Origin of the sequence: Acinetobacter sp. V91_7 (assembly GCF_031799075.1) — a bacterium.
In the GTDB taxonomy this organism is placed as follows: domain Bacteria; phylum Pseudomonadota; class Gammaproteobacteria; order Pseudomonadales; family Moraxellaceae; genus Acinetobacter; species Acinetobacter calcoaceticus.
This window is the reverse complement of sequence record NZ_JAVQNT010000043.1, coordinates 346,028-403,698: the sequence shown is the minus strand read 5'-3', so window position 1 is coordinate 403,698 and position 57,671 is coordinate 346,028. Positions and strand designations below refer to the sequence as shown.

55 protein-coding genes (2 of these 55 running past the window's edge) are annotated in these 57,671 nt (G+C 37.5%); 32 read left to right on the top strand and 23 right to left on the bottom strand.

All coding sequences use genetic code 11. From position 1 onward, the window contains the following. From RMB03_RS16790 to RMB03_RS16760, 7 genes are all read left to right on the top strand, one after another. On the top strand, nt 1-623 hold the 3' portion of the coding sequence (locus RMB03_RS16790) for an ABC transporter substrate-binding protein (protein ID WP_005041044.1). It extends 1,156 nt beyond the left edge of the window; only the last 623 of its 1,779 coding nucleotides appear in the window; its start codon lies beyond the left edge, outside the window; its stop codon occupies nt 621-623. Nucleotides 624-638: 15 nt separating this feature from the next. After that, nucleotides 639-2,462 carry an ABC transporter substrate-binding protein gene (locus tag RMB03_RS16785; protein ID WP_311077166.1) on the top strand — a complete coding sequence of 608 codons (1,824 nt, stop codon included), beginning with the start codon at nt 639-641 and terminating at the stop codon, nt 2,460-2,462. A gap of 20 nt (nt 2,463-2,482) precedes the next feature. Beyond that, a complete protein-coding gene (locus RMB03_RS16780) occupies nt 2,483-4,495 on the top strand; it encodes a M3 family metallopeptidase (protein ID WP_311077165.1) in 2,013 nt (670 codons plus the stop codon). Between the two features lie 12 nt (nt 4,496-4,507). Further along, complete coding sequence (locus RMB03_RS16775; protein ID WP_311076987.1) at nt 4,508-5,446, top strand: ABC transporter permease; 939 nt, start codon at nt 4,508-4,510, stop codon at nt 5,444-5,446. Between the two features lie 7 nt (nt 5,447-5,453). Further along, a complete protein-coding gene (locus tag RMB03_RS16770) occupies nt 5,454-6,596 on the top strand; it encodes an ABC transporter permease (RefSeq protein ID WP_311076986.1) in 1,143 nt (380 codons plus the stop codon). Between the two features lie 13 nt (nt 6,597-6,609). Next, nucleotides 6,610-8,343 carry an ABC transporter ATP-binding protein gene (locus RMB03_RS16765; protein WP_311076985.1) on the top strand — a complete coding sequence of 578 codons (1,734 nt, stop codon included), beginning with the start codon at nt 6,610-6,612 and terminating at the stop codon, nt 8,341-8,343. A gap of 106 nt (nt 8,344-8,449) precedes the next feature. Beyond that, the gene (locus RMB03_RS16760) at nt 8,450-9,109 is read left to right on the top strand and encodes an SOS response-associated peptidase family protein (RefSeq protein ID WP_045432669.1); all 660 of its coding nucleotides are present in this window, start codon (nt 8,450-8,452) and stop codon (nt 9,107-9,109) included. A gap of 59 nt (nt 9,110-9,168) precedes the next feature. Here RMB03_RS16760 and RMB03_RS16755 read toward each other — a convergent pair whose 3' ends face one another. Then, a complete protein-coding gene (locus RMB03_RS16755; RefSeq protein WP_003651529.1) occupies nt 9,169-9,537 on the bottom strand; it encodes a hypothetical protein in 369 nt (122 codons plus the stop codon). Between the two features lie 298 nt (nt 9,538-9,835). Here RMB03_RS16755 and RMB03_RS16750 point away from each other — a divergent pair, with 298 nt between their 5' ends. Together RMB03_RS16750 and RMB03_RS16745 are read left to right on the top strand one after the other, a co-directional pair. After that, nucleotides 9,836-10,693 (top strand): 3'(2'),5'-bisphosphate nucleotidase CysQ, encoded by an 858-nt coding sequence (locus tag RMB03_RS16750; RefSeq protein ID WP_080026964.1) that lies wholly within the window; start codon nt 9,836-9,838, stop codon nt 10,691-10,693. Nucleotides 10,694-10,750: 57 nt separating this feature from the next. Continuing rightward, a complete protein-coding gene (locus RMB03_RS16745; protein ID WP_281833536.1) occupies nt 10,751-11,485 on the top strand; it encodes a histidine phosphatase family protein in 735 nt (244 codons plus the stop codon). Nucleotides 11,486-11,542: 57 nt separating this feature from the next. Here the strand turns inward: RMB03_RS16745 and rpsT are convergent, their stop codons facing one another. Beyond that, a complete protein-coding gene (rpsT, locus tag RMB03_RS16740) occupies nt 11,543-11,809 on the bottom strand; it encodes a 30S ribosomal protein S20 (RefSeq protein ID WP_003651535.1) in 267 nt (88 codons plus the stop codon). 212 nt (nt 11,810-12,021) lie between these two features. Between rpsT and RMB03_RS16735 the strand changes: the two genes are divergently transcribed. From RMB03_RS16735 to RMB03_RS16700, 8 genes are all read left to right on the top strand, one after another. Then, nucleotides 12,022-12,687 carry a nucleoside-diphosphate sugar epimerase gene (locus RMB03_RS16735; RefSeq protein WP_311076984.1) on the top strand — a complete coding sequence of 222 codons (666 nt, stop codon included), beginning with the start codon at nt 12,022-12,024 and terminating at the stop codon, nt 12,685-12,687. Between the two features lie 12 nt (nt 12,688-12,699). Beyond that, nucleotides 12,700-13,206 carry a ribonuclease E activity regulator RraA gene (gene rraA, locus RMB03_RS16730; RefSeq protein WP_045432975.1) on the top strand — a complete coding sequence of 169 codons (507 nt, stop codon included), beginning with the start codon at nt 12,700-12,702 and terminating at the stop codon, nt 13,204-13,206. A 21-nt stretch (nt 13,207-13,227) separates the two neighbouring features. Further along, nucleotides 13,228-14,010, top strand: a complete 783-nt coding sequence (locus tag RMB03_RS16725) for a glutathione S-transferase N-terminal domain-containing protein (protein ID WP_311076983.1) — start codon at nt 13,228-13,230, stop codon at nt 14,008-14,010. A gap of 134 nt (nt 14,011-14,144) precedes the next feature. Further along, the gene (locus tag RMB03_RS16720) at nt 14,145-15,077 is read left to right on the top strand and encodes a Dyp-type peroxidase (protein WP_026057206.1); all 933 of its coding nucleotides are present in this window, start codon (nt 14,145-14,147) and stop codon (nt 15,075-15,077) included. 82 nt (nt 15,078-15,159) lie between these two features. Beyond that, a complete protein-coding gene (locus RMB03_RS16715) occupies nt 15,160-15,516 on the top strand; it encodes a hypothetical protein (RefSeq protein WP_311076982.1) in 357 nt (118 codons plus the stop codon). 134 nt (nt 15,517-15,650) lie between these two features. Beyond that, nucleotides 15,651-19,112, top strand: coding sequence for a transcription-repair coupling factor (gene mfd / locus RMB03_RS16710; protein WP_311076981.1), 3,462 nt, complete (start codon nt 15,651-15,653; stop codon nt 19,110-19,112). A 201-nt stretch (nt 19,113-19,313) separates the two neighbouring features. Continuing rightward, nucleotides 19,314-19,748, top strand: coding sequence for an HIT domain-containing protein (locus RMB03_RS16705; protein WP_002117900.1), 435 nt, complete (start codon nt 19,314-19,316; stop codon nt 19,746-19,748). Nucleotides 19,749-19,804: 56 nt separating this feature from the next. After that, nucleotides 19,805-21,271 (top strand): adenylate/guanylate cyclase domain-containing protein, encoded by a 1,467-nt coding sequence (locus RMB03_RS16700; RefSeq protein WP_080026969.1) that lies wholly within the window; start codon nt 19,805-19,807, stop codon nt 21,269-21,271. Nucleotides 21,272-21,316: 45 nt separating this feature from the next. Here RMB03_RS16700 and fdx read toward each other — a convergent pair whose 3' ends face one another. From fdx to RMB03_RS16660, 8 genes are all read right to left on the bottom strand, one after another. Further along, entirely contained in the window at nt 21,317-21,655 is a 339-nt protein-coding gene (fdx, locus tag RMB03_RS16695; protein ID WP_003651552.1) for an ISC system 2Fe-2S type ferredoxin, read from the bottom strand. 17 nt (nt 21,656-21,672) lie between these two features. Next, nucleotides 21,673-23,532, bottom strand: coding sequence for a Fe-S protein assembly chaperone HscA (gene hscA, locus RMB03_RS16690; RefSeq protein ID WP_311076980.1), 1,860 nt, complete (start codon nt 23,530-23,532; stop codon nt 21,673-21,675). Between the two features lie 38 nt (nt 23,533-23,570). Beyond that, complete coding sequence (gene hscB, locus RMB03_RS16685; RefSeq protein WP_003651556.1) at nt 23,571-24,089, bottom strand: Fe-S protein assembly co-chaperone HscB; 519 nt, start codon at nt 24,087-24,089, stop codon at nt 23,571-23,573. A gap of 84 nt (nt 24,090-24,173) precedes the next feature. Further along, the gene (gene iscA / locus RMB03_RS16680) at nt 24,174-24,494 is read right to left on the bottom strand and encodes an iron-sulfur cluster assembly protein IscA (RefSeq protein ID WP_003651558.1); all 321 of its coding nucleotides are present in this window, start codon (nt 24,492-24,494) and stop codon (nt 24,174-24,176) included. Nucleotides 24,495-24,524: 30 nt separating this feature from the next. Next, nucleotides 24,525-24,911 carry a Fe-S cluster assembly scaffold IscU gene (gene iscU / locus RMB03_RS16675; protein ID WP_003651560.1) on the bottom strand — a complete coding sequence of 129 codons (387 nt, stop codon included), beginning with the start codon at nt 24,909-24,911 and terminating at the stop codon, nt 24,525-24,527. Between the two features lie 67 nt (nt 24,912-24,978). Then, complete coding sequence (locus RMB03_RS16670) at nt 24,979-26,196, bottom strand: IscS subfamily cysteine desulfurase (RefSeq protein ID WP_311076979.1); 1,218 nt, start codon at nt 26,194-26,196, stop codon at nt 24,979-24,981. Nucleotide 26,197: 1 nt separating this feature from the next. Further along, nucleotides 26,198-26,671 (bottom strand): Rrf2 family transcriptional regulator, encoded by a 474-nt coding sequence (locus RMB03_RS16665; RefSeq protein WP_003651563.1) that lies wholly within the window; start codon nt 26,669-26,671, stop codon nt 26,198-26,200. 109 nt (nt 26,672-26,780) lie between these two features. Continuing rightward, nucleotides 26,781-27,428, bottom strand: a complete 648-nt coding sequence (locus RMB03_RS16660; protein ID WP_005041007.1) for a hypothetical protein — start codon at nt 27,426-27,428, stop codon at nt 26,781-26,783. Nucleotides 27,429-27,636: 208 nt separating this feature from the next. Here RMB03_RS16660 and RMB03_RS16655 point away from each other — a divergent pair, with 208 nt between their 5' ends. The 3 genes from RMB03_RS16655 to RMB03_RS16645 all read left to right on the top strand — a co-directional run bounded on the left by RMB03_RS16655 (nt 27,637) and on the right by RMB03_RS16645 (nt 30,530). Continuing rightward, nucleotides 27,637-28,092 carry a phasin family protein gene (locus tag RMB03_RS16655; protein ID WP_045432641.1) on the top strand — a complete coding sequence of 152 codons (456 nt, stop codon included), beginning with the start codon at nt 27,637-27,639 and terminating at the stop codon, nt 28,090-28,092. 168 nt (nt 28,093-28,260) lie between these two features. Continuing rightward, nucleotides 28,261-28,533 (top strand): HU family DNA-binding protein, encoded by a 273-nt coding sequence (locus tag RMB03_RS16650; RefSeq protein ID WP_001043034.1) that lies wholly within the window; start codon nt 28,261-28,263, stop codon nt 28,531-28,533. Between the two features lie 131 nt (nt 28,534-28,664). Then, the gene (locus tag RMB03_RS16645) at nt 28,665-30,530 is read left to right on the top strand and encodes a SurA N-terminal domain-containing protein (RefSeq protein ID WP_311076978.1); all 1,866 of its coding nucleotides are present in this window, start codon (nt 28,665-28,667) and stop codon (nt 30,528-30,530) included. 48 nt (nt 30,531-30,578) lie between these two features. On the opposite strand, the gene RMB03_RS16640 is transcribed toward RMB03_RS16645, so the two are convergent. Next, nucleotides 30,579-31,541: an AraC family transcriptional regulator gene (locus tag RMB03_RS16640; RefSeq protein WP_005041003.1), complete on the bottom strand. Its 963-nt coding sequence runs from the start codon at nt 31,539-31,541 to the stop codon at nt 30,579-30,581. 171 nt (nt 31,542-31,712) lie between these two features. On the opposite strand from RMB03_RS16640, the gene RMB03_RS16635 reads away from it, so the two are divergent. Next, on the top strand, nt 31,713-32,936 hold the full coding sequence (locus tag RMB03_RS16635; RefSeq protein ID WP_005041001.1) for an alkane 1-monooxygenase: 1,224 nt from the start codon (nt 31,713-31,715) through the stop codon (nt 32,934-32,936). A gap of 109 nt (nt 32,937-33,045) precedes the next feature. Here the strand turns inward: RMB03_RS16635 and RMB03_RS16630 are convergent, their stop codons facing one another. The 4 genes from RMB03_RS16630 to RMB03_RS16615 form a co-directional block, all read right to left on the bottom strand. Then, complete coding sequence (locus tag RMB03_RS16630) at nt 33,046-34,248, bottom strand: acyl-CoA dehydrogenase family protein (RefSeq protein WP_005047405.1); 1,203 nt, start codon at nt 34,246-34,248, stop codon at nt 33,046-33,048. 22 nt (nt 34,249-34,270) lie between these two features. Further along, on the bottom strand, nt 34,271-35,554 hold the full coding sequence (locus RMB03_RS16625; RefSeq protein WP_311077164.1) for an acyl-CoA dehydrogenase family protein: 1,284 nt from the start codon (nt 35,552-35,554) through the stop codon (nt 34,271-34,273). A 229-nt stretch (nt 35,555-35,783) separates the two neighbouring features. Next, a complete protein-coding gene (locus tag RMB03_RS16620) occupies nt 35,784-37,157 on the bottom strand; it encodes an AarF/ABC1/UbiB kinase family protein (RefSeq protein ID WP_311076977.1) in 1,374 nt (457 codons plus the stop codon). Between the two features lie 232 nt (nt 37,158-37,389). Continuing rightward, entirely contained in the window at nt 37,390-37,692 is a 303-nt protein-coding gene (locus RMB03_RS16615) for a hypothetical protein (protein ID WP_004792622.1), read from the bottom strand. Nucleotides 37,693-37,882: 190 nt separating this feature from the next. Between RMB03_RS16615 and ybaK the strand changes: the two genes are divergently transcribed. From ybaK to RMB03_RS16575, 8 genes are all read left to right on the top strand, one after another. Then, on the top strand, nt 37,883-38,350 hold the full coding sequence (ybaK, locus tag RMB03_RS16610) for a Cys-tRNA(Pro) deacylase (RefSeq protein ID WP_270902583.1): 468 nt from the start codon (nt 37,883-37,885) through the stop codon (nt 38,348-38,350). A gap of 649 nt (nt 38,351-38,999) precedes the next feature. Beyond that, complete coding sequence (mtlD, locus tag RMB03_RS16605) at nt 39,000-41,147, top strand: bifunctional mannitol-1-phosphate dehydrogenase/phosphatase (RefSeq protein WP_311076976.1); 2,148 nt, start codon at nt 39,000-39,002, stop codon at nt 41,145-41,147. A gap of 105 nt (nt 41,148-41,252) precedes the next feature. Beyond that, nucleotides 41,253-41,879: a 2'-5' RNA ligase family protein gene (locus RMB03_RS16600; protein WP_311076975.1), complete on the top strand. Its 627-nt coding sequence runs from the start codon at nt 41,253-41,255 to the stop codon at nt 41,877-41,879. Next, nucleotides 41,867-42,385: a bifunctional adenosylcobinamide kinase/adenosylcobinamide-phosphate guanylyltransferase gene (gene cobU / locus RMB03_RS16595; protein ID WP_311076974.1), complete on the top strand. Its 519-nt coding sequence runs from the start codon at nt 41,867-41,869 to the stop codon at nt 42,383-42,385. Before RMB03_RS16600 ends, cobU begins: the two co-directional genes overlap by 13 nt. 1 nt (nt 42,386) lies before the next feature. Then, complete coding sequence (gene cobT / locus RMB03_RS16590) at nt 42,387-43,442, top strand: nicotinate-nucleotide--dimethylbenzimidazole phosphoribosyltransferase (RefSeq protein ID WP_311076973.1); 1,056 nt, start codon at nt 42,387-42,389, stop codon at nt 43,440-43,442. After that, entirely contained in the window at nt 43,435-44,034 is a 600-nt protein-coding gene (locus RMB03_RS16585) for a histidine phosphatase family protein (protein ID WP_311076972.1), read from the top strand. The genes cobT and RMB03_RS16585 overlap by 8 nt, the downstream gene beginning before the upstream one ends. A 124-nt stretch (nt 44,035-44,158) precedes the next feature. Next, on the top strand, nt 44,159-45,730 hold the full coding sequence (locus RMB03_RS16580) for a histidine-type phosphatase (RefSeq protein WP_311076971.1): 1,572 nt from the start codon (nt 44,159-44,161) through the stop codon (nt 45,728-45,730). Nucleotides 45,731-45,838: 108 nt separating this feature from the next. Beyond that, the gene (locus tag RMB03_RS16575; RefSeq protein ID WP_311076970.1) at nt 45,839-46,579 is read left to right on the top strand and encodes an adenosylcobinamide-GDP ribazoletransferase; all 741 of its coding nucleotides are present in this window, start codon (nt 45,839-45,841) and stop codon (nt 46,577-46,579) included. 102 nt (nt 46,580-46,681) lie between these two features. Here the strand turns inward: RMB03_RS16575 and RMB03_RS16570 are convergent, their stop codons facing one another. The 6 genes from RMB03_RS16570 to RMB03_RS16545 form a co-directional block, all read right to left on the bottom strand. Beyond that, complete coding sequence (locus RMB03_RS16570; RefSeq protein ID WP_045432956.1) at nt 46,682-47,770, bottom strand: 3-deoxy-7-phosphoheptulonate synthase; 1,089 nt, start codon at nt 47,768-47,770, stop codon at nt 46,682-46,684. A gap of 117 nt (nt 47,771-47,887) precedes the next feature. Next, complete coding sequence (locus RMB03_RS16565) at nt 47,888-48,775, bottom strand: sulfite exporter TauE/SafE family protein (protein ID WP_198495894.1); 888 nt, start codon at nt 48,773-48,775, stop codon at nt 47,888-47,890. Between the two features lie 153 nt (nt 48,776-48,928). Further along, nucleotides 48,929-49,210, bottom strand: a complete 282-nt coding sequence (locus tag RMB03_RS16560) for a hypothetical protein (protein ID WP_003651588.1) — start codon at nt 49,208-49,210, stop codon at nt 48,929-48,931. Then, the gene (locus RMB03_RS16555) at nt 49,207-50,763 is read right to left on the bottom strand and encodes a PepSY-associated TM helix domain-containing protein (protein ID WP_311076969.1); all 1,557 of its coding nucleotides are present in this window, start codon (nt 50,761-50,763) and stop codon (nt 49,207-49,209) included. Before RMB03_RS16555 ends, RMB03_RS16560 begins: the two co-directional genes overlap by 4 nt. Continuing rightward, on the bottom strand, nt 50,756-51,055 hold the full coding sequence (locus RMB03_RS16550; RefSeq protein ID WP_311076968.1) for a hypothetical protein: 300 nt from the start codon (nt 51,053-51,055) through the stop codon (nt 50,756-50,758). The genes RMB03_RS16555 and RMB03_RS16550 overlap by 8 nt, the downstream gene beginning before the upstream one ends. Before the next feature lie 66 nt (nt 51,056-51,121). After that, the gene (locus RMB03_RS16545; protein WP_205469327.1) at nt 51,122-53,260 is read right to left on the bottom strand and encodes a TonB-dependent siderophore receptor; all 2,139 of its coding nucleotides are present in this window, start codon (nt 53,258-53,260) and stop codon (nt 51,122-51,124) included. Nucleotides 53,261-53,481: 221 nt separating this feature from the next. Here RMB03_RS16545 and lpxB point away from each other — a divergent pair, with 221 nt between their 5' ends. Further along, complete coding sequence (lpxB, locus tag RMB03_RS16540; protein WP_311076967.1) at nt 53,482-54,657, top strand: lipid-A-disaccharide synthase; 1,176 nt, start codon at nt 53,482-53,484, stop codon at nt 54,655-54,657. Between the two features lie 43 nt (nt 54,658-54,700). Here lpxB and RMB03_RS16535 read toward each other — a convergent pair whose 3' ends face one another. Then, nucleotides 54,701-55,570 carry a DUF2797 domain-containing protein gene (locus tag RMB03_RS16535; RefSeq protein ID WP_005040959.1) on the bottom strand — a complete coding sequence of 290 codons (870 nt, stop codon included), beginning with the start codon at nt 55,568-55,570 and terminating at the stop codon, nt 54,701-54,703. Between the two features lie 39 nt (nt 55,571-55,609). On the opposite strand from RMB03_RS16535, the gene RMB03_RS16530 reads away from it, so the two are divergent. Together RMB03_RS16530 and RMB03_RS16525 are read left to right on the top strand one after the other, a co-directional pair. After that, the gene (locus RMB03_RS16530) at nt 55,610-56,071 is read left to right on the top strand and encodes a DUF6231 family protein (protein ID WP_311076966.1); all 462 of its coding nucleotides are present in this window, start codon (nt 55,610-55,612) and stop codon (nt 56,069-56,071) included. A 99-nt stretch (nt 56,072-56,170) separates the two neighbouring features. Continuing rightward, on the top strand, nt 56,171-56,761 hold the full coding sequence (locus RMB03_RS16525) for a YidB family protein (protein WP_003651596.1): 591 nt from the start codon (nt 56,171-56,173) through the stop codon (nt 56,759-56,761). 120 nt (nt 56,762-56,881) lie between these two features. On the opposite strand, the gene RMB03_RS16520 is transcribed toward RMB03_RS16525, so the two are convergent. Beyond that, on the bottom strand, nt 56,882-57,671 hold the 3' portion of the coding sequence (locus RMB03_RS16520) for a porin (protein WP_281833634.1). The gene runs 317 nt beyond the window's last position; only the last 790 of its 1,107 coding nucleotides appear in the window; the start codon falls outside the window, past its right edge; its stop codon occupies nt 56,882-56,884.

The following is a 57,671-nucleotide window of genomic DNA, read 5'->3' as shown; positions in this document are numbered from 1 at the left end:
TACCTGAAGGTGTAAATGGATATAACCCGAAGTACAGAAGTAGCGTAGGATACAATCCGCTATTAGCCAATAAACTACTTGATCATTATGGTTATAAAAAAGGGGCTGATGGTTACCGAAACTTACCAAACGGGAAGCCTTTGGTTTTAAAAATTAATAATGAAAATAGCTCGGCTTCAGTTATTCATTCTGAACTCTGGAAAAAAAATCTGGATGCCATTGGCATTCGCGCTGACTTCAAGGTGAGTAATTTTGCGGATAATTTAAAAGCTGCAACTCAATGTAAATATATGATTTGGAGTGGAGCATGGATTGCTGACTATCCTGAAGGAGATAATTTTGCACAATTACTTTATGGTCCAAACGCGGGGCAAGGAAACCATGCTTGTTACCAGTCTAAAACTTATGATGCCCTTTATAATCAAGTCACTCATTTGCCACCCCAACAACGTCTACCATATTATGAAAAGCTTAACCGCCAGATTGAAGCTGACAATCCGTGGATTATTCATGTAACTCGACTTCGTAACTGGTTGATACAGCCGCAAGTTCAGGGATTTAAACCTCATCCAATAATGAATACGAACTGGCAATATCTTGATATTACTCCTGTTAAAAAATAATTTTAGATAAAGATAATTATGACTGAAAATTTAATAAAACAGCTCAAGCATTGTAGTGTCAGCCTATTATTTGCCAGTATGGCATTAACTGGGTCTACAAGTATTTTTGCGAAAAGTCCCGCCGATCCAAATAAAGTTTTACGTTATGTATTCCCGACAGCTGAAACAGGTTTCGACCCAGCTTATATCCATGATTTGTATTCGGCGCATGTAACCACTTCAATATTTGAAACTTTATATACGTATGACTATTTAGCAAGGCCCGCAAAATTAGTTCCTCATATTGCTACAACTATGCCACAAGTCAGTGCAGATGGTCTGACTTATACCATTCACATTAAAAAAGGCATTTATTTTACGCCGGACCCTGTTTTTAAAGGGAAGTCTAGAGAGTTAACGGCCAATGATTATGCGTATTCTTTTAAACGCTTATTGGATCCGAATTTACGTTCTCCAAATAGCTGGTTGTTAGAGAACAAAATTGAAGGTATGGATGCATTAATAAAAGCAGCCAATAAAACCGGAAAATTTAACTATGACCAAAAGGTAAATGGTTTACAAACACCTGATAAGTACACTTTGGTGATTCGATTAGTTAAACCAGATTATAACTTTCCTTTATTACTGGCACATGACCCGACAGGTGCTGTGGCGCGTGAAGTCATCGAAAAGTATAAAGACAAAGCTGGTTTTGTCATGGGACATCCTGTAGGTACAGGCCCTTATGTACTGAGCAAGTGGGTGCCTGCTTCGCGTATTGTTTTAAAATCTAATCCAGATTTTCGTGGTTTTACTTGGAACTTTGCAGCCAGTAGCCCTGAGGATGGGGCAATTGTAAAGCGCCTGAAAGGCAAGCAAATGCCGCAAATAGGCACAATTTATATTCAGGTTATGGAAGAAAACCAATCACGATGGCTGGCATTTCAGCGTGGTGAGATTGATATATTTCAGCTTGAAGGGCAATTGGTTGCGAAGGCGATTAAAGACGGTAAATTAAGACCTGAACTTGCCAAAGAGGGTGTGCATTTATCTCGTATTGTTGATCCTGAAATTAGCTATATTTATTGGAACCTTAAAAACCCGGTTGTTGGGGGAATGAGTAAAGAAAAAATTGCTTTACGCCGTGCAATTGCAATGTCTCGGTCACTAGATCAAGAAATTAAATTAGTAAGAAATGATGATGCCGAGCGTCTACATTTTCCAGTGCCACCCGGTGTAGTGGGATATGACCCTCAGTATAGAACCAGTACGCCATATTCGGTGAAAGCAGCAAATTTACTATTAGATAGATATCACTATAAAAAAGATGCATCAGGTTGGCGCACTCAACCAAATGGGAAGCCCCTTGTCATTGAATATATGGCTCGCAGTGACAGTATTGGTCAGCAAAGTGCTGAACTTTGGAAAAAAAACTTTGATAGTTTGAATATTCGAATGGTGTTTAAACCAATGCTTTTTGCAGATCTAATTCGAGCACAAAAACAATGTGAAGGTATGTTTGGTGCTTCTGCATGGATTGCTGATTATCCTGATGGCGATAATTTTATGCAGAATTTTTATGGTCCCAATACGCATATGACGAACTGGTCTTGTGGTCCGATTCCAGAGTTTGACCAGTTGTATCGCCAAACCCAACAAATGAAAGCTGGCTCTGAACGAGATGCACTTTATCGAAAAATGACGCGTTTGTTAGAAGTCTATATGCCTGTGCAGATGTCCTATGCCCGCTACCGAAATATGTTGGCCCAGCCGCGTGTCATTGGCTATAAAAAGCATCCAATTTTACATGCTGAGTGGATGTACTTTGATATTGATACAAATACTAAATCTAATCATTAAATGAAAAATCTGGAGATATGATGAAGAATAAAACACTAAAAATGACAACGTTATGTATGTTGGCTATAGGTATAAACCAATATGCTTCAGCTGAAACAACTCGTAGTACATTGCCACTACTTAAAGCAAAGCAGCTTCCAACATGGTGTGACTCTAATTTAAAAAAAATTCAGCAACAGATTACAGACTTTGAGAAAACACCTGTTAATACTAACGCGGCAGCGGCACCTATTTTGGCAAAATGGGATAAAATTTTTGCTCATTTTGAAGATTTTTCAGGTCCGATAAGCTTATATAGCAACGTAGACCCAGATGCAAAGTTACGTAAGGCAGCCGAAGATTGTGAAATCAAAATTAATCAATTTCACACTGATATGTTTCAAAATCCCAAGCTATATAACTTAATTAAAAATACGCAAGCAACGGACGCAGTTGATAAAAAATATCGTCAAGATATTTTGAGCCAATTTGAAGATACAGGTGTTCAACTTGAACCTGCAAAACGCGTAAGAATGAAAGCTATTCTGGACGAATTGACTAAATTAGAACAAGAATATGCCCGTAACGTTCGTGATAACCCTGAAAAACTTGAGTTTACTCCTGAAGAGATGAAGGGTTTACCAGAAAGTTATATTTCAGGTTTGAAAAAGAATGTGAAAGGAAATTATTTGGTTGGTTTTGAATATCCAGAATATCGGCCATTTATGGAGTTGGCAGACAACGATGATGCCCGAAAAAGATATCAGATTGCTTTTACAAGACGTGGTACTGAGCAAAATTTAAAACTACTCAAGCAGGCAGTAGATTTACGTTATGAGTTGGCACAATTGTTTGGAAAAGCAAGTTATGCGGATTGGGTTTTAAAAGATCGTATGGCTAAAACCCCTGATGCTGTAAACCAGTTTTTAGCAGACGTAAAAAAAACAGTAGCCCCCCTTGAACGTAAAGAAGTCGAAGAACTCCGAGCATTTAAAGCGCAAACTTTAAAAACGCCATTAGATAAAACCGAGATAACACGTTGGAGTGAAGCTTACTGGAGTGAAAAACTTCGTAAGAGTAAATATCAGATTGATCAGGAAAAACTTCGTGATTATTTCCCAACTTTAGCTGCTCAAAAGTGGTTGTTTGCCATTTCATCTGACCTTTACGGTATTGACTTTAAACCTGTCAAAGTTAAAGCATGGCAGGATGAAGTTGAATATTACGATGTAGTTGATAAAAAGACAGGAAAGCTTTTGGGCGGCCTATATATGGATAAATTTCCTCGTGAGGGGAAATATGGTCATGCCGCGGTTTGGGGAGTATACGGTGGTAGCACTTTAACCAACCGCTTACCAGTTTCAGCATTGGTCACCAATTTTAACCGCAAAGGTTTAAATAGTGATGAGCTAGAAACTTTTGTTCATGAGTTCGGTCATGCCTTGCATGGCATTTTATCAAATACACGTTATGCCAGTCAGTCAGGAACATCCGTAGAGCGTGATTTTGTAGAAGCGCCATCTCAAATGTATGAAGAGTGGGCACGCCGTAAAGAGACTTTATCTAAAGTAGCTGATTACTGTGATCCAGCATGTCCACGTGTTGATGACGAATTAATTGCCCGTTTAAAAGCGGTACATAACTATGGACGTGGTTTGCGTTATGCACGTCAGACACTCTATGCCCAGTACGATATGGCCCTTCATAGCGCTGATGCCTTAAAAGTAAAACCTTTGGAAACTTGGCAAAAAATGGAAGCCGCTACAGCCTTGGGTTATGTGCCAACAACAGAGTTTCCAGGTCAGTTTGGGCATTTGATGGGCGGGTATCAAGCAGGTTATTACGGCTATATGTGGTCTGAAGTTTTGGCTTTAGACATGCTTTCTGCTTATGGAGATAACCTCAATAATCCGCAAGTAGGACAACGTTACCGTCAAACGATTTTATCGCAAGGTAGCCAAAAACCAGCAGCTGAACTAGTGAAAGATTTTCTTGGTCGTGAACCTGACAATAAAGCGTTCTTTAATGAAATTACCGGACAACGGGTTAAATAAGGAATTATCACTATGCTGGCATATGTTATTCGGCGTTTATGGCAGATGATTCCAACCATGTTGGGGGTCGTCTTACTTATTTTTATTCTTTTTAACTGGGTCGGTGGAGATCCTGCCTATATTTTAGCAGGCAAGATGTCTAATCCTGAGCAAATCGAAAACATTCGTAAACAGCTAGGTGTCGATCAGCCGTATTACGTTCAACTCTGGATTTTCATTAAGCAGATTCTGACTTTTGACTATGGTGCGAGTTGGAGTACTGGCGAACCTGTTTCCCAAATTATTTTAACCCGATTAGGGCCGTCGCTCACGCTTTTAATTCCGCTCACTATTTTACAAACCGTTATTTCAATTATTTTGGCATTGGCTGTTGCAGCGGTACGAGGTTCTCTAACCGACCGTATGGTCATGATGCTATGTACCATTGCTATGTCAATTAGTATTTTAGTTTATATTATTGTTTTTCAATATGTTTTAGCTTATCAGCTCAGTTGGTTTCCTGTACAAGGGTGGAGTGATACCTTTACCGAGAATTTATTTAAATTTTCCTTACTTCCAATTTTAATCATGTTGGTTGTGAGTATTGCACCAACCTTACGTTTGTATCGTAGTTTTGTGCTTGATGAAATTAATCAGGACTATGTTAGAACAGCACGTGCTAAAGGTGTAGGTGAAAGCCGAATTTTAGGTGTACATGTACTGCGTAATGCTTCAATTCCTATTATTACCGATGTGATGTCAACTTTACCGGCGTTACTCATAGGCGCATTTTTAATTGAACGTTTTTTTGGTATTCCCGGTATTGGTCGAGAGGTCATTATTGCAGTTGAACGAAGTGATTTCCCTGTTATTAAGGCAATTACAGTATACATCGCAGCTGCAACCATGATTTTTAACCTGATTGCCGATTTGGTCTACAAAGTGGTTGATCCACGTGTACAGTTGAAGTAGGTGGGCTATGCTGAGCGTTTTATCAAAAAGAAAAGAACAAACAAAAGCCGAAACTCATTCATCTGGCCTGTGGAAACTTGCCATGCGACGTCTTCGGGCTGACAAAATTGCGATGTCATCACTAGCGATTGTATTGCTTTATTTTATTATCTTGATTCTATCAATGACGGGTGTGATTGCATCTGATTGGAATAAAGAAGTTGCAGTGAGCTACGCACCTCCCACATTTATAGGTGCAGATAAGACAACAGATGCTGGACAAAATGCAGCGGCGGTTGACGAGGAATTACCAGAAAATCCAGTCGATCCATTAAAAGATGTTATCAAAAAACTGAATGAGCAGATTAAGCAAAGCAAGAGTTCTGGGGACGCGATTGATTATTATGGTGTAGTTGACCCATTAGCTGATGATATGAAAGCGATCGATCAGCAACTTGGCGGACATTTATTAGACCAGCAAGCAGAGCTTAAAAGCACACTTGTGTTTGGCGCTGATAAGTGGGGACAAGACGTTTTAAAGAAAACAATTAAAGGGGCTGAAACTTCAATTATTGTTGGGGTGATATCTGCTTTACTTGCGGTAGGTATTGGTACACTTTTAGGTGCAATTTCAGGATATTTTGGCGGTTGGGTGGATGATATTCTCAACTGGTTTTACAACATTTTCACCTCAATTCCATATTTATTATTAGTGCTTGCTATTGCTGCCGTGCTTCAACAAAAAGGCATTTTATCTATTGTTCTGATTTTAGGTTTAACGGGTTGGACAGGCGTTTATCGCTTAATTCGTGCTGAATATATGAAACATACTGCACGTGAATACGTTCTTGCAGCTAAAGCAATTGGCGTTGGACATTTCCGCCGTATGTTCATTCATATTTTTCCTAATGTGAGCCATATCGCTTTAGTCCAAATGTCGATTTTGGTGGTTTCTTTTATTAAATCTGAAGTCATTTTGAGTTTCTTAGGTTTCGGTGTACCAGTAGGTGTGGTGTCTTGGGGGAGCATGTTAAATGAAGCGCAAAGTGAACTTCTTTTAGGTAAATGGTGGCAGCTAGTCGCAGCCTCTGTCGCAATGGCTGTTTTGGTTACGGCATTCTCAATGTTTACTGATGCACTTCGTGATGCATTAGACCCAAAGCTAAAATAAGAGGAAGGTCCAAATGATAGAACAAGAATATAAGAATGCGCCGTTGCTTCATGTTAAAAATTTACGAGTAAGTTTTAAAGGTGAAGATAAGCAATATATTGAAACCGTAAAAGGAATTTCTTTTGATATTCCAGCAAATACCACAGTTGCTTTAGTCGGTGAATCGGGTAGTGGTAAATCGGTAACTTCTTTGGCAACTATGGGATTACTGCCTGTAGGGCAAAGCAAAATTGATGATCAAAGTAAAATTATATTTGAAGGCAAAGACTTACTCAGTTTGTCTCGTAAAGATATGCGGAAAATCTGTGGTAAAGATATTGCCATGATTTTTCAGGAGCCGATGTCATCATTAAATCCTGTTTTTACGGTTGGCAATCAAATTGCAGAAGTGTTGTGTTTACACATGGGGTTGAGCCGTAAACAGGCTCGACAACGTGTTTTAGAGTTGCTTAAAGAAGTAGGTATTCCTTCACCTGAAACTAAAATTGATACTTATCCAAATCAACTTTCGGGTGGTCAACAGCAACGTGTCATGATTGCTATGGCGATTGCTTGTGAGCCTAAACTACTCATTGCTGATGAGCCGACCACTGCACTTGATGTCACGATTCAAAAGCAAATTATTGATTTACTCGAGTCATTGCGTAAGCGCCGTCAAATGTCGATGCTTTTTATTACCCACGATTTAGCATTGGTCGGTGAAATTGCAGATAAAGTCATTGTAATGCGTCATGGCGAGATTAGAGAACAAGGTGCTGCTGAACAGGTTCTGGAACAGCCTAAAGATGTATATACCCGAGCATTACTTTACTGTCGTCCACAAATATCACAGCGCCCTTATCGATTGCCTGTGACCAGCGACTTTATGTGCCAAGAAGACGATATCTTGGTTGAGAAAAGTTTTGATGCTTCAGAAATTCCGCAGCGCAAACGTGGCTTAAATGGCGACGAGCAAATTATTTTAGAAGTAAAAGATCTGAAAAAAAGCTTTTATAGTCGTAAAGGATTATTTGGCAAAGAAGAGTTTCAGGCCGTAAAAGGAGTTTCTTTTAAACTTGCTAAAGGAAAAACTTTGGGTTTAGTCGGTGAATCCGGTTCAGGTAAAACAACCGTTGGGCTACTACTCATGCGGTTACATGAAGCTTCAGGTGGGCAAGCTTTCATTGAAGGAAAAGATATTCTTTCATTAACTGAGAAAGAGTTTGCTAAATATCAACGGAAAATCCAGATTATCTTTCAAAACCCATATGCTTCTCTTAATCCACGCTTTACAGTTGGTCAAATTTTATTAGAACCCATGCAAATTCATAACATTGGTAAAGATGATGCGGAGCGTAAACAAATTGCGCTTGGATTACTTGAGCGAGTGAATTTACCTGAGCAAGCTTATTATCGCTATCCCCATGAGTTTTCGGGTGGGCAACGTCAGCGTATTGCGATTGCACGATGTTTAATGCTAAAACCTGAAATTTTGATTTGTGATGAATCTGTTTCAGCACTAGACGTTTCGGTTCAAGCACAGGTACTTAACTTATTACAAGACTTACAAGATGAGTTTGGACTCAGTTATATCTTTATTTCACATGATTTATCGGTTGTGAAATATATATCTGATCAGGTGATGGTCATGAATCATGGTGAAGTTGTTGAAATTGCCAATTCGGATGAGCTCTATGCGCATCCTCAACATGATTATACCAAACGACTTTTACAAGCTATTCCTCAAGGGATTCACCACGTTTCATAAGCGTAAAGTTATGTCGTTAAAGGCACTTTCAAGTGCCTTTTTATTTGGTTTATCGCGTAAATACTTATAAAATAAGAGAGTAAAAATACAGTAGTTTATTCTTGCTATGTGTGCCAACTTTAAACCTTTAACTCTTGCCCAATTGCAGCAACTCCAGTTGCCTGTGGTCGGCTTTAGCTATGCCGAAGAGGTTTATCCTGCGGGAACAATGCCGCTATTATTTAAATCACCACAAGGTCTTGAGTGGCGTGAAGTCATGTTTGGTTTAGTTCCAAAATGGGCTGAAGATACAAACATAGCAAAACATACCTACAATGCCCGTCATGAAACGATTTTCCAAAAACCGAGTTTTCAAGAAGCTGCACTTAAATGTAAGTTTGGTGTGATTCCGGTGATGGAATTCTATGAAAGTAAATATATAAATGATAAACCTGAGCGGTGGGGTGTACGCCGTAAAGATGGACAGGCTTTTTTTATTGCAGCAATTTATGAAATTTGTAAAATAAATGAAACGATTATTCGTTCTGCAAGTATGTTGACCATGGATGCTATAGATCATCCTATGATGAAAGATTTTCACGAGCCTGGAGATGTCAAAAGATCAGTTATTGTGATCCCACATGACCGATTAGAAGAGTGGTTGAGTTTGGAATCACCTGATATTTCAAGCTTTATCGAAGGTTTTCCAGTTGAAGAGTTTGAATGCTCACATGTACCAAAAGAAAAAATTATAAAACCTACACCACAGTTAAGCATGTTTGACTAACATAAATAAAATCAAGATGAGGTTATTGATGTCAAATCTGAATCAATAACCTATATTGCTTATTCAATAGTTTTACTTAATGTTTGTACTTCTGAATCTTGAGCTAGATAGCTCAACTCAATTGGCGAAATAACAAAAGTGGTATTGTCTGATGTCTGTTTAAATACAAAGCCATATTCAAAAGACTGGCTATTTTTACTTGGTAACCAGAATAGATAAGGACATCCTGTGTAACTGCCATCCCAACCCATTTCTCTTGCTAAAGCTAAAGCTGTATCTGATTTCGCAATGATTTCTTTGAGAGACTCTTTATCTCTTGTTGAAACACCACCATCATCATCTGCAAATGTTTGTAGGAACTCATTTAAGGGAGTGAGTTCTTCCCAGTTATGTTCTATTGTCGAGAAATGATATCCATATAGCATCATGTACGCTTTCTTCCATCTTGTTATTGTGTGATTGAACATAGCAAGAAATACATGAAAAGGAAATGGATAAATCTTATTTAAGTTGTTTATTTTTCATAACTTATAGATTGTTTTTTTGTACGGAATAAAGGCTTTTTTAAACATCTTAATTATTCATATTAGCTATATAGAATGCACAGAAAGCAGCGCTTACCTAATGATTAAGATAAATGACTATTTTAGTAAATCAAACTGTTGGCGAATACTGAATTGTTCATAATTCACCTATAATAGAAATGAAACTATGTAGAGCATATTTATGTTTATAACAACTACGCGCCCACAAGATACTTTGATTAATCAGCTTCTTCCAGTTTTGGAACAAGCGAGCCAGATTTTATTACAAGAATATCAAAATTATTCTGCGGGTTATGAGTTCACTATTCACGAAAAACAAGATGATTCACCTGTGACTCAAGCAGATTTAAAAGTGAACCTTTTCTTATTAAAGCACTTGGCAGAGATTACGCCAGACTTGCCGGTTTTGTCTGAAGAAAGTGATTATAGTGCTCGGCATGAGTGGTCTACATGCTGGATGTTAGATCCTCTTGATGGAACTAAAGAATTCATACATGAGCGTGATGAGTTTACGATTAACCTAAGTTTGATTAAGGGTAAAGAAACGATCTTTTCAGTTATTGCTGTGCCATGTGAACAAGTCGTGTACTTGGGATATCTGCAGGATTTACCTTTTAAATATAGTTTCACTCAAAAACAGTGGTATCAGTATCAAATAACTTCGTTTTCGCCAGATGAGCCTATTCAAATAGGACTTAGTCATGGCAGTAAAAATCCGAAATATCAAAAATTTATTCAACCTATTGAAGAAAAACATAGCATTATTCGACGAGAAGCTGGAAGTGCCTACAAATTCTGCATGATGTTGGAAGGTGAAATCGATATTTATCCACGATTTCATCCAACTTCTGAATGGGACACAAGTTCTGGTCAAGGTTTATTAGAAAGTATAGGCGGTGGTTTACTTACTCTTGATGGAAAACCTTTTGAATATAATCAGAGACACACGGTTTTAAATAAGGGCTTTATCGCATTTCGTGATCAAGAAAGCAAAAAAATAGCATTTGAAGCATTGGCCCAAGCAGGTGTTATGGATTGAGAGTTATGCCAGACATGTTATAGTGGCAAAGTATTGAAAAAAGATGACAAGATAAAAATGGCACTCGATTTATTGCCTAAAAGTATGTTTGAAGCAATTGATTTATTGCCCGATGCTTCAACTCCTGTAACCTTATTTACGCGTCATTCTCTAAGAGAACTTGTGGATGGGCAGGGCTTAGCTGGATATGATCTCCAACTCACTCCTCAAGGGCGTGAGCTTGCACAGGCATGGGGTAACTATTTAATTAAAAATACAGATCGTGTTATTCAGCATTGTATTTCAAGTCCAATACAACGTTGTGTCGATACGGCTGCCCTCATGATCGAAGGGGCTGATGCCGTAAGCCCTGAATTTAATACACATACGATTGAAATTATTGAGCAAGGACTACTGGTTGAACCTGGTAGCTTTGTATTAGACATACAACAAGCTGCCCCTTATTTTAAAAAGCAAGGTGCTTTGGGTTTTATTAATAGTTTTGTAAATAATGCATTACCTGGTATGAAACACCCATTTACTGGTGTTTTAGATGTACTAGAACTTATTTATCATACGCATCCTAAAACTCAAGGCGGACTTAGTTTAGCTGTTAGTCATGACACTATTATTGCTGCAATTGTTGCTGTAATTTCTGGTGAAAATAAAATTAAGAAAGAAGATTGGCCTGAAATGATGGAAGGTTTATTTGTATGGTTTGAAGGCGAAGAATTTCCAAATTGTAAATTAAAATGGATTTGGAGAGGTAAGGCCTATGAGCTAAATGTAGCCAAATTTGGAAAAACGCTATAAGCTCAAAAATGATAGATAATAAAAAAAGCCCTATTGGGCTTTTTTTACATGCTTTAATTAGTTAGCTAACGCTTTAACTTGAGCATTTAAACGGCTCTTATGACGAGCAGCTTTATTTTTGTGGATGATGCCTTTATCAGCCATACGGTCGATTACAGGAACAGCTTTTTGGTAAGCTTCTGTAGCAACAGCATGATCACCACCAGCAATTGCACTTAAAGTACGTTTGATGTATGTACGAACCATAGAACGCAAGCTTGCGTTGTGTTTACGTGCAGTAACGTTTTGACGCGCACGTTTTTTAGCTTGAGCAGAGTTTGCCACTCTTGCACTCCTTGAAAATAAGTTGGTCTGGGCGGGCTGTGGTCAATCCAGTAAACTGGTGCAACCATCACCAGCCCGTAAACAAGTGCCATATTGTGATGAATAGACACCGTGAAGTCAAGCCTTGAGAACGTTTTAAGCTGTTTTAGGGGCTGTTAAAACGGTAAGAAAAGGTTAAATTTAAAACAAAGTTAAAGAGGGATGGATAAAAAATGACAGCAGGTAAGAAAAAAGCGATTGTGCTCGGCGCAACAGGGTTGGTCGGATTAGCACTTGTTGAAAAGCTCCAGCAGGCTCCGGAATTTGAAGCCATTACGCTGGTGGTTAGAAAAGAAGCTCAAGTATTTAATACATATGACAAAGTTAACCAGCTCATCATAGAAGATTTCTTAATGTTGAATGATGAAGATGTGAATGGTTATACCCATGCATTTAGCTGTCTGGGAACAACATTAAAAAATGCGGGCTCAAGGCAAGGCTTCTACGCGGTAGATTATGAAATCAATGCCCATTTGGCAGATTTGGTACAAGATAAACATATTCACCTTTTATTAGTGAGTGCCCTTGGTGCAAATGCAAACTCACCAATTTTCTACAATAAAGTGAAAGGACAGTTAGAAGATTATATTGAGAGTTTGGGAATTGAAAAATTATCTATTTTTAGACCCTCTTTACTTATTGGTAAGCGCAGTGATGTACGGCTTATAGAGGATTTGGGGCAAAGTCTATTTAAATTTATTGAGAATAAATGGCAAAAACCATTCAAATATAAACCTGTGACGGCGGAGCAATTGGCTCATACCATGGTCGTAGCGGCGCTAACGCAAATTGAAGCATTCAAACGATATGATAATCTGAGCATACAGAAAACTCGATAAGGGAGAATGGAAGTGTCGACAGTACCGTTTGTAACATGTGATTTATTAGATGATAATCCTGAAAAAGACTTACAAGTTGTAATTCCCTCAATGGATGGAAAGTTCTTTCAAAGTTATGGGGCGCGTAAAACTTTTGGGGGACAGGTTGTAACAGTAAAGTGTTTTGAAGATAACTCGCGTGTAAAAGAGTTATTGGCAACAGATGGTACAGATAAAGTACTCGTTGTAGATGGGGGTGCATCTATGCGTTGTGCGCTTATGGGTGACCTGATTGCAGAATCGGCAGTTAAAAATAACTGGAATGGTGTCGTAATCTATGGCTGTGTACGCGATGTTGATGCTATTGCTACCCTTGATCTAGGTATACATGCATTGGCAGCAATTCCCCAAAAAAGTAATCGTAAAGGCATTGGCGAAGTAGATACCACTTTGTATTTTGGTGGTGTCACAATTCAATCAGGCGATTATATCTATGCTGATAATAATGGAATTGTGATTTCAAAAGAAAAATTAGTGTAATCACAGTCTATAAAGGATCGCATGATGGTGAATCATCAAATTAAAGTATTGCAAGCAGTTGTATCGGCAATTGCTGAAGGTGGTAGAGGCGTAACAGGCACCGCATTTCCTCAGCAACCTGTAAAAGCTTTGAAGCTATACGAATTTGAAGGTTCGCCATTTTGCCGTCGTGTTCGCGAAGTGATTACTCTCTTAAATCTGGATGTTGAAATTTATCCATGCCCTAAAGGTGGGTTGAAGTATCGTTCTATTGTTAAAGAGACTGGTGGTAAATTACAGTTTCCTTTTTTAATAGATGAAAATATAGGTGACTACTTATATGAGTCACAAGAAATTATTCATCATTTATTTAAACACTACGGTAAGACCGGAAAGACGCCTCAGAAATTTTCGAGTTATCCTAACATCCCTTATGCTGCATTTGCTGGGACCATATTAAATGGTGCTCGTGGAGTTTGGATAAATAAAAAAATCATTGATAGAGTTGCGCCTGAACAAAAACTTGAGTTATGGAGCTTTGAAGCAAGTCCTTATTCACGAGTTGTAAGAAGTCTACTCTGTGAGCTGGAGCTTCCTTATATTTTGCATAATGTTGCAAAAGAAAGATGGCAAGATCAAGGTCCAGCTATTTTTCGCTTAAAACCGGGTAAATATGTGCCTCTAAAAGGTGGAAAGCGAGAAAAAATATTGCCTGTTATGCAAGGTAAAATGCAGGTACCTTATTTGGTAGACCCAAATACGGGAGTGAAGATGTTTGAGTCTGCTCAAATCGTAAAATATTTAAAGAAGCAATATGGTCGTTGATTAATTAAGATAGGCTTTAGTAAGAGTTTAAGTCAATTTACTTAAACTCTTAGAAAGATCAGATTTCATAAGAACATGAATATGCTAAATTAAAGAGGTTAAATACCCAAATAAGGCATAATTTTATGGAATGTATGAGAATTCAACCTGTAACGAGCAGTCCCGGTGAAAATGCACTATTTATCGTATTGGGACTCACTCAAGGTGATTCTGTAATAGAAAAAGTAAAAGATTTTGCTAGTAATTTTTCAGCATTAACTAGAAGTCTAACTAATCGTTATCCAGATAGTAAGTTTAATGCCACGCTAGGTTTTAGTTCAAATGCATGGGATATCTTATTTCCAGAGCAAGCGAAGCCTCAAGAATTAGAAACATTTAAAGAAATTAAAGGGCCGAAATACACGGCTGTTTCAACAGCTGGTGATCTATTTTTTCATATTCGTGCTGATCGTCAGGCTTTATGTTATGAGCTGGGTAATATAATCAATCAACAACTTGGTAAAGTGACTTATCCAATTGATGAAGTGCATGGTTTTCGTTATTTTGATGGACGGGCAATTATTGGCTTCGTAGATGGAACAGAGAATCCAGAACCAGTTATTGCAGCGCAATGGGCATTAGTGGGCAATGAAGATCCTGACTTTATCGGTGGAAGTTATGCTTTTATCCAGAAATATACACACGACATGGAAAAATGGCGTTCATTAACCGATGAAGAGCAAGAAAAAGTGATTGGGCGCAAAAAGTTCAATGATGTTGAACTCGGTGATGATGAAAAGCCACTAACTGCACATAATGTAGTAAGTAAAGCGCATGATGCAGAAGGTAATGAGCTTAAAATTATGCGAGCTAATATGCCTTTCTCAAATCCTTCAAAAAATGAATATGGCACATTTTTTATCGGTTACTCGCGTAAATTTAGTACAACCCGACAAATGCTTGAAAACATGTTCTTGGGGAACGAGCAGGGCAATCTTGATCGGTTGCTTGACTTTAGTACTGCTCAAACAGGAACTTTATTTTTTGTACCAACGGTCGATTTTCTTGATGATTTAGGTGATGACTAGTCGTTAAACCAAAAGGCTTAAATGATGGAAGTAACTAAATTACTTCCATTGCTTGAATTGAAAATTAATATGATGTGATGAAATGTTTAAGAAGATAACGCAGCTTTTTCAAGGCTCAAAAGAAACACCAGAACAAATTTACTTGCAAGAGAATCTATTAGAATTTGATTCTGAACGCGGTCATATAATCAACGATATAGTGATTAATGAGAAATGGTCAGAACATCTTGAGTATTTCTCAAACCGTAAATTACAAAATTTTGATAATCTTCAGAAATTATTCCTAATTACTCCACAAATTAATGAAAAGATTGATCTGGAAATCGCAACCCAACGTTATGTAGAAAGATTAGGAAATACACAAGAAAAGCTACTTCAGCTTAAAGCGATTATACAAATATTAAATCAATATTACGTTTTGTTTTTGCGTGATAAATAATCATAGTTGATTGATTAAAAAATATAAAAAGTAGAGCTAACTAGTAGTTTGATTTTCAAAAAAATAACTCATTTCACTAAAAACATCATGCTACTATTAGGCTCATATCTTTTTAGCTGATAAAAGCCATATACATGTTTCAACAAGAAATCTCTCAATTGAATTTACAACAGCTCAAAGCCGGTGAAAAGCGTTGGGTGGGGTCGTTATTAGGTTCATCTGCTGCATTATTATTTAAAGAAATTGCTGTTCAGCATCCATCTTTACTTGTTGTGGTCGCTAGAAATAACCAACATGTTGCTCAATTAGAAAGTGAACTTGAGTTTTATGGCATAAAACCGACAATTTTTCCTGATTGGGAAATCTTGCCGTATGATCGTTTGTCACCTCATCAAGATATTGTTTCAGAACGTCTTGCAATTTTATCTAATATGCCTCAGAAGGGTGTATTGCTCATTTCAGCAAGTACTTTAGCTCAAAGAGTTGCACCATATTCATGGGTTTTGGGTGAACACTTTGATATTCACGTTGGACAGAAATTCGATTTAGAGCAACAGAAGTTACGTTTAGTACAAGCCGGTTATCATTTGGTAGACACTGTTTATGATCACGGTGAGTTTGCTGTACGTGGCAGTATTATGGATATTTTTGCGTCAGGCCAAGAAGCGCCTATTCGTATTGATCTGTTTGATGATGAAGTTGATACATTAAAATTCTTTGATCCAGAAACGCAAAGAACAACGAAGCCTTTAAAAAGTTTTACAGTTTTACCAGCAAAAGAATTTCCACTAAAAGAAGCCCGTTCAATTTTTAGAGATCGGTATTCTGAACTTTTCCCTACGGCTAATCCTAAGAAAAACCCGATTTATCAAGATGTCCTAGAGGGAATTGCTTCACCAGGAATTGAATTTTATTTACCATTGTTTTTTGATAAAGCACAAATGCAATCGCAAAGTACGCTTACAACGTACTTCCCAAAGAATTGCATTGTAATTACAACCAGTGATATAGATACTGACTTAACCAATTTTTGGAAAGAAGTTTTTCGTCGTTATGAAGACAGACGTCATAACGTAGATCAGCCAATTCTTCCCCCTGAAGAATTATTTATTGCCCCAAATCATCTGCTTAGTGCTTTAAATCAGTTTCCGCGTATGTTGGTGAGTGCAGAAATAGTTGAAGAAAAAGCTGGCGCCTTAAATCTTAAGGTAGAGCAGCCACCCAAGTTACCAGTTGATCCAAAAAAAGAAAAACCATTTGCGGTAGTCAAAAAATATATTGATGAAGCAAATCATCCAGTCTTGTTGGTTGCAGAAAGTGCAGGTCGACGTGAAAGCTTAAGAGATGGTTTACGTGCCAGTTTAGGAGATATCCCAGGCGTAGACAGTTTTGAACAATTTCAGACGAGTCAGTTTGCGATTGCTATTACAAATGCACCGTTAGACCGTGGTTTGCTTTTAACAGACCAATTGTCGGTTATTTCAGAAAATCAGTTATATGAACATCGGGTAGTTCAGCGTCGTCGTAAACGTCAGCAAGAAGTTTCAGAAGAGTTCTTAATTCGCAGTTTGACTGAATTAAGTATAGATGCTCCTGTTGTTCATATTGATCATGGTGTGGGACGTTATGCAGGATTAGTTACTTTAGCAATTGAAGGGCAAGATTATGAATTCTTGCAATTAAATTATGCTGAAGGGGCCAAAGTTTATGTGCCTGTGACTAATTTGCATCTTATTAGTCGTTATAGTGGTGGAGACCCAGATTTAGCTCCACTTCATAAAATTGGAAGTGATGCGTGGAGTAAAGCTAAACGCAAAGCTTTAGAACAAATTCATGATGTTGCAGCCGAATTATTACATATACAAGCACGTCGTCAGTCAAAACCTGGTTTTGGCTTTGAACTCGATCAATCACTTTATATGCAATTTACCAGTGGATTTGCTTACGAAGAAACACTCGATCAGGCGAATGCTATTGAAGCCACGCTTCACGATATGCAACAAGCTAGACCTATGGATCGACTTGTTTGTGGCGATGTTGGTTTCGGTAAAACTGAAGTAGCAATGCGAGCCGCGTTTGTTGCTGTGCAAAACGGTAAGCAAGTTGCTGTTTTAGTACCTACAACTTTACTTGCACAACAACATTATGAATCTTTTAAAGATCGTTTTGCTGATTGGCCTGTGCGTATAGAAGTGTTGTCACGCTTTGGCTCAAATAAAGCCCATACAAAAAATATTGAAGATTTAATTGCTGGTAAAGTAGATATTGTGGTGGGAACACATAAACTTTTACAAGAAAATGTGCAATTTAAAGACTTGGGTCTAATGGTGGTCGATGAAGAACATCGATTTGGTGTGCGTGATAAAGAGCGCATCAAAGCATTGAGAGCTGATGTCGATATGTTGACGCTTACCGCAACACCAATTCCACGAACTTTAAATATGGCTTTTTCAGGAATGCGTGATCTATCTATCATTGCTACACCACCAGCCCGTCGTTTAGCGGTTAAAACATTTGTACAAGAACATACGGAAGCTTCTATTAAAGAAGCGATCTTGCGTGAATTACTACGTGGTGGCCAAGTATACTTCTTACATAATGAAGTCGATACGATTGAACGAGCTGCTGAAAACATCCGTGTTCTTGTGCCTGAAGCTCGTGTGGCAGTAGCTCATGGCCAAATGAGAGAACGAGAGCTCGAACAAGTTATGCAGCAGTTCTATCACAAAGAATTTAATGTATTGGTATGCTCAACCATTATTGAAACCGGAATCGATGTTCCAAATGCCAACACAATTTTGATAGAAAGAGCTGATAAACTTGGTTTAGCTCAATTGCATCAATTACGTGGCCGTGTGGGACGATCACATCACCAAGCCTATGCTTATTTACTGGTTCCTTCTATTAAACATTTAAAAGGTGATGCAGAAAAGCGTTTAGATGCAATCCAGCGTGCTTCAACTTTGGGTGCTGGCTTTATGCTAGCTACAGAAGATTTAGAAATTCGCGGTGCAGGTGAGCTTTTAGGTGAGCAACAAAGTGGTTCAATGCAGGCAATTGGCTATAGTCTGTATATGGAAATGCTGGAGAAAGCCACTAAGGCAATTCAGCAAGGTAAAACCCCGAATTTTGATGCACCTTTGTCATTAACTGCGGAAATCAATTTACATATTCCAGCGCTTATTCCAGATGAGTATTTGGGAGATGTTCATCAGCGTTTATTGTTCTATAAGCGTATTAGTAATACAGATACGCAAGAAAAACTGGACAACATCCGTATGGAGTTAATTGATCGTTTTGGAGTGCCACCACAATCTGTAAAACACTTATTTAGTGTTCATCAGATTAGGCTGAAAGCAGAGCAGTTGGGTATTACCAAAATTGATATCAATACACAAGGCGGTAATATTGAGTTTTCCCCGGATACTCCAGTTCAAGCCATCAGTATTATTCAGTTAATGCAAAAAAATCCGACCTATTACCGCATGGATGGTGGGCAGCGTTTGAAGGTTATGGTTCAGCTTGAAGAACATGAAAAACGTATCCAGTTCATTAATGATTTGTTAGCGAAATTATTAACTGAAATACATGTATAAATAATGTTTTGAAGCATTTTTTACTGCGTGTGAATTTTATGTAAGTTGATAGCATGGTTTTATGCATGATTTCTTGGAGCATAGGAGGAATAAGTGCATAAAATCATTGTTATTTGTAATCAAACCAGACACTACCAATACTCACATCAAAACTGATGTGATAGTATTAGCCATTATTGTTTATTGTCATTTATAAAAGATATGTTTAGTTTGCATCCACAACTTGCTCAAGATACTTTTTTTGTAGGCGATTTTCCGCTTTCAACATGTCGTTTAATGAATGATATGCAATTCCCGTGGCTGATTTTAATCCCTCGTGTGCCGGGAATCACAGAATTATATGAATTGAGCCAAGCTGATCAAGAGCAGTTTTTACGCGAATCAAGTTGGTTGTCTAGCCAGCTATCTCGAGTATTCCGTGCTGATAAAATGAATGTTGCAGCTCTAGGTAACATGGTGCCTCAGTTGCATTTCCATCATGTCGTGCGTTATCAAAATGATGTTGCATGGCCTAAGCCAGTTTGGGGCACACCTGCTGTTCCATACACAAATGATGTGCTGGCTCACATGCGTCAAACCCTTATGCTTGCTTTACGTGGTCAAGGTGATATGCCTTTTGATTGGCGCATGGATTAAATCAATGCAATGCCACATTTATATGAATGTGGCTACATTGAGGTGTGGAGGATAGGGTGCAATTAGAGAGGTTTATCGATAGAGAGCCTAAGCAGTTTGCATATTTTCATCGCTTGATGGGATATTCAATTCTGTCCTTAATTTTAGTGATCTATGCGTTTACCTCACCTAATACAAACTATCAGATCTATGTTCCACCTTTTTTCCTATTTTTGCTTTTTATTAGTTCGAAGTTAGAATACTGGCTTCAATACCAATTTGATAAGAAAACTCAAAAAAGTGTCTTTTTTGCAATTGATGCAATTGTTGTAGCAGTTACCTTGGCGGGTCTGCATCTTAATTTGGTGCCTACATTTATTGCTCTTTTTGCATTATTTTATTCTGCAATTAATAGTCGTATTTCTTTTGCAGTCATTTGTTTGACTAGCTTGTTAGGCGCTATTATTTTTTATTTAAGTACTTTTTTCCTATTTGGTTTTTATACATATTTTGAACCTACTAGCCAAGAGTTAACTGTAATTACACTCTTAGGTTTGGTCATGTTTATCACCATTGGAAATTATTACCAACACCGTTGGGTTAAAAAAATCAGTCAGCAGCGCCAACATTACTATGATCAAATGACGCGCTATATTGCTTTTGCTAATCAGTTAAGTCGTTATGCACCGCTACAGTTGTGGCAGTCTATTATGCGCGGTGAAGCGGAAGCAAAAATTGAATATAAAAGGAAAAAAATGACTGTATTTTTTTCTGATATTCAGGGCTTTACAGAGTTATCAGAAACATTAATTCCTGATGATTTGGCATTTTTGCTTAATGATTATTTAAGCCATATGACGGAAATTGCGAAGCAGTATGAAGCTACTGTCGATAAATTTATGGGGGATGCCATCCTCATATTTTTTGGTGATCCGAATTCTCAGGGTGTAGAGCAAGATGCCAAAGCCTGTGTAGAAATGGCAATCGCTATGCGTCAGCAAATGAAATTGTTACGCGAACGATGGAAAAAAATGGGCTATTCAGCCTTACACATTCGTATGGGAATTAGTACCGGTTACTGCCACGTAGGAAATTATGGGGCAACGCATCGTATGGCTTATACCATTGTAGGTCGTGATGTGAATTTGGCAGCTCGTTTACAATATGCTGCTGAAATAGATGAAATCTTGATTTCAGATGATACTTATCAAATAATCAAAAGTGATTTTCTTTGTGCTCCCAAAACGCCAATTTACTTAAAAGGTATTCAAGGTGCAGTAAAGACATGGCAGGTGATGGAGAAGTACACGGGGAATAAGTCAGATCATCAACAATGGTTTGACTATGAGTATAAAGGCTTTCATTTAGTACTTAATTTAGAAGAAGTACAAAATTATGAATATCCAGAATTGGTAGAAGTACTTGAGAAAATGGTTCAACGACTTAAAGTTCAACAAACTTTAATTAATACTCAAGGCATTGCACGGTTAAGACTTGAAGATGAAGTTAAGCCAGTTGAAATTGATCAACAAGATCAAGTTTAAAAACGTGAAGTAAAAAAAAGCTGCTTTTAAAGCAGCTTTTTTATTTTAATGATTTTCGGAAGCGTGATTGATTGTATATTTAGGAATCTCAATTTCTAAATCTTCATCAACAATCTTCACTTGGCAAGAGAGACGAGAATCTGGTTCAAGACCCCAAGCCCGATCTAAAAGATCTGCTTCAACGTCATCCATTTCTTCTAGACTGTCAAAGCCCTTGCGAACGACTACATGACAAGTTGTACAAGCACACGACATGTCACAAGCGTGTTCAATTTTAATTCCTCGATCAAGCAAACTTTGACAAAGATTTGCATTTTGTTCGACTTCAAATTCTGCGCCTTCTGGGCAGATCTGAGCATGAGGAAGTACTTTAATGCGGGGCATATTGATCACCTATACCTTTAGTTTGAATTTGACCAATCTTCAAGTTTTGTACCTTTTAAGGCGTGGTCAATATGTCGATTCATACGTAGTGCGGCAAAAGCATCACTATGTACTTTAAGTTGTTCTACAGCTTTTTCAATCGCTTGAATATCATTGCCTTCAAGTTGTACTTTCAGCAAATTTTCAGCAGTTTTAAGTGCTTCAAGCTGCTCATCATTGAGTAAATCAGCATCAACTTTGAGAGCTTGTTCTAAAGCTTCAAGTTCACGTTGGGCTTCAACTTTGGTTTCTTTTAAATGACGCAGATTTTTATCTTCTTCTGCGTGCTGGAAACCTTCAATTAATAAGCGTTCAGTATCAGATTCCGATAGGCCATAAGATGGCTTAATATCAATTTGAGCCTGTACACCTGAAGTAGTTTCACGAGCAGAAACTGTAAGTAAACCATCAGCATCTACCTGAAAGGTAACTTCAATGCGTGCTTGACCAGCAGTCATTGGAGGAATGCCATGAAGGACAAATCTTCCTAATGAACGACAGTGCTCTACCAAATCTCGTTCACCTTGAACAACATGAATAAGCATGGCAGTTTGGCCATCTTGATAAGTTGTGAATTCTTGACGACGAGCGACTGGAATAGCAGTATTACGTGAAATAAGACGTTCTACTAATCCACCCATGGTTTCTAAGCCAAGTGAAAGAGGAGTGACATCTAAAAGTAATGAGCCATCTTGGCTATTACCAATAAGCTGGTTAGCCGTGATAGAAGCACCAATTGCAACTACTTCATCAGGATTGATCGTACAAAGTGGTTCTTGATTAAATACATTACGAACTGCTTGCTGAACAGCATAAGAACGGGTAGAGCCACCAACTAAAACAACATTCTGAATATCAGTTAACTCAAGTTTCGCATCACGTAAAACGCGTTTACAAACACTGATTGTTTTATCTAAAGCAACTTGAATAATGCTTTCAAAAGTTGGACGATCAAGTGTTAGTACGTTTTCAAGTAGTTTTAACTGAACTGATTCTTGTGTAGATAGTTGTTCTTTTGCTTGACGAGCAGCAACAATAAATACTGCATAAGTTTCATCGTTAAGAGTATCGATATTGAGCTGTTTTTTAGCCCATTTAACAATGAGACGATCTAAGTCATCACCACCTAAAGCAGTGTGGCCACCTGTAGCTAATACTTCAAAGACACCTTGTGAGAAACGCAAGATTGATACGTCGAAAGTACCACCACCTAAATCATAAATTACATAGTTATGATCTGTAGCTAAATTAGTTTCTTGGTCTAAACCATAAGCAACAGCAGCAGCAGTTGGCTCGTTTAATAAACGTAATACATTTAAGCCAGCAAGCTGGGCAGCATCACGTGTTGCTTGTCGCTGAGCTTCATCAAAATAGGCTGGAACAGTAATCACTGCGCCATTTATTGGATTTTGTAAGCTAGCTTCAGCACGGTCTTTTAATTGCTTTAAAATTTCAGCAGAAATTTCAACTGGTGTTTTTCGTCCCGCACGTGTTTCAAAAGCTGGCATTTCATTTTCGGAACCCACTAACTCATATGGGTGTTGAAATTTAATATCTGCTTTTGAACGACCCATAAAACGTTTTACAGAAACAATTGTATTTTTAGGATCGGCAATAAGGAAAGGCTTTGCTTCTTCACCATATTGAGTTGCATCATTTCCATAGTGCACAATAGAAGGAAGGAGTCTTCTTTCTTTTTCGTCATTGAGTACTTTAGGTTTGCCTGATAACACTGTCGCAACTAAAGAATGTGTTGTTCCTAGGTCGATACCAATCGCAATGCGGTGTTGATGTGGGGCACTGGATTGACCCGGTTCAGCAATTTGCAAAAGTGCCATGAGTTAAATCCCTTGAATATAATTTGGAAAAAGCAAAATTAAAAATCGTCGTCTAAATCAAAGTTGTCTTCGTCATCCAACATTTGATCTTCTGCTTTTTCAATGTCGTTAAGAACGCGCTGAAAGAAACGTAATTTACGTACAGTATCTCGAGCTTCGCCCCAGTCCTCATCTGCGTAATCAATTTTAAATTCGCGAACTAGGCCATCCATCCATTGAAACACTTCTTGTTTAAGTGTGGTCAGATGCTCTTGTGAAGTTGCTTCATCAAGTTGTTCACGAATTTCTAAAGCTGATTGTAAGAACTCAAAATCGCTAATGGATTGATCGAGGTGGTGATCTTGCTTTTTGAGTGACAATAGATAAGCAGCGCGGCTATCTACTTGCGACAAAGTTTTAAAAGCTTGATTGATTTCACTTGATTTGATCAACGCCTGATCTTTATCTTCAGCTTTATCTGGATGATACTGCTGCTGCAAATTCAAGAAACTAGATTTTAAGCTCGCCAAATCGATATCGAGTGCTACGGGTAAATTGAACAACTCAAAATGATTCATTGGAAATGAGGTCCACATTAATTAAATACATTAAAACAGTGCTATAAAAAGACACTGTTTTAATGAGAGATGAAAGGAGAAAGCTTAGACAGTGAAAGATTCACCACAGCCACATTCACCTTTTTTATTAGGATTGTTAAATTCGAACCCTTCATTAAGGCCATTTTTAACGTAGTCCATTTCTAAGCCCTCTAAATATACTGAGCTTTTTGGATCTACAAATACCTTAACGCCAAATTGTTCGAAAACTTGGTCATGTTCATCAATAGAGTCTACAAACTCAAGAACATAGGCCAATCCAGAACAACCAGAAGTTTTCACACCCACGCGAATGCCTTCACCCTTACCTCGATTTTTAAGGTAATTGCTAATATGAGTCGCAGCATTTTCAGTTAAATGAATCATGAAAACTCCAACGTTTACAATGGTAACAAATTACGCTTTAGATTTTTTAGTGCGATAATCTTCAATCGCAGCTTTAATCGCATCTTCAGCTAGTACAGAACAGTGAACTTTTACTGGTGGAAGTGCAAGCTCAGTCGCAATATCAATATTCTTGATGGTTTGAGCTTCATCAAGAGTTTTGCCTTTTAACCATTCGGTTACAAGAGAACTCGATGCGATTGCAGAACCACAACCATAAGTTTTAAAACGTGCTTCTTCGATTACACCATTATCGTTTACTTGGATTTGTAAACGCATTACGTCACCACACGCAGGTGCACCGACCATACCTGTACCAACATTTTCAGAGTTTTTATCTAAAACACCAACATTACGTGGGTTTTCGTAATGATCAATTACTTTTTCGCTATAAGCCATGTCGCTTCTCCAAACCTCGGGGTCAGCCTAATATTAATATGAGGGTAAAAATACTAATTTCAATGAATTAGTGTTCAGCCCATTCAACTGTAGAAAGATCGATACCTTCTTTATACATATCCCAAAGCGGAGAAAGTTCACGTAATTTCTCAACAGCGGCTTTGGTAATTGTAAGCACATGATCAATGTCTTCTTCAGTTGTGTATTTACCAAAACTGAAGCGGATCGAGCTGTGCGCTAGTTCATCAGATAAACCTAATGCGCGAAGAACATATGAAGGCTCTAAAGTTGCAGAAGTACAAGCAGAACCACTTGATACAGCAGCATCTTTAAGTGCCATCATTAAAGATTCACCTTCAACAAAGTTAAAGCTGACATTTAAATAGTTAGCAACGTTTTGAGTTGGATGACCGTTTAAGAAAACCTGTTCAAGGCCTTGTAAACCATTCCAAAGTTTATCACGTAGTTTACGAATGCGTTCTTGTTCTGCATGCAATCTTTTGCCAGCAAGTTCAAAAGCTTCACCCATACCAACAATTTGGTGAGTTGCTAAAGTACCAGAGCGCATACCACGTTCATGACCACCGCCATGAATTTGTGCTTTTAAACGAACACGTGGGCTACGACGTACATATAATGCACCGATACCTTTTGGACCATAAATTTTATGAGCTGAGAAACTCATAAGATCAATTTTCATGGTAGATAAATCGATTTCAACTTTACCAGCAGCTTGAGCAGCATCTACATGAAAGAAGGTTTTATTGGCACGTGTTAACTCACCAATTGCTGCTACATCTGTAACTGTACCGATTTCGTTGTTTACCATCATAAGAGAAACAAGGACAGTATCAGGACGAAGTGCAGCTTTTACCATTTCAGGGGTAATTAAACCTGTTTGTGGTTCTGGTTCTAAATAAGTAATTTCAAAACCTTGTTCTTCTAATTCACGACAAGGATCTAGAACAGCTTTGTGTTCAATTTTACTTGTAATAATGTGTTTGCCTTTAGAAGCATAGAATTGAGCTACGCCTTTAAGTGCAAGGTTGTCTGATTCGGTAGCACCAGAAGTCCAAACGATTTCACGTGGATCGGCTTTAATTAAATTTGCGACTTGCCCACGCGCATATTCAACTTTTTCTTCTGCCTGCCAGCCATAAGCATGGGAACGAGATGCAGCATTACCAAAGGTACCGTCGAAAGTTAAACACTCCATCATACGTTCTGCAACTTGCGGATCTACTGGAGTGGTTGCTGCGTAATCAAGATAAATTGGACGTTTCATATCAAATACCTGTACCCGATAAAAGAGCTGAATCTGTGCCAGTCACATTTTGGCGCAATGCAACAGTTTGAACGTTGTCTCGGCTAATGAGGTCGGCAAGAGAGATTTTTGCTAAATAGTCGGCAATATGATGAGAGAGTTCTTGCCATAAATCGTGAGTAAGACACATTGCACCATTTTGGCAGTTAGCTTTGTGGTCGCAACGCGTTGCATCAACGGTTTCATTTACGGCTTCAATAATTTCTAACACAGTAATTTCATCAGCGTTTCGAGCCAAATGATAACCACCATTTGCACCACGGACACTAGAAACTAACCCATGACGCTTAAGTTTAGCGAATAACTGTTCTAAATAAGCAACTGAAATAGATTGACGAGCGGCAATTTCGGCGAGCGTGATCGTTTGTTCAGTTGGCTGCAAAGCTAAATCAAGTAGAGCAGTCACTGCGTAGCGACCGCGAGTTGTAAGGCGCATGATTCGATACACATGTTAAGACTAGATAATAGGATTTTATGAATCCCGACTAAAATAGTCAAGTTTTTTTATTTTTAATTCAAGTGCAGGAACAAAATGGAAAAATAATTTAAGCAACCCACAAATTATATATGAAAAAAACAATAAATATCAGGCTAATTATACCAAAGCCTAAGTTAATGTTGCGTTGACGTTGTTGTAAGCGAGTAATTCGATTTTGATATTGTTTAATTTCTACATGAAGTGAATTGATTTCTGAACGTTGTTGATCAATTTTTTCAAGCAATGGAGCAATTCGTTTACGTGAAGCAAGGGTTTCAGCTTCATCATCTGGTGTGTTAAACCATTGCTTCCAGTCAGCTAAAAGTTTGGGCAGAGTAAGATGAGAAATTAAATCTAATAACTCTTTTTTCGTTTCTTCATCACCATCAATACGCATGTTCTTAAGGCTACGCTGGTTTGAAAAAGCAAAAATCTTAATCAAATCGATAAGCGTACTATTGATTTCAAGATCAATACGTCGATCAAAAGAATGGATATCGAACAACAAACCCTTTTCTGTAAATTGAACATAAAAGTCAAAAAAAGGAAGGTAGCTATTGATGCGAATAGTTGTTTTGTTTGAAATAAACTTTTTCGCTTGCAAGCGAAGAACACCATCGTGGGTGAGAATAAATGAAAAGAAAGTTTCTAAAATAATTAGAACAATATTCAGCAACAGACGGGGATGTTTTTGTCTTTGTTGCGTTTCACTCATAAAAGTTTATCCTTACAAATAGCAGTTAACCGAAGAATGGGACATCCTATCCCAAACTTTAATAAATGTCCTGTTAAATATATTTACACGACTTAATTGCTTTGTAGAACAGTTTTGTAAATGGATCAAGTCTTTACTTTGATATTATAGAAATATTTTGTGGTCAAATCAGTCATCATCTCTCTCATCTGATTAGGAGCTTAGATCAATGGATAATGCAAATATAGATACCCCGACAGAAGAGTCAGAAGAAAAAAACAAATTAAAATCAAGAAGTTCAAGAAAGTCGGCTTTGGATTTTAGAAAGTATACCAAGCAAATTTGGTTAGCAGGGCTAGGGGCTTTTTCACGCGCAGAAGAAGAAGGTAATAAGCTATTTGACTCTCTGGTTAAGGTAGGTGAAGAGCTAGAATCTAAAACAGGAGATTTAGCAGATACTACTGTTGGTAAGGTCACAGAAAAAGCAAAAGAGTCTGTATCTGAAACAAAAGATAAAGTAGAAAAAATTCTTGATACGAGTGTTAACCATTCTTTAAACCGGATTGGACTGGTGACTCCGAAGGATTTACAGCACATTGAACAGCTCTTGGTACAGCTTCATATTAAGGTGGATGCTTTAATAGAAGAAAACCAGCAATTGAAAGAAAAATTGAATAAAAAGTAAAAAATGTTGGGATTTAGCAAATATATAACAGTTTTTTAGCATTTATTTTCGCTAAAAGCCCTGCTCTAGTATTGCGTTTTCCCCCAAAGCATTGCTATAAAGGCGTCATGGCCTTTTAAACTATAGCCTTGGACCTTAAACAAACGATATTAAGAGGATGTTTTATTCATGAATAAATCAGAATTAATCGATGCAATTGCTGAAAAAGGGGGAGTATCTAAGACTGATGCAGGCAAGGCACTCGATGCGACAATTGCGTCAATTACTGAAGCACTTAAAAAAGGTGACACAGTAACTTTAGTTGGTTTTGGTACTTTCAGTGTTAAAGAACGTGCTGCACGTACTGGTCGTAACCCTAAAACTGGTGAAGAGCTTCAAATTAAAGCAACAAAAGTACCTAGCTTCAAAGCTGGTAAAGGTCTTAAAGATTCAGTAGCTTAATCTTTTAAGATGATTAAACGCGCCAATATAGGCGCGTTTTTTATTAAAAATCTGAATTGACCAATATTGCTCATTCATTGATTGTGGTTTTTCAGTTAAAATTCGCCTCGAAATAAAATATTGGAATACTTATGGAATCGTTTCGTACAGTCATTAAGGGTTGGCTCGGCAAAGTCCTTCTAATTTTGTTTTTGACCCCTTTAGCACTTGTAGGTATTGAAGGATATTTTAATAGGGGAAACAAGGCTGATGTTGCAAAGACAGTAAATGGCCAAGAAATATCTAAAAAAGACCTTGAAACTTTAACTCAGTCTTACAAAGAACAATATTTAGCTGCTGTTAAAGGTGATGAGAGTTTACTTAATTTGCCTGTTATTCAGGCTAAGGCACTTGATATTTTAGTGTCACGTAATTTACTAATTCAACAAGCTGAAAAACTAGGTATTTCACTGAGTGATTCCCAAATTGAGCAGATGTTAGCTCAGCAGCCTAGTTTGCAAGAGAATGGACAATTCTCGCAAAAACTCTATGAAAATTATCTACGTTCTATTGGTATGACAAGTCAGGGCTTAATATCTAGCCTTCGTCAAGATCATGCTTTAAAAATGCTAACGTCAACTTTTTCTGATTATTCTTTAGTAAGTAAAGTTGATTTAATGCAAATTGCGAATTTGCAAACTGAACAACGTACATTACATTTGGCTAGTATTAAATTAGATGGTTATAAAACTGGTTTAACTGCCTCTAATCAAGAAGCTACAGATTATTACAACAAACACCAAAATGAGTTTAAGCAACAAGCTTCTGTTGACGTGGATTATGTTGTTGTGTCTCCATCACTGATGGCTAAACCAGCTCCTGCAACTGAAGCTGAACTTCAGCAAGCATATAGCAAGTTCGTTGAAACTCAGAAAAAAGATGCTAAACGGACTGTGAAGCATATTTTAATTACTACAGATGCTCGTGATGATGCAGCAGCTCAAAAACTTGCTAAAGAAGTATATGCGAAAATTCAAGGCGGTCTTACATTTGCACAAGCTGCATCTCAGTTCTCTGAAGATCCAAGTTCGAAAGCAAAAGGGGGGGTAGTTGAAGCATATGCACCGGGTGTTTTTTCCGATGCGTTTGATAAAACTGTAGTGAGCTTAAAAAATGGACAAATTTCTCAACCAGTAAAAACTCAATATGGTTATCATATTATTGAGGCAGAAACTCAAGCCAATCAAATCCCTTCATTCGAAGCAGAGAAGGCGCGTTTAACTGCTGAGGTTGAAAAGAATAAAGTTGCGACTGTTTATTCAGATACCGTAAATAGTCTAAATGAAACGATTGTTGGTAATGATTCTTTAGAAGCTGTTGTGCAAGAAGTAAAAGGTACAAAAGTTGAATCATTAAATGGCGTAACTTTAGCTACACAAAATCCGTATTTAAGTGATCCAAACGTTAAAATTAAATTGTTTAATGATGACGTGAAAAATGGTGACCGTAATGCATCATCTAACATTCAATTAGCGAATGGTGATACGGTATGGGTTAAAGTACGTGATTATCATGCTGCTGGTGTAAAACCTTTAGCACAAGCGATGAATGAAGCGAAAGCAAAAGTTATCGATGAAAAAGCGCGTAAAGCTGTTCAAGCAAAAATTGCTACAATGTTGGCTGAATTTAAAACTCAACCAGCAGATCAAGTTGTTGCTAAAAATAAAGTAGCATTTGAATCGGCTGGCGTATTTAGTCGTTCGCAAGGATTAAAGCGTGAAATTGAGCGCGCAGCATTTAGTGCAGCTACACCTAAGCCAGGTATGTGGTCTGTTTCAACAGCGAATTTACCAAATGAGCTAGTTGTTGTTGCAGTTTCAAATGTAAATTCATCCGCTGCGAATGCTATTCCTGCTGATCAGTTACAGCAGTTAAAGCAACATTATCGTCAATCGCGTGGTCAACAAATATTAGAAGATTACAGTCAATATTTAAAATCACATGCGAAAATTAAATAATAATTTGATTCAATAAAAAAAGCGCCTCGGCGCTTTTTTTATTAGTAGTTAATCTAAGGTATGTCCAATATATTGCTGTCTATATTGTTTAGGAGATAAATCAAAAATTCGTTTGAATGCCTGACTAAATGCTGTTTCAGATGAGTAGCCGACCTTATTTGAAATTTGCTGAATTGATAAGTTGCTTGTGCGTAAATACTGACTTGCCAAGCGAAAACGATAATGCTGCAAATATGTGAGGGGTGGCTCACCAATAATACTGTTAAATATATTCGCAAATTTAGAACGTGACATACAGCATTGTTCAGCTAAAGATTCAACTGTCCATGTGACTTCAGGTTGGCTATGAATAGCAGATAGGGCATTGCTCAGTTCAGGATGAGTTAAGGCACTTAACCAGTTTTGTTGATCTGTCATTTGTTGAATATGATCACGGATGCATTCAATGAGTAAAATACTGACTAAATGATCAATAATTTTGTCATGACCCGGCCTGATTTTTTGAGTTTCAATGGCTAGAAAATAAAGCCCAATTTGTAGCCATTCAGGTGGATTGGTTTGATTTTCATGCTGAATATGCATGATGGACGGCAGTGCATTAATGAGTGGCCCAGCCATATGAGTATCGATTTGGCAGCGTAAACATAGCAATAATGTATTATCCGGAGATGAAGTACCAAACTCGATTGCATCTTGTCTGTGACCGTTAAAAAGCGAAGTGATATCCAGAGAATCTACCAACTTACTCGCTGTTGATTTTGAGTCAGTCGCACTATGTGCTTTCCCAGAGGGAATTAAAATAATATCACCAGCAGTCGCAGTTATTTTTTCTGAAGGATTAAGTTGTATATATACTGAACCAGTTAAAACAATATAAGCAAGTAGAGCAGATTGATCTTGTGTTTTAAAAGCCCATTCTCCTTGCGCTTTTAAATAGATGTATTCAGACTTATTAAGGTGAATATCATCAAAAAATTTACTTAGTGCATCCATATTTAAATGATCAATCATTATTTTAATAAAATTATAGTGAGCTATAAGAATAGATCAACATGTGTTTTTAGGACAAAAAAGTGGAAGAAAATGCCAAAGACTTTAACATAGGTTTTTTGGACGGTTACTACTGTTAACTAAACACTATTTCTTTAACTATATAGACATATAGAAAAAGGAAATATAGCTATGAATGCACCAGTAAATGTTCAACAAGAACTTATGCCAGTGCCTGCGTCTATGCGTGAAATAGATCGCAAACGCTTTTTATGGATGATTAGTCCTGCTTTACCTGCTATCGGTTTAGCAATTTTAGCAGGTTACCAGTTTGGTCCACGCCCTTTAAAGAAAGTCTTTGCTTTAGGTGGTCCACTTTTATTACATGTCGTGATTCCTGCAATTGATACTATTATTGGGAAAGATGCTCGAAATCCGACAGATGAAGAAATTAAGCTTTTAGAAAAAGATCCATATTATTCTCGTCTTGTGAAGAGCTTTATTCCTCTTCAGTACGCTGCAAATGTTTATGCATGTTATTTAACAAGTCGTAAAACGACATCTTTTATTGATAAGATTTTACTTGGTATTTCAATGGGTGCAATCAATGGTATTGCGATTAATACAGCCCATGAGTTAAGTCATAAGCATGATCGTATAGACCATATTCTGTCGCATCTTGCTTTAGTTCCTACAGGTTATAACCATTTCCGTATTGAACATCCTTACGGTCATCATAAGCGTGCAGCAACACCAGAAGATCCAGCTTCATCACGTATGGGTGAAACATTCTATGAGTTCTGGCCACGTACAGTTATTGGTTCTTTTAAATCTGCAATAGAAATTGAAAAAAATCGTTTAAAACGTAAAGGTAAAGAATTCTGGTCTTCAGATAATGAATTATTACAAGGCTGGGGAATGACCGCTGCTTTTCATGGTTCTATGGTTGGAATCTTTGGTAAAGGTACAATTCCATATTTAGCGACTCAAGCTTTTTATGGTATTAGTCTTTTCGAAATTATTAACTATATTGAGCACTATGGTTTATTGCGTCAGAAAAAAGCTGATGGTAATTATGAGCGCACAATGCCTGAGCATAGCTGGAACAACAATAACGTAGTAACAAACTTATTCTTGTATCAGTTGCAGCGTCATTCAGACCATCATGCATATCCAACTCGTCCATTCCAAGCATTACGTCATTTTGATGAGGCACCAGAGCTACCAAGCGGTTACGCAAGTATGCTACTACCGGCATTAATCCCTTCATTGTGGTTTAAAATCATGGATAAGCGAGTTTTTGATCATTATAAAGGTGATTTAAACAAAGCGAATATTTCATCAAAGCGTCGTGCAAAAATCTTTAAGAAATTTGGTGTAGTTGATAAAGCGCTAGAAAGTACAACTACTGAATAAATAAAAACATTAATTCCTGAAATACGAAGCCCTCTAGTTATTAGACTAGAGGGCTTTTAAGTTTTGACATAGATAGCTAATAAAAGAAGGGAAAAATTTCCCTTAATTATTATTTTAGTTCGCTAGAAGATTTACCAAGTTCTCGGCGGGCAATAATCAATTGCTGGATTTGTTGAGTGCCTTCAAAGATATCGAGAATTTTTGAATCGCGTGCCCATTTCTCAAGTAACTCATCTTCGTTATAGCCCATGCTTGCAGCTAGTTCGACACATTTTAAAGTAATCTCGTTACCCACACGGCCAGCTTTGGCTTTCGCAATAGAAGCCTCTTTAGAGTTTGGCTTTCTGTTATCTGCCATCCAACAGGCTTTTAGCGTTAGCAAACGTGCAGCTTCCCATTCAGCTTCCATACGATAGATTTGAGCAGCAAGATTAGAAGCTTGTAAATACGGTGTTTTATAGTCAGCATCAAGTTGATCTTTAAAAATCTCTTTAATACGTTCTAAAGAGGCTTTCGCACAACCAACCGCCATCGCTGCAACCAATGGACGAGTGTTGTCAAAAGTTTCCATCACGCCTGCAAAACCTTTAGCCACATCAATTTCAGGATTACCTAGAAGGTTGGCAGCAGGAACACGACAGTCAATAAAACTGATCACGGCAGTATCTGATACTTTAATGCCCAATTTATATTCTAAGCGTTCAACTTTCATGCCAGGTGTACCTTTAGGTACAACAAAAGATTTGATCGCAGCACGACCCAGTTTTTTATCTAAAGTCGCCCAAACGACAACAGAGTCAGCACGCTCACCACAAGTTACAAAGATTTTTTCGCCATTGATGACATATTCATCGCCATCTTTGGTTGCTGTGGTACGAATCGCTGCTGAGTCAGAACCACAACCTGGTTCTGTGATTGCCATTGCCGCCCAAGTGTTTTTGAAGCGCTCAAGCTGTTCGTCATTGGCAACAGCAGCAATTGCTGAGTTTCCAAGTCCTTGGCGTGGCATTGTTAACATCATGCCTGCATCGCCATAACACATTTCAATTACGCCAAGTGCAGTTGAAATGTTATTACCATTTTTATTGCCTGTTTCAACTTCACCACGTTTTTTACCAACGGCAGCGCCTGCATTAATGCCTTCGCCACCTTCGTTCATACCATCAATGAGTGAAGCTAACATATCGAGCTCTTTTGGATAAGCATGCTCAGCTTTATCATATTTACGAGAAATAGGGCGTAAAACATTGATCGCAACATCATGTGCCTGATCAATCATCATTTTGAATTTTTTAGGATTTTGTAAGTTCATTGTATTATCCTCTGATCATCAGTTATGCATGTAAGCCAGAATGTAAAATTGCAGTAGCTCGTAAATCACGATACCAACGTTCAACAGGGTGTTCTTTTGTGAAACCATGTCCCCCAAGAATTTGCACACCATCTGTACCAATTTTCATGGATTTTTCAGCACAAAGTAAACGAGCAAGGTAGGCTTCACGATGGAATGATTGACCTGCTTCAGCACGGCTTGCAGCATTCAAGATCAACATACGCATTGCATCAATTTCAATTGCCATATCTGCAATCATGAAAGCGACACTTTGACGGTGAGAAATCGGCTCTCCGAAAGCAGTTCGTTCATTGGCATATTTAATACAATAGGCTTTTACAGCGTCACAAGTACCCACAGCCATTGCACACCACATTAAATTTCCCAGATCTAAGAAAGCAGTGTAATCAAAGTCTGTTGCACCTAAGCGTAGAGCAGGAGTGTGATTAAAGCGTAAAGTTGCTGTTTCTGTCGCTTTAAGGCCCATAGCAGGCGTATTTTTGATAGAAATGCTATCGTTGCATTGCACTACAAATATATCTGGCTTGCCATTAAAGTCCGCACTTACTAAAAAGATATCGGCCAGATCACCTAAAATAACAAGCGTTTTTTCACCATCTATAAAAAATTGATCATTTTCAAGTGATGCTTTGGTTTTTAATACATAAGGATTAAATGCTGGAGTTGCTTCTTGTACAGCAAAGGTTGCTGTAATGTCTGAGTCTTCTGCAAAACAAGGTAAGTACATCGACTGAACTTCGGCAGAACCCCAACGTGTAATTGCATTAATGACACTAAATGTGCTGAGTAATCCAGCTGTAAGGCTAAAATCGCCTTCAGCCAATTTTTCAGCAATCAATAAGTTACTTACAATATTTTGTTCAGTTGCTACACCGCCTAATGCTTCTGGAAGTGCATAGTAGTTAAGACCAAGATCTTCTACATATTGCCAAAGACTTTCTGGAAACTGAGCAGTCTGATCTGCATCATGAGCTAACCCCAAGAGAACTTCTTGAGCAAATTGAGACATTGCTTCGGAAGTCATTTGTTGTTCTTCGGTTAGGTTTAAATCAAACAGATTCTTGTTCTGCTGAGGCAGACGTTGTTGAGATATTGGCTTAGGTTTAAATGCTTTTTGAGTCTGGCTTAATGCTCTAAAACCAGCTTTTGAACCTTGATAAAGGGATTTTTCTAAAAATTTACGTAACTTGAGTTGATCAAGTACATCGCTTCCAGCCAATTTTGTGATCAGCGATAAACCCAAACCCTGAGCTTTATTGATCATACTTGTCATGATTATGGTGTCCTAACACGTTGTTATTGTTTTATGCTGACACGCATTATAGTAAAAGACTATGTCGTTACTGACATTCAAAAAATGAGTGGATAAATGGTATGGAAAAAATAAACGTATTTTAAGTCTATGATTTTATTTATTTAAAATAACTTTTTTGTGGTGTGTTTAGAGGGGTATTGGCTAGAATGACATGGAACCATTCTAGCCCTTCATGAAATTAACCGAAGTTACGAATCATACGACGTACATTTGTTTTAGCATCAATGACTGTCATAAACGTATATGCCCCAATAAATTTACGACTAATAAACATAAATTCTTTGGGAGGGACAGAGAAATAACGTGATGCCATCGATTTACTTGCTTGCTGCATAACACGGCTATGTAACTGGCTTTTCTTCCAGTCATAACGTTCATGTTCATCCATTAGACCAGCAGGCATATCTGGATTATTTGATGGGGTGCTAAATGCTTCTGTCGCTAATAGAAAAACATCGGCCATACCTGGCTTAATGCTTTCCGGCATTGCATCAAAAAATTCATAACCAGTCATGGCTTGTATCATTAATTGTTTATCATGTTGATAACCTGCCTGAATTAGATTGCGGGCAACCGATAATAAGTGGTTATCAAACTGACGGATAGCACCAAAGTCTAATAATACAATCTTATCCTGAACATCTTGGCCATTACCTAAACGGACAAGGTAGTTACCGAAGTTAGGATCGGTTTGCATTTCGCCCCATTCAAAAATTTCACGAACAGCAATTTCTAATGAAGCTTCACCAAGCTGATTACGACGCTCTTGAGGCAAAGACAACATAACAGGGCTATTGATTGGAACACCGCGTTCGAAAGTCATGCAGAGTACTTGGTTGGTACAATACTCATCTACAATTGTAGGAACAATATAACGCTCGTCATCTTTTAAGCGTTCACCAAAGCGACGAGTAGTGGCAGCTTCAACATCATAGTCAACTTCACGATGCATCATTTCACGCACTTCATCAAACCACTGATCAAATTCACGGGTTTGTGGCACCATACGTGTCAGTTTAAGCATGTTTTTAAACAAGCTCATATCTGAATCAATTGCGTTCGCAACACCTGGATATTGAATTTTTAGAACTAATTCCAAACCATCTGATTTACGTGTTGCACGGTGTACTTGTGCGAGAGAGGCAGTACCAATTGGCTCATGATCAATTGTTAAATCATTTAACTTAGCGCCCAGTTGTTCTTGTAGATGTGGCTTAATTGCAGGCCAATCTAAAGCAACGGTTTGGTTATTTAGGGTATTTAATGCTTGTGTAATCTCTTCTGGTAAAAAATGTTCACCATAAAGAGCCATCATTTGCCCAATTTTAACAATAGAACCCTTAAGTTTACCTATTTCAGAAACCAGATAATTAGCTTGTTCGCTCATCGCTTTTTTACGTTTCTTTTCTTTGTCTTCCTCGTTAGAAAAAATAGAAGAAGCACTTGCAGTTGCCCAACGTGTTCCTGCAAGTAAAGAAGCTTTCGCGATTGATAAGCGTCGATCCATGGAAGAAGTTTTTAAACTCTTAAGCTTATCTTTCTGATTTGACATGAAAATAGAATCCTATGCGCATCATGCAGCCAAACGCTGTGATCTAAAATTGTAACGAATATTACATGTTTTGAGCGTATTAAAATAGTTCTCTCAGACTGAATGATAGGTCGAAATCGCCATCTTTATTTCATTAACTATTAAATAGCCTAAGTAATTTATAAATTTAAGAAATTAAGAGTATTCAGATGAGTAAAACTAAGATAAAACGGACCTTTGATAACAAAATGGATTACATTTTAAATTGAATCTTTAATTCAGATTTCTGCATCAAATGCAGGCGATTGGTCTGAATATGTTGCAATAACATCTGTTTGACTGAATCATGCATAAAACCAAGTGCATGAGCTTTTACAATGATGATGCTAGGAAGGGTGTAAAAGAAGTACTTAACATCATCAAGAGTTGCGTTATTAAAAATACCTTGTTCAATTAACGTCTGCTGCAAAAATTGCTTTTCATTTAATACAGAATCTGAAGATTCATCCCAAAAACGGTGACGCATCGCCATCAGATTGTTGTGTTTATAACTCATAAAATTGTCAGCTCAGACTTCAAATCTAAATAAAATATATGGAGTCGAGCAACGAATATCAAGTTGAGATTATTTTTTCTTCAGTTGCTGTTTGAATTTTTATGTAACTCTTTTAAATAGCCTAAGCAAATTTAAATTTTTTTTAAAAAAAACTATAATCGAAACAATTTCATCTATAACACTACTTATCATGACTCCTGCATGTAGATTGTTAAAAAGTAATAAAATCGAATTTTCTATTCATGAATATGAACATGATTCAAATGCCAAAAGTTTTGGATTAGAAGCAGCTGAAAAATTAGATTTAGATGTAAACGAAGTATTTAAAACTCTAATGGTAAGTGATGATAAAAATTATTTCGTTGCTGTCTTGCCGGTTAATCACCAATTAAATTTAAAAAAAGTAGCTACGGTGTTTGGATGTAAAAAGTTACAAATGGCTAATCCTAAAGATGCTGAACGTTTAACGGGATATTTGGTAGGAGGGATTAGCCCTTTAGGCCAAAAGAAACGTTTAAAAACTGTCATTGATGCATCAGCACAAAACTTTAGCAAAATTTATGTCAGCGGCGGAAAAAGAGGGCTGGATATTGGTTTAAATCCTAAAGATTTAGCACAGCTTTTAAATGCTCAATTTGTTGATGTGCTTGATCAGTAAGAAAAGTTTAGAGGAATACTCTAAGAACTAATCATTATTTTTATCTACATTGAGAAAATACTTTGTTGAGAGGTATAGCTCATTGCAGATACTTCTTTATTTTTCAAAAAAGAGATAAGCATAAATAATTGCAAAAAAGCTTGAACCATTAAATGAAAATGATTATCATTACTGTTAATGGCGATGTAGTCCTAGTCCCGATAAGGGGGAGGAGATTGATTGTAATATAAAGCTCACGTTCTAAGTTTATGCTCATTTTCTAATGAATTTAGAGTTATACCAGAAGCTCAAATAAGAAGAACAGCAAAAGGCGAGTTGATATCTGGTATGTGACACCTGCGAGACATTATAAAAATATGCGGGTTCAAGCAGCGGTAAATGGAACTAAGAAAAATAAATACTATCAGCGCAATAAAAAGAATAAACCAAGAGTAGCAAGCGAGGATGGCTTGCTACTCTTGTATTTAAAGTTAGTTTCATACTTATTTATATTGTTCAACCTTTTTAGAGTTTTAGCTCTGCTCAGTAACAGATTACTTATATTTTTGATTAAAAAATGATCACTAGTGTTTCATTTATTAACATCCTGCCTTTTTAGCCAATTTTTTGTATACCCTGAATAAAACATGATCAAAAAAGAGGTAAAAGCGTGCTTATTTTTCATGGAAAACCTGTTCATGGAGCAATTTTTGATATGGATGGGACAATGTTTGATACTGAGAGGTTACGGTTTCAAACATTGCAACAAGCATCTCAAGAACTCATTGGACAGGAATTTTCACACGAATATTTAATGCAATGTTTAGGTTTAAGTGCAACTACTGCTGAACAATTGGCTCAACGTTTGTATGGTGTGAATGTTCCATATAAAGAGATACGAAAAAGAGCCGATGAGATGGAGCTTGAACATATACGAAAACACGGCGTACCTATTAAGAAAGGTTTGGTTCAAGTTTTAGAACGTTTAAGAAAATCAGGTTTAAGAATGGCTGTGGCGACTTCAAGTCGTAGAGCAATTGCCGAAGAATATTTAATTAACGCGAATGTTTATAAATTTTTTGATGTAATTACTTGTGGGGATGAAGTACAAAATGGAAAGCCTCATCCTGAAATATTTCTTAAAGCAGCAAGTCAGCTTCATTTAGATGCTAACCAATGTTTAATGTTTGAAGATTCTGAAAATGGCTTAACGTCAGCTCACTCATCGGAAGGTCTAACAATTTTATTAAAAGATATTAAAGAACCGAATGATGAAATGTTGGCAAAAGCCGATTTTTATTACGATCAGATGTATGACTTCTTAACAGATCTCGACCAATTTATTCCTGTTATGGATATGCCACAAGGACAAGAGTCTTTTCCGCAAAGCCTAAATCAACTTACCGTTGGCATACACGGTTTTGGTGCTATTGGCGGCGGATATATAGCGCAAATCTTGTCACACTGGGATGGATACACAAAACCAAGACGTATTATTGCCTCTACACGTAATAGTCTATTCCGTGAAGCTGTAAATGCGTTTGGAACTTATAGCATTCGCTATGGACAGTTTTCGTATGATGAACGTATTGAAAATATGACAATTGTTGATTCTGACAATGAACAGCAAATGTTAGAGATGTATACTCATTCAAGTTTGATTGCACTATGTTTGCCTGAACAAGCTATTGAAGTTGAGTCAAAAACGATTGCAAAAGGTTTATACGCTCGTTTTAACTCGGCACTCGAAACATGTATAGAACCGTTAACTTTTTTAATTATTTTAAATAAAGTTGGCGCAAAATATTTGGTGATGAAGCATCTTAGAGAAGCACTTTTAGAACTAACTAATGATGAGGACGTGACGGAGCATATTTTAAAAGAACATTACTTCTGTGACACCGTTGTAAACCGTATGGTTTCAAAATTGTCTAATCAAAATCTATATCGTCAGCTTCGCATTAAGCATCATTTTCTTGAACAGCATTTATCTGATGTAGAGCATGAAGAGCAGGTCGAAATTGAAGATTGCAATAAACTGACTCAAGATCAGCAAAATCAGGCCTCTTTATATGTAGATAACATGCGTCGTAATTTTCAGCCAGGACATATACTACAAAGCATGGATCTAATCTTGTTCCATAGCGAAACTGATATGCCAATTTATGTAGAAAAAGGTAGCCCTTTACTCGAAAAATTGCGCCAAGTTGTGTTGGTTGAGCAAATTACAGATATTCAATTAATCAAAAACCGACTGTGGAACGGCGTACATGCGATGCTTGCTTGGTATGCATCTTTACTAGGTTATGATTCTATTGGTGTTGCCATGGGCGATAGCTCTGTTAAAGCATTTGCAGAGAATTTAATTACAGAAGTAAAGCAAGGACTTGCAATCGTATTACCTAACTATGCAAAAGATCTAGATCGACTCGCACAGAGTTTTCTAGATTCATGTGAATATGCATTTAAAGATCCGTGTCAGCGTGTGGCGCGAGATCCGCTACGTAAACTGGGTCACAATGAACGGGTAATAGCTTCAATTGTGGTGAATATAGGTCATGATTTACCCTATAAAAACTTATTAAAAGGTGCTGCTTTAGGTTATGCCTATGCAATTCAATTTTTAGAAATTGATGAGACTGATGTGTTTAAACATTTACAGCAGCAAATTCAGAACTTGGACATGAGTACAGTTCAGAAAAGACAGCTGGAAGTTGAGTTGACACAATTAATTCAATATTTATTTTCTGAACAAGGTAAGCAACCTTGGGACATGAATATTATTAACTCCAAAACTACACATACTCAATATGCTTAAATTCGTTCAATGAATTAAGACTCTACAACTAAAAGGCAAACATGCTTTAATACAAAAATTGAATCATTTTGAATTAAAGCTGTGCTGCTAAAACCTTCGACATCCATGGTGCCAACTTCTTTACGGGACTATCCGGAATGGCACCTTGGGCGTCAAAATTATGCCTTATGGTATCTGGAAATTAATGATCAAAAATTAGTTGATTATTTAGATGGATTGCGCGCGCATTTTTCAGATTTTATGTTAGAACCCAATAGCCGCCAATATCATGTCACATTGTTTATATGTGGTTTTTTGACTGATGAATCTAAACTTTATAAAGATGATTTTAGTTTTAGTAAGTTTGAGCAACAGAGAGAAATTTTAAGAAAAAAGAATTTTGCATCATTTGAATTAAAAATTGGTTCAGTTGATAGCTTTAGTAGTGCTTTATTTGTAGAAATCCAAGATACCGAAAATATCTTATCTCTAATACGACAAGAGTTAGGCACAGTTTCTAATGAAATTGCAGCTTTAGATTATTGCCCACACATTACCTTAGGTCTATATAGAGAAAATTATAATAGTGATTTGATTTTACAAAAAATTTCTGAATTACCTGTACAATATAAGCACGCTGAATTTGAACTTAAAATTGAGCATTTGACGTTTGGTTATTACCAGGCTCAAACTTTACAAGGTAAGTTATATCCATATCAGCATTTATTTTTAGGTGATTCATGTTGCAACTAATTTTGGGTGGTGCTCGTTCTGGTAAAAGTCGACTGGCTGAACAAACGGCAATAGCTACGCAATTAGCTGTGACTTATGTCGCGACGGCGCAAGCGCTTGATCCAGAAATGCAAAACCGAATTGCACACCATCAAAATCAGCGTCCAGCTCACTGGTCGTTGATCGAAGAGCCATTATTTTTGGCAAAAACTTTGCAAAAAATTGATCGACCTAATCAAATCATTCTGGTGGATTGTTTAACGCTCTGGCTAACGAATTTATTACTTTTAGATGATCAGAACGTTCAAGAGTTTGAATGTGAGCAACTAATAGACGTTTTACCTAAGCTCCAATCAGAAATAATTTTAGTCAGTAATGAAACTGGTCTGGGTGTTGTGCCGTTAGGCGAGATTAGCCGTCGTTTTGTAGATGAAGCAGGAAGACTGCATCAAGCTCTAGGACAAATTGCAGATAAAGTTATGTTTTGTGTGGCTGGTTTTCCAATGATTTTAAAAGGTGAGAAATAAAATGAACTGGTGGATAGAATCTGTACAGCAACCTAATCTGGAAGCAAAACAACATGCTGAGCAACATCAACTCCAACTCACAAAACCTACAGGTGCCTTAGGTGATTTAGAGCAGATTGCAATTACACTTGCCAGTTTACAGTCCAACGCTCATCCTCAAGTTAACTATCCGTGGATCACAGTTTTTGCTGGCGATCATGGCGTGGTTGAAGAAAATATCTCTGCATATCCTCAAGCTGTCACACGCCAAATGTTGCAAAACTTCACAACTGGTGGTGCAGCAATTAGTGTAATTGCTAAATATCATCAAGCTCATTTGCAAGTCATTGATTGTGGCACAGTAGGCGAAGCATACGAATATGTCGGTGTTGAACGTCATTGTATTCGTGCTGGGACGGCAAATTTTGCCAAACAAGTGGCAATGAATGCTGAAGAATGTCGTGCTGCTTTAGAGTTGGGGAAAAAGAGCGTAGATACAGCCAAAGCCGACGGCGCAGATATTTATATTGCGGGTGAAATGGGAATTGGAAATACCTGTTCTGCTTCTGCCTTAGCATGTCTTTTATTAAATGATACGGCTGAGCAATTAACTGGCGTAGGTACAGGAATTGGTGCCGATCAGTTAAGACATAAAATTGAAGTGATTGAGCAGGCAATAGAGCGTCACTACCAACATGTGATTGGGGATGCCTTTAAAACCCTAAGTGCTGTAGGCGGTCTGGAAATTGCGGCTATAACCGGTGCTTATATTCGATGTGCTCAAATTGGCTTACCTGTAATTGTGGATGGCTTTATTAGTTCGGTAGCTGCTTTATGTGCGGTACGAATGAACCCTAAAGTACGTGACTGGATGTTATTTGGTCATCAATCGGCAGAATATGGTCACCGACGTATCTTGCAAGAACTCAATGCCGAGCCAATTTTAAAGATGAATTTGCGTTTAGGTGAAGGTAGTGGAGCAGCAGCTGCTTTGGCATTAGTTAAAATGGCGTGCGCATTACATAATCAAATGGCTACCTTTGCTCAAGCTGCTGTAAGTGGAGACAAAATTGAGTAAATTGAAAATTGATTTACTCAGACATGGAGAAAGTCAGTTTAGCCATACTTTACGTGGCCATTTAGATGATGACCTAACACCAAAAGGTTGGCAGCAAATGCAGTCAACCATTGAGCAAGACACAAACCAGACATGGAATGTGATTGTAAGTTCTTCGTTAAAACGCTGTGCATGTTTTGCAGAGCAACTTGCTAAAACAACTGAACTGCCTTTGCTTTTAAATCATGATTTAAAAGAAATGTTCTTTGGAGACTGGGAAGGAATTTCAACTCAGCAAATTTATGAAACTTCACCAGAATTACTGGCAAATTTTTGGCAAAAACCGAGTCAATATTGCCCGCCTGGGGCAGAAACATTAATGCAATTTCAAACAAGGGTTCTTAAAGGCTTTCAGGAACTACTTGTAGAGATGCAAAAACAAAACTGGCAACATGCTTTAGTTGTTACCCATGGGGGCGTAATTAAATTATTAGCTTGTTTAGCCCAACAACAGCCTTTAGATGATTTACTTAAAATGCCAGCGGAGCTTGGGAAATTATATTCCCTCGAATTTTCTGAAATGGATGGTCAATTAACTTTTATGCTGAGATAGCAAATTTATATTTTTATACACTTGTAAGTTATTATTTTTATAAAGATATTTGAAGTCATGTAATCGTACTGTCATTGCTAAAAATTAAGCTATGGGCATTTCTTATTAATAAATTATCAGACTTATGAATATTTTATTTAAAACGACGATGCTTGCTGCGTCATTATTGCTTGTGGCCTGCAACAATAATGACGATCAAGATGATCAACCAACGACACCACCTACAACTCAATCAAAGTATTATCAAACCAAAACGCCTTACCAACCACAACAAGATTTAAAAAGCTATGAACAGGCACCAAATGGATTCCAGCCAGTTTTTACAGAGTTAGTGGCGCGTCATGGTTCAAGAGGTTTATCAAGTCTCAAATATGATTTAGCACTTTATAATTTATGGAAGCAGGCAAAAGCAGAAAATGCCTTAACGCCGTTAGGTGAACAATTAGGTGCTGATTTAGAAGCAATGATGAAAGCCAATATTCTGTTAGGTTATGGAGTCGAAGGCATTCGCCAGTATGGTTATGGGAATGAAACCATGACGGGTATTTTGGAGCACCGTGGTATTGCAGATCGGTTATTACAACGCTTACCCAATCTTTTAAATCCGCAAGCGGGTATATTGGTTCAAAGTTCAGGTGTCGATCGTGCGGTAGATAGTGCTAAATTTTTCACTACTGAACTTATTAAACAACAACCACAACTTAAAGATAAAATTGTTCCAACTTCTTATACCAGTTTATCGAGTGCAAGCATTCCAAGTGTTATAGATGGCGGAGTTGACCGTTTTAAACTTTATTTCCATAGCTTGAATGCAGATGAAGACTTAACACAGCCACTCAGTACTAGTCAGCAGAAAATTTATGATGCAAGTCAGGCCTATCAAGATTTTGAAGAAAATAATAATGACTTAGCCCAAAAGTTAGATGAGTTATCAAAAAATACTCAAGCTGAAAAAACTGCTCAGACTGTACTCAACCCGATTTTTAAAGCAGACTTTATTAAAAAATTGGGTACAGCAGGTTATAGCTTTAGTAATACAGGGTCTTTTACCGTAACTTCGCCAAAAGGTGAGCAAATTACAGAAAAAGGTAAGGGTAAAAACACTATCGCCAGTGCAGTTGATGCAGCAGCTTATGTGTATGAGCTCTATTCGATTTCTGGTGGTATGAAAGATGAGCTAAAAGGTATCGATTTTGATAAGTATATGCCTGTTGAAGCCGCAAAATTCTATGCTGAATTTAATGATGCCAATGATTTTTACGAAAAAGGCCCAAGTTTCACAGAGTCAAATCTAGTCACGAGTGAAATTGCACAAGGCTTAAAACAAGATATGTTCCAACAAGTTGATGCTGTTGTGAATAAAGCCCAACCTTACAAAGCGGTTTTACGTTTTGCCCATGCTGAAATTATTATTCCTCTAGCGACCAGCTTAGATCTGCATAATATGATGCAGCCTCTACCTCTACGCCAGACTTATAACTATTCAACAAGCACATGGCGTGGAGAAGTGGTTTCACCTATGGCTGCCAATGTACAGTGGGATATTTATCAAAATGGCCAAGGCAATACTTTGGTAAAAATGCTTTATAACGAAAAAGAAACTTTGTTTAAGTCTGCATGTAACTATGCGCGCTATAGCCCAACCAGTTTCTACTACGACTACATAAAATTGAAACAGTGCTATCAAATACAATAGATTTTCAGTTTTCTGAAGTCTTTAATGGGAATAGGGATTGCTATTCCCATTTTTATTTCTTCATAATTCAAACTGTTTTTTAAATATAGATCAGTTAGAGATTTGGACATGACACCATTTTGGATCGCATTGCAATTTTTAACTGTTCTGCCGATCGACTTAAAGACAATGCCTACGGCGCAACAAAATGGTCGAGCTATTTTGTTTTATCCATTGATTGGACTCATTATTGGTGGCATCCTTTTTCTTATTGCATGTTTGTTCGCAAAATTACCAATTCTTCTACTTGCCGCCATCATAATGACTTTATGGATTTGGCTAACAGGCGGTTTGCATTTGGATGGGCTGGCAGATACGGCAGATGCGTGGGTAGGTGGTTTTGGAGACAAGCTACGTACTTTACAAATTATGAAGGATCCAAGTTGTGGCCCAATTGGAGTACTGAGTTTAGTTCTTATATGTCTGCTCAAGTTCGCACTGGTCTATGTACTGATTGAACAACATCAAACGCTATTTTTAATATTGGTTCCTGCTCTTGGGCGCCTTGTGCCATCAATTTTATTTTTAACTACGCCGTATGTCCGTGAAAAAGGTTTAGGTCGTTCTTTGACTGATCATTTACCTAAAACAGCGTCTTGGATAATAACTGGGTTAGTTTTGCTGCTACCTTTATATTGGGGATGGCAAGGTCTAATTGCCGTGATTGGCTTTTTAATGAGCCTTGTTTATTTAAGACATCTGTTTATAAAACGTATTGATGGTATTACAGGGGACACTGTAGGGGCTGCGATTGAGCTTAGTGAAACTGTGCTGCTTTTTGCTTTTATCGTAAGCTATTTTTATTTATAAATAATAAAACTTTTAAACCCTATTACGGCTTATCTAGAAATTTCATTAAAATAAAAAGCCCTCAAAAATGAGGGCTTTTTATTTTAATGCTTAAAAGATGGATTAACGATTTGGTAAAACGTCTTTTAAAGCTTCATGCATTTCAAGCAATGTTTTTTCAGTGGTTTCCCAGTCAATACAGCCATCAGTCACTGATTTACCATATTCTAGGTCACAAAGGTTTTCAGGAATATCTTGGCGGCCGCCTTTTAAATGACTTTCAACCATAAGACCAACAATTGACTTATTACCATCTAAAATTTGTTCAGTAATATTTTTAAGAACAAGTGGCTGTAAGTACGGGTCTTTATTTGAGTTCGCGTGACTCGCATCAATCATGATTTTATTGCTAACTTTTGCTTTCGCTAAAGCATTTTCTGCTTCTTCAACAGAGCCAGCATCATAGTTAGGCTTACCATTACCACCACGTAATACAACGTGTGCATAAGGGTTACCATTTGTATTAATAATTGAAACTTGACCGTCTTCGTTAAGGCCTAAGAAGCTATGACCATATTTAACAGACTGCATGGCATTGGTGGCAACAGTTAAACCGCCGTCTGTACCATTTTTAAAACCAACTGGTGATGATAGACCAGAAGACATTTCACGGTGAGTTTGGCTCTCGGTTGTACGTGCACCAATTGCAGACCATGAAATTAAGTCTTGGTAGTATTGTGGAGAGTTAGGGTCAAGTGCTTCAGTTGCACATGGCAAACCTTTTTCATTTAACTCAAGCAAGAGTTTACGACCAATACGTAAACCTTTTTCAATATTAAAAGAGTCATTCATATCAGGGTCATTGATTAGACCTTTCCAACCAATTGTCGTACGTGGTTTTTCAAAATAAACACGCATAACTAAATACAATGAATCTTTAACTTTTTCGCTTAGCACTTTTAAGCGATCGGCATATTCGTGAGCAGCTTTCGGGTCGTGAATAGAGCAAGGACCAATAACGACAAACAAACGTTTATCTGAACCATCTAAGATATTACGAATAGTTTCGCGACCTTTTAGAACGGTTTGTGAAGCAACATCAGATAAAGGCAACTCTGATTTAAGCTCAGCTGGTGTTACAAGAGTTTGAATGCTTTTAATATTAACGTCGTCGATATCGGGCTTGGAAACGGATTTTGAATTTGTATTCATTGCTGTCACTGGTTCGATCATACTAAAGGTTGTTTTGTGTACTGAATATACCATGAAATAATTATGAAAATCCTACATCTCATGGTATTTCAGTTTGGAAAAATCTTATTGATTTTGCTATCTTTCAGTTGGATTGCTTGTTTTTTCAGCAATAACTGCTTGTTGTTGTACCACAGGGGCTTTTGGTTTTGCTTTGACCGGGTTAACCATAAAATTAACACCGAGAGCAAATAGGGTAATCCCTAAAATTTTTCGGATTAAACGTTCAGGCATGCGGGAACTAATGAGCGTACCTACAATAATTGCTGGAATCGAACCCACCAATAACCACATAAGAAGCGTAAAGTCGACGTTACCAGCACTCATGTGTCCGAGGCCGGCCACTAAAGTAAGCAATACCGCATGTACCACATCTGAACCAATAATTCGAATCATTGGCAAGTTAGGGAACATGATCACGAGTGCCATAATGCCAAATGCACCAGCGCCGACAGATGAAAGCGTTACGAATACGCCTAAAATAATACCCATAATAATGATGTAGAGGCGTTTATGGTGAATAGCCAATTGCTCATTTTCTGTTTGGGTTACTTCTTTATTTCTGAATTTATTGAAGAATTTTTCAATACGAGAACGAAAGATAATTGAAACACCAGTCAGTGTTAGCATAAAACCTAAAACCATGGTTAACACAGCTTTATAGTGAGTTGACTGACTTAAATAATGTTCAAGTACCCATGAGGTAACGAAAGATGCTGGAATACTACCCACTGCAAGCCATAAAACAATAGGCCAGACAATATTGAGTTTTCTGGCATGAACCATTGATCCACAGAACTTTGAAATTGCGGCGTAAAGTAAATCGGTACCAATTGCGATATGCGGTTCAATTCTAAAAAGACTAATTAAAATTGGTGTCATTAATGATCCACCACCAACTCCTGTAATCCCTACACAGAAACCAACTAACATACCTGCCAAGATAAATTCAAAAGCACCAGACATCTTTATCGCCACTTATCACGAAACGCCCATATCTTATTCCTTTTAGAGATAAACAGTTGTCATGAATAATGATTTACTTATGCAAAAAAAAGCTAAGCAATCAAAATATTGCTTAGCTTGAGCTATTTTTCATCAAATTATTAGGATCTAAGATTATTTTGATGGTTTTAATGGGTTAAGTAGAAGGATGAGACCAAAAGTTAACGGCGTGGCAAATATCCACCAACTGACAAAACCAATTGAAAAATTATAATGTCGAATCAGAAGATATGCGCATAAAACAAACAATATGAATGCAGCTATCTTAAAGTGCTGGTAATATTTTTGAGCTAATGATTTGAAATGGCCTGTTGATTTTGGAGATCGATATTTTTCACTCGCCATAAATAACAAATACATTCCTAATAAAATTAAGATGAAAGCTATAAAGATCATGAGCTCACCTCAGTATTTAATTTATTCAGCTTCTTTTGAATTTTTTCTACAGCTTTATGCTGAATAGGTTGAATTTTGCAGAATATAAAAATCGCTAAGCCTGCAAATATCCACAAAAATACATCTATACGTGCAAAGACCCAATAATTGTTGAAGCTTTCAACATAATCATGTTTGAGCAAATAAATTAAATTTAAGACCGGAAGCGCCATACAAAACAGAATAAAAATACTAAGTTGAGTTCGCCATAAATATTGTTTTTTAGTGACTAAAGCAATGATTAAGCTGATTAGCCAGACCAAGAAAAAGCTATAAATTTCATAATTGATCGTGGTTGAAGTGACTGTAAATAATCGATTCGCACTTAAATAGGCAATAGTTGCACACGGCAATCCTACAAAAGTTGCGACATTTAAACGGTCAACTAAATAGTGTCCAAAGTGAAATTTACTATTTTTATTTTGAATTTGCCGTTTAAGGCTCCAGAGTAACAAACCAGAGGCAATCATGACACAGCCTAAAATGCCAGAAAAGAACAAACCTAGGCGAAGTAAAGGCTGGGCAAATGTTGCCATGTGTAGACCGTAGACACCCGCATTCAGCGTTGCAATAGCACTATTATTACGTGTGTCTGCTAAGACTTTGCCAGTTGAAGCATTCAATGTAATTTGAGCCTGATTACGGGTAATTGAATGGTCTTCATTTTGAATAAAGGTAATTTGCGCCTGATTGGTATTTGGATTTTTTACACTAATTGTCGATAAAGTTTGATTTCCCCAACGTTGTTGCACTTGGTTTAATAACTTTTCGATAGATAAGTTCTGAGCTGGCTGTATCGATTGGTTCTCAAGCACAGTCTTTGTACGTATTTCGGTAAAATATTGATATGGATTTTCAGGATAAAGCTTTTGCATTCCCCAAGGCAGATATAAATAAAAGAAGATGGCTAGGCCTGTAAATGTAATGGTTAAAAAGAAAGGCAGGGCAATCACCGAAGAAATATTATGAAAGTCTAACCATGAACGCTGAGACTTAAATGTACGCAAAGTAAAAAAGTCGGTGAATATTTTTTTATGGGTAATAATGCCTGAAACCAAAGCAATCAACATAATAAATGCCGCGATACAGACTAATAATCGCCCGATGAATATTGGAATACCAAAAAGTTGGTAGTGGAATCGGTAAAAAAAATCGCCGCCTAGCGTTGCCGAAAGTTTAAGCTCTTGGCCTGTGTTTGCATCCAGAGTTGCATTTCCATAACCCCCGTCTGGTTTTTCCCAATACATGGTATTTACCGGACTCTCAGGTGTTGCAACATTTAAATACCAAGATTTGGCATCTGGAGCATGGTCTTGTAAGTATTGATAGGCTGTTTTAATAGCAATATCTTGCTTTACTTCATATTGCGCAAGTGGAGGTTGCATCCATAAATTAATTTCGTGGCGGTAATAGGACAAACTTCCCATTAAGAAAATGGCAAATACGAGCCATCCAAAAATTAAGCCAGTCCATGAGTGTAGCCATGCCATAGATTGACGTATACCTTTATGCATAACCCACCATACGCGTTGCAAAAAAGAAAAGGGCACATAGAACGACTGATAGCCCAGTGAGTTTCAAAAGTGATTGAATGCAAAAACCTATAATCACGAACACTACGTAAAATAGAATTGCTATAAATGATGCGAGATAGATAGCTTCAGCTTTGTCTAAGGTCAAAAGGAGAATTCCAGTGAGTCCAAGACTTAAATACACCATACAGGCAAAACCTATACCGAAAACCAGCAAGAATCGATAGAAAACTTTTATGCGATATGACACAGGGAGATTTACAGTTTTGGACATCTTTAATGACACATAAACAAAGAGTAATAAGAAAAGCCAATCCCTAAATTAGGATTGGCTACGATATTAATATTTAAACTTTACAGCAACTGTATAGTTGGCAGAAGGACCATAAAATCCTTGGCCATCAGGGAAGCTATATAGATACTTCTTATCGAAAATGTTATTGCCATTTGCTTGAAGCGTAATATGTTTATTTACTTCATAGCTCGCCATTAAGTTGACTAAGGCATAAGCATCTTGTGTGATAGTACTGTTTACAGTTGAGTCATATAGCTTTACACCATCTTGCCATTGTAAGCCTGCCCCAACTTTCAGCTTAGGTAAAACTGACGGCGTATAGGTCGTTAGCAAATTAAGTGTCTGGTTCGGATTATAAGTTCTTGCCTCACCACCATTCTTAATATCTTTAATACTAAATTGAGCGTAGCCGAAAGAAAGATTCACATTATCTGTGATTTGACCTGATAGGCCGACTTCTACACCTTGTGACTCTAAATCACTGGTTGGTACTTTTCTGTTAAGTGGATTTCCATCAGAGTTACGTAATGGATAATTATTCTGCTCAGTTTTAAAGACTGAAAGTGTGCCTGTTAAACGGTCATCTAGCCACGAGCTTTTTACACCCATTTCATAGCTTTTACCGTCAATAGGTTTTAAAGCCTGATTCGTGTCTTTATCAATACCGGTTTGCGGGCGGAAAATAGAGGTATAACTCATATAACCTGTATATTCAGGTGTGAAGTTATAGGTGAGTCCAACATAGGGTGAGACTTTACTTTCGCTATATGACATTGGTGAGCCATAGCTTTCACCTTTACTCTCAGCTCTGACATAGTTTGCACCAAGTAAAACTTTTAAATCTTCATTGAGGTGTAAGCGCGTCGCGGCATAGATCGAGTCAATGTTTTGCGTATAGTTAGCCGCTTCTGTGAAATCTGACCAAGTTATAGATTGAGGTGTCCAGCTTGCCCAGTCTGTAGTTGTCGAATTGATAACATTACTATCGTTAATCGTTCCTGTAGATTGTTTATCTTGCTGACGACTTCGCACATAGCTATAACCGAGAGTTGCTTCATGTTCTCTGTTAAAAAGTTTATAGGTTCCTTCGAGGTTAAAATCTACTGCATGTTTCTCTTGATGTTCTTGACCTCCCCAAGGAGTTAAAGATACCCCTGAACCATCAGCTTTTGGATAACCATAATAGTAAAGGAGGCGACTATTGTGCTTAGTATCAAGATAGTTATAGGTTAGCTTCGCTGCCCATTGCTCATTAATTTTTTGCTTTAATTCGACAAAAGCATTTTGTGTTTCATTATCCCAATGTGCCCAATCGGGGTTAGGGTTATATGAGCGGTCGTACGAAATTTGCTTGCCATTTGCATCGAGTAAGGGCAGAGCACCCCAGTTATTTGCATTCGGTTTATTTTGTTCTTGGCTATAGCCTGCGGTGAGTAAAGTAGTATCTGTTAAGTCAGCTTCAACAATACCTGCGAAACCATTTTTTTCTGAAGAATATCGGTCAATGTAAGAATCGCCAGTTTGCTCATAGCCCATGATACGGCCACGTACTTTTCCACTAGGGGTAATTGAGCCTGATACTTCAGCTTCATAACGCTGCGTATCCCAAGAACCATAACTTACACCGCCACTTGCTTGGAACTCTTGAGTTGGTCGCTTACGAATATTGTTGATCGTTGCACTTGGGTCACCAAATGCGTTAGTCAAAGAGTCTGCACCTTTAACTATTTCTACACGATCGTAAAAGTAGGTATCAGGGTTAGTGTTGTTGTAGTTATAACCTGAGAGGGGAAAGCCTACGCCGTCAGTCAAAATATTTGAAATCTCAAAACCACGAGCCATGTACGAAGTACGTTCGGTTTCCTGATTGCTTACAGTTACTCCTGGAGTATTTTTTAGAACATCTCTCGTACTGGTAAGCCCAAAATCTTCCATTTGCTGACGAGTGACTACGTTAATAGTTTGAGGAGTTTCTTTAGCCTCAATATTAAGCTTGGTTGCGCTACTTGAGTTTTTAACATTGTATGCTTTGGTCTGTTCAGAAGACTGCTCAGCACTTGTGGCTTTAACTTGAATGGTCTGTAAAGCTTGCACAGCAGCTGTATCTTGAGCATAAGTGAGGTTTGCATAACAAATCGCGCAGGCGATGACTGATAGCTTAAATGGTCGAGGTGGGATATTCATAAGAGTAAAGATAATGTAAATAATTCTCATTTATTTTATTGTTTGTGAATGTAAGCTACAATTCAAATTGCATTGTTAATTTAGATTAAAAAATAGTAAGTGAATGTAATTTTAGATAGCCAAGCACCTTAGCTACTTTCCGTGAGTATGTATCGATCAAGTTCAAGATTGATAAACCTCTATGCTAGAATGTATTATTTCAAATTCTTGGGTAAATCGCCTTGGCAAACCGAAAACTTAAAATAGGCATTGTAGTTGGGGAAGTTTCAGGAGATACGCTTGGTGTTAAGCTCATGCGTAGTTTTCGTGAGCAGGGAATCGATGCTGAATTTGAGGGAATAGGTGGACCTCAAATGATTGCTGAAGGTTTTAAAAGCTATTACCCGATGGAAACTTTGTCGGTAATGGGGATTGTTGAAGTATTAAAAGACCTAAAAAAACTATTTGCGGTACGTGATGGCTTAATTAACCAATGGACTGAGCATCCCGTTGATATTTTTATTGGTATTGATGCGCCAGATTTTAACCTCAGACTTTCAAAAAGTATTAAAGAAAAAAATCTTCCAATAAAAACAGTTCAATATGTGAGTCCTTCGGTTTGGGCATGGCGTCAGGGGCGTGTTCATGGCATTAAACAGAGTATAGATCTAGTTCTTTGTTTATTTCCTTTTGAAAAAGTCTTCTATGAGCGATATGAAGTTCCGGCGGCATTTGTAGGCCATCCATTAGCGAAACAATTACCACTTGAAAATCCAATTCAAATTGCAAAAGGGCAATTAGGTCTTGATGAGAATCAAAAACATATTGCTTTGTTGCCAGGTAGCCGTAAAGGTGAAGTAGAGCGACTTCTTCCTATGTTGCTGGGCGCTGCCAATATTTTGCATACCAAATATCCAGATATTCAATTTTTGATTCCTGCAATTAACGATGCACGTAAACAACAGATTGAGCAGGGTGTTGAACAATTAGCACCTCATTTAAAAGCTGCAATTCATATTTTAGAAAATACAGACGCTGAATCAAAAGTTGGCCGTATGGTCATGAATGCAAGTGACATCATTGCTTTAGCTTCTGGAACTGCAACATTAGAAGCAATGTTAATGCATAGACCTATGGTCACTTTTTATAAGTTGCATTGGTTAACTTATTTAATTGCTAAGTTTTTGGTGAAAATTCCTTATTATTCTTTACCAAATATTATTGCTGGTAAAAAAGTGATTGAAGAGTTGATTCAAGCAGATGCAACGCCAGAAAATTTAGCAGCTGAAATAGAAAAATTGATGAATGTTGAAAGGGCACAAATTCAAGTGATGCAACATTTAACCATGCATAAACAGCTTATTTCTGGAAATACAGAAGATCCAGTACAGGCAATTTTAAAAATTTTAGAAAAGTAATTAAAAAATAGGCATTCTTCTGAATGCCTATTTCTATTTTAGTTTAAGCACGCACAATGATCTCGTAACCCGTATATTTACGAACATTAATAACACCAATATCAAAGATTAAATATTGACCTTTAATACCCTGTAATACGCCGCGAATTTTTGGAGTTTTATCCAAATTTAGAGACTTAATTTTTTCAGGGTACTGCTCAACAGGGTAAACAAACTCACGTGGTAGCTCATCTTCTAATAACTCAACGGTTTCGTTAAATTCAAGATTTTGGCTAAATTCCTCACGAATCGTTTGAATTTTGGGCGCAAACTCTTCGATTAACTGATCACGTTGCTCAGTTAGTTTTAGAGGTTCAGCTTCCCCTTTAAGGAGTTTACGCCAATCAGTTTTGTCAGCAACTAAAGAACCAAACATTGTTTCAAGCTGACCCGATAAACGACGTGATCCAACTTTCATAATTGGTAAGGCCTGAGTTGCACCTTGATCTAACCAACGACCTGGCATATGACTAACACGGGTAATACCAACTTTCAAAGCGCTAGAATTTGCTAAATAAACAATATGAGGTTGAAAACAAACATTGTGGGCAAAGTCATCTTCACGACATGTACCTAAGTGGTAATGGCATGTTTCTGGTTTCATAATGCAGAGGTCACATTCCGCTTTCGTTTTAAAACATTTAAAGCAGTGACCTTGAGAATAAGATTTTGGTGTTTTAGTGCCACAAGAGGTGCAATAAATATTACCTGTCCATTCGATCTCTAGTTCTTGTCCTAAATTAAAAGGAAGATCAATTTCTGAACGGTCTAATACAAATTTGTATTCAACATTTGCCTTGGTTGTCTGTTGATCAGTTACACTAGCATCTTTTAGGCCTGCATGCATTTTATGGCAAATGCCTTGTAGTTCCATAAAGTTTAAACTCACATCTTTCAATTAAGGGTTGCAGTCATGGCTGAACAAAATGTCATCGCTTCTATGCTAGACGATTTATCAAAAGAACAGCCCATTCATACTGCACTTTGTATTGGCCAAAAAATTGACCGGAATCACGCAATTCAATGGCACTATTTTACCGTAACTGAGCTTTTAAGTCTGCCTTTTACTCAGCGTTATGATTTGGGTTTTGTATTATTTGATACTGATGAAATGCAGAACATAACTGAAGTACAAAAATCACAATTATTAGTAAAGCTACGAGATTTATTAGCAAAACGAATTGTTGTGGTGAGCAAACGAAGTGATGAACAGTTATTACGTTCCCTAGGCTTCACACAACTGATTGATAAGACTTCGCATGATAGTGATTTTGCTTTATGGCAATTTAATATATTGACCTATAAACATGTTCCAGATTGGTTTAATTCAAAGTTTTGGGCAAACCCAGAAAACTGGAATAAATTCCGTTGGTAAAAGAGCATTAAATCTCTTTCAAAATTTAACAATTTGGTTTTTGCTGTCTGAACAAGAATCCGCGTATGCTCATGTATAAACCATACATAAGAGTTACATATGACAAATTTAAGCAGCATTGTTGAAGTTTTGGCTAAGCAGGCATTAGGTGGGAACCAGCAAGCATCAGGTCAAGGCGGTTTGGGCGGAATTTTAGGTTCAGTACTTGGACAAATGGGTGGTAATACTTCTTCTGGCACTCAAGGGGGCCTTGGTGGAGTATTAGGTTCTGTATTAGGCCAAGTGACTGGCAATAATAATGCACCTCAAGCAGGTGGTGGTGTACAAAGTTTATTAATTGCGGTTGTGCCTTTAATTTTAGGTTGGGTTCAGCAACAAGGTGGTTTGCAAGCTGCTTTAGAAAAGTTAAAAGGAGCAGGTCTAGGTAGCCAAGTTCAAAGCTGGGTTGACCCAAATCAAAGCAATAGTGAGGTTCCTACTCAGCAATTACAAAGTCTATTTAATCCAGCCGACATTGAACAAGTTGCAGAGCAAGCTCAAGCTCCAAAAGAACAAGTTTACGGTGCAATTGCTTCAGTCTTACCTCAAGTCATTGACTCATTAACACCTCAGGGTGATAGTACAAATCCTCAAGAAGCAAATCAGGACATTCAAAATGTGATGAATCTTGTGAGTGGTTTCTTGAAATAAGATATAGGTTGTTAAAAAAGCCGATAAAATTGATATCGGCTTTTTTATTTTTCGCACCATACAATAAAAATAAAAGGGCATAAGCCCTTTTATTTTTATAATTAAATCAGAGATGACTGATTAGAAATTATATTCGATACCTGTACCAACAACAGTTTGCTTGTCGTCATCATTTAGCCAGTCGCGTTTTTGCTGAGCAACAATGCCGTAGAAGCGAGCTTGTTTGTTGATTTGGTAATCAAGACCTAAGCCATACAAATCAATTTTACGATCTGCTTGACCACTTACTTGTGTTTCAGCAGAAGCGTATTCAGCTTTCACTTTAAGTTTAGTATTTGGAATTTTATAAGCCGCTGTAACAGCATAAGCTTCTTCTTCTAAACCGCGGTATGCTTTACCAGCTTTGTCAACTGCACCATCTGATTTATATGTTTGACCATATGCAGTCAAGTCATCAGTAGGTTCAGCATGTTGCCATAAAGCACCTACAACAAAGCCTGATTTTGCGATGTCATAAGAACCCGTTACACGGTAAGCATCTGTATAAACATCTTTCAGACCGTAAGCAGCATATTTACCTTTAATACCGAAGTCACCAGCAGCAGCCACTGCTAAGCCAAGGTCTTTGTTTTCATAACCAAGCGCAGTTGACACAGAGTCAAAGCTGTCATTTTTGCTGTCTTTACCAGTTTCACCTTGTTTGCTATCTGAGGTGCTTTCACCAGTTTGAGCCATGATATTGAAAGTTAAACCCGCTAATAATTTAGGGTCTAATTCAAAACCAATCACGTTGTCTAAGCGGTTTTCGCCGTACATGATGTTGGTAATATCTAAACGTGTATCGTCATTAAAGATGTCTTGGTTACCACCAGCAGCAGTTTTGAAGTAAGAATCGTACTTACCTACTTTT

What these genes read in the sequence shown, in the direction of transcription:
- RMB03_RS16530 (WP_311076966.1), top strand. Translation starts at nt 55,610, where the DNA reads ATGGCTGAACAAAATGTCATCGCTTCTATGCTAGACGATTTATCAAAA.
- RMB03_RS16735 (WP_311076984.1), top strand. Translation starts at nt 12,022, where the DNA reads ATGACAGCAGGTAAGAAAAAAGCGATTGTGCTCGGCGCAACAGGGTTG.
- RMB03_RS16525 (WP_003651596.1), top strand. Translation starts at nt 56,171, where the DNA reads ATGACAAATTTAAGCAGCATTGTTGAAGTTTTGGCTAAGCAGGCATTA.
- RMB03_RS16575 (WP_311076970.1), top strand. Translation starts at nt 45,839, where the DNA reads ATGACACCATTTTGGATCGCATTGCAATTTTTAACTGTTCTGCCGATC.
- RMB03_RS16660 (WP_005041007.1), bottom strand. Translation starts at nt 27,428, where the DNA reads ATGAGTGAAACGCAACAAAGACAAAAACATCCCCGTCTGTTGCTGAAT.
- RMB03_RS16760 (WP_045432669.1), top strand. Translation starts at nt 8,450, where the DNA reads ATGTGTGCCAACTTTAAACCTTTAACTCTTGCCCAATTGCAGCAACTC.
- RMB03_RS16770 (WP_311076986.1), top strand. Translation starts at nt 5,454, where the DNA reads ATGCTGAGCGTTTTATCAAAAAGAAAAGAACAAACAAAAGCCGAAACT.
- RMB03_RS16670 (WP_311076979.1), bottom strand. Translation starts at nt 26,196, where the DNA reads ATGAAACGTCCAATTTATCTTGATTACGCAGCAACCACTCCAGTAGAT.
- cobU (WP_311076974.1), top strand. Translation starts at nt 41,867, where the DNA reads ATGTTGCAACTAATTTTGGGTGGTGCTCGTTCTGGTAAAAGTCGACTG.
- ybaK (WP_270902583.1), top strand. Translation starts at nt 37,883, where the DNA reads ATGACTCCTGCATGTAGATTGTTAAAAAGTAATAAAATCGAATTTTCT.
- RMB03_RS16750 (WP_080026964.1), top strand. Translation starts at nt 9,836, where the DNA reads ATGTTTATAACAACTACGCGCCCACAAGATACTTTGATTAATCAGCTT.
- RMB03_RS16600 (WP_311076975.1), top strand. Translation starts at nt 41,253, where the DNA reads ATGGTGCCAACTTCTTTACGGGACTATCCGGAATGGCACCTTGGGCGT.
- RMB03_RS16570 (WP_045432956.1), bottom strand. Translation starts at nt 47,770, where the DNA reads ATGAATACAAATTCAAAATCCGTTTCCAAGCCCGATATCGACGACGTT.
- RMB03_RS16550 (WP_311076968.1), bottom strand. Translation starts at nt 51,055, where the DNA reads ATGTCCAAAACTGTAAATCTCCCTGTGTCATATCGCATAAAAGTTTTC.
- RMB03_RS16780 (WP_311077165.1), top strand. Translation starts at nt 2,483, where the DNA reads ATGAAGAATAAAACACTAAAAATGACAACGTTATGTATGTTGGCTATA.
- RMB03_RS16620 (WP_311076977.1), bottom strand. Translation starts at nt 37,157, where the DNA reads ATGTCAAATCAGAAAGATAAGCTTAAGAGTTTAAAAACTTCTTCCATG.
- RMB03_RS16745 (WP_281833536.1), top strand. Translation starts at nt 10,751, where the DNA reads ATGGCACTCGATTTATTGCCTAAAAGTATGTTTGAAGCAATTGATTTA.
- RMB03_RS16565 (WP_198495894.1), bottom strand. Translation starts at nt 48,775, where the DNA reads ATGTCTGGTGCTTTTGAATTTATCTTGGCAGGTATGTTAGTTGGTTTC.
- RMB03_RS16535 (WP_005040959.1), bottom strand. Translation starts at nt 55,570, where the DNA reads ATGGAACTACAAGGCATTTGCCATAAAATGCATGCAGGCCTAAAAGAT.
- iscA (WP_003651558.1), bottom strand. Translation starts at nt 24,494, where the DNA reads ATGATTCATTTAACTGAAAATGCTGCGACTCATATTAGCAATTACCTT.
- RMB03_RS16635 (WP_005041001.1), top strand. Translation starts at nt 31,713, where the DNA reads ATGAATGCACCAGTAAATGTTCAACAAGAACTTATGCCAGTGCCTGCG.
- fdx (WP_003651552.1), bottom strand. Translation starts at nt 21,655, where the DNA reads ATGCCCCGCATTAAAGTACTTCCTCATGCTCAGATCTGCCCAGAAGGC.
- RMB03_RS16655 (WP_045432641.1), top strand. Translation starts at nt 27,637, where the DNA reads ATGGATAATGCAAATATAGATACCCCGACAGAAGAGTCAGAAGAAAAA.
- RMB03_RS16640 (WP_005041003.1), bottom strand. Translation starts at nt 31,541, where the DNA reads ATGATTGATCATTTAAATATGGATGCACTAAGTAAATTTTTTGATGAT.
- RMB03_RS16775 (WP_311076987.1), top strand. Translation starts at nt 4,508, where the DNA reads ATGCTGGCATATGTTATTCGGCGTTTATGGCAGATGATTCCAACCATG.
- RMB03_RS16625 (WP_311077164.1), bottom strand. Translation starts at nt 35,554, where the DNA reads ATGATCAATAAAGCTCAGGGTTTGGGTTTATCGCTGATCACAAAATTG.
- RMB03_RS16580 (WP_311076971.1), top strand. Translation starts at nt 44,159, where the DNA reads ATGAATATTTTATTTAAAACGACGATGCTTGCTGCGTCATTATTGCTT.
- RMB03_RS16630 (WP_005047405.1), bottom strand. Translation starts at nt 34,248, where the DNA reads ATGAACTTACAAAATCCTAAAAAATTCAAAATGATGATTGATCAGGCA.
- RMB03_RS16555 (WP_311076969.1), bottom strand. Translation starts at nt 50,763, where the DNA reads ATGCATAAAGGTATACGTCAATCTATGGCATGGCTACACTCATGGACT.
- RMB03_RS16545 (WP_205469327.1), bottom strand. Translation starts at nt 53,260, where the DNA reads ATGAATATCCCACCTCGACCATTTAAGCTATCAGTCATCGCCTGCGCG.
- hscA (WP_311076980.1), bottom strand. Translation starts at nt 23,532, where the DNA reads ATGGCACTTTTGCAAATTGCTGAACCGGGTCAATCCAGTGCCCCACAT.
- RMB03_RS16650 (WP_001043034.1), top strand. Translation starts at nt 28,261, where the DNA reads ATGAATAAATCAGAATTAATCGATGCAATTGCTGAAAAAGGGGGAGTA.
- RMB03_RS16560 (WP_003651588.1), bottom strand. Translation starts at nt 49,210, where the DNA reads ATGATCTTTATAGCTTTCATCTTAATTTTATTAGGAATGTATTTGTTA.
- RMB03_RS16665 (WP_003651563.1), bottom strand. Translation starts at nt 26,671, where the DNA reads ATGCGCCTTACAACTCGCGGTCGCTACGCAGTGACTGCTCTACTTGAT.
- hscB (WP_003651556.1), bottom strand. Translation starts at nt 24,089, where the DNA reads ATGAATCATTTTGAGTTGTTCAATTTACCCGTAGCACTCGATATCGAT.
- RMB03_RS16720 (WP_026057206.1), top strand. Translation starts at nt 14,145, where the DNA reads ATGAGAATTCAACCTGTAACGAGCAGTCCCGGTGAAAATGCACTATTT.
- RMB03_RS16705 (WP_002117900.1), top strand. Translation starts at nt 19,314, where the DNA reads ATGTTTAGTTTGCATCCACAACTTGCTCAAGATACTTTTTTTGTAGGC.
- mfd (WP_311076981.1), top strand. Translation starts at nt 15,651, where the DNA reads ATGTTTCAACAAGAAATCTCTCAATTGAATTTACAACAGCTCAAAGCC.
- RMB03_RS16725 (WP_311076983.1), top strand. Translation starts at nt 13,228, where the DNA reads ATGATGGTGAATCATCAAATTAAAGTATTGCAAGCAGTTGTATCGGCA.
- RMB03_RS16645 (WP_311076978.1), top strand. Translation starts at nt 28,665, where the DNA reads ATGGAATCGTTTCGTACAGTCATTAAGGGTTGGCTCGGCAAAGTCCTT.
- RMB03_RS16615 (WP_004792622.1), bottom strand. Translation starts at nt 37,692, where the DNA reads ATGAGTTATAAACACAACAATCTGATGGCGATGCGTCACCGTTTTTGG.
- RMB03_RS16755 (WP_003651529.1), bottom strand. Translation starts at nt 9,537, where the DNA reads ATGATGCTATATGGATATCATTTCTCGACAATAGAACATAACTGGGAA.
- cobT (WP_311076973.1), top strand. Translation starts at nt 42,387, where the DNA reads ATGAACTGGTGGATAGAATCTGTACAGCAACCTAATCTGGAAGCAAAA.
- RMB03_RS16765 (WP_311076985.1), top strand. Translation starts at nt 6,610, where the DNA reads ATGATAGAACAAGAATATAAGAATGCGCCGTTGCTTCATGTTAAAAAT.
- RMB03_RS16715 (WP_311076982.1), top strand. Translation starts at nt 15,160, where the DNA reads ATGTTTAAGAAGATAACGCAGCTTTTTCAAGGCTCAAAAGAAACACCA.
- iscU (WP_003651560.1), bottom strand. Translation starts at nt 24,911, where the DNA reads ATGGCTTATAGCGAAAAAGTAATTGATCATTACGAAAACCCACGTAAT.